Below are 56776 nucleotides of genomic sequence, written 5' to 3'. Positions count from 1 at the left end.
ATAGCGCTGAGTGTCGTGACGGTGGCCACGCTCACCGGTGTCGATCAACCCAGCTCGATTGCGCTGGTCATCTATCCTCTTGTTGGTCTGATTGTCGGACTGATCAACGGCTTCCTCATCGTTAAAGGCGGCATTCCGCAGCCCCTCGTGGTCACCGTCGCGATGCTCGGCATTGTTGCCGGCGTCGCATTGCTCATCAGCGGCGGCAACACGCTCGTGGGTGTTTCGCCCGCCGTGCATTGGCTGGCAAACGGCAAGATGCTGGGCATACCTGCCGGCGCCTTGATGGTCCTGGTTCTTGCAGGGTTGTTCTGGCTCATGTTGCGGCGTACGCAATGGGGCCGCTGGCTCTATGCGGTTGGTGGCAATCCCGATGTCGCGCAATGGGTTGGGCTTCCGCGCGACAGGTTGACCATGAGCGCCTATGCCATCTGTGGCACCACAGCGGGCATTGCAGGCATGCTGTATCACGGTCGGACCGGGTCGGCTTCGCCTCTTTCGGGCATCGGCTATGAGCTGGACGCCATCACGGCGGTGGTTGTCGGCGGCGCAAGTCTCTTCGGCGGTCGCGGCAGCATCACCAACGTGCTGTTCGGCGCGCTCATCATCGCCACGATCCGCAGTGGCCTTCAGCAACTCGACGTCTCTCCGTTCTGGTCATCGGTGGCAATCGGCGTCGGCATCCTGCTGGCCCTTGAACTCGATGTCTTGCGCAAACACATCGAGACCCGCATTCGAACGCTGCGTGCGAGGCAGGTGAGCCAATGAGTGTCGCCTCGCCAGACAGCATTTCCAAGATGGCCACCGATGCGCGTCTGGTTCTCTCGGTGCGGGACGCGCGCAAGGCCTACGGGTTCGTAACGGCGCTGGCTGGTGCGTCGCTTGACCTCCATGAGGGCGAGATTGTTGCCTTGCTCGGCGACAACGGCGCCGGAAAGTCGACACTCATCAAGGCGATCACCGGCATCGTAACGCTGGATTCGGGTGACATCGAGCTTGACGGACACCCATTGCGGCTGCGTTCGCCCGCCGACGCGCGTGCATCGGGCATCGAGACCGTGTTTCAGGACCTTGCTGTCTTCGACAATCTGACCGTATCCGACAACTTCCTGATCGGACGCGAGCAGACGCGGCCACGCTGGCTCGGTCCGCTGGGCTTCCTTTCCGCTGGACAAGAGCAGCGACAGTGGCTGCAGCATGCCAGCGCATTGAGCGTCAGCCATGTCTCACCTTCCCAGGAGATCGGACTGATGTCGGGTGGCCAGCGTCAGGCTGTCGCGGTTGCACGGGCAGTGGCGTTCGCCCGACGGGTGGTCATTCTGGATGAACCTACGGCGGCACTTGGTGTGCGCGAATCCGACGAGATATTGACGATGGTAAGACGCCTGCCGGAGCGAGGCCTGTCAGTCATCATCGTAAGCCACAACATGGACCACGTCGTGCGCGTGGCGGATCGTGCTGTCGTCATGCGGCAAGGCCGAAATGTCGGCGAGATGATTGTACGCCAAGGCGTTCAGAAAGATCTTGTCGCGATGATCATGGGTGTCACCTGAAACAGAGTCATCTGGAAATCCTGCCGCTTTGTAAAATTGGATTGGCGCGGTCGACGGCAAGTCGATCGATGAGTTCCTCCACTTTCCCGAGGCTGAAGATATCCTCAAGCGCCAGATAGGCAGCGCCAAAAAGGGCACTGTCCTTTTGCGGGTTGGCAAGCACGATCTGCAACTCGCGCGTGGCGAGCGGCAGGCATCGCTGGTAGACGAGTTCGCGGATACCCGACAACAGAAACTCTCCGCCCCTGGCCAGCGTGCCGCCGACCACGATCAGGCTCGGATTGAGGATGCTGACGACATCGGAGGCGACTTCGCCGATCACCCGCCCGGCGCTGCGCAGCAGCATCAGGGCTTCCGGTTTCTGCATTTCAACCAACAAAATGACATCGCGGGCGTTCTCCGCCTTGAAGCCTTTGCTTGAGAGATCCCGGGCAATCGCCCAGCCGCCGGCGCGGGCTTCAACGCAACCGAGCTTGCCACAGCGGCACAAAGGCGCGTTCTCGGAGTTGAACTGGATATGGCCGATGTCGCCGGCCGCGCCCTGAGCGCCACGAAAGATCTTGCCGCCGGCGATGATGCCGCTGCCGATACCCGTTCCCGCCTTGATGAAGAACATGTCATCGACATGCGGGAAATTCTGGCGGTGCTCGTGGATCGCCATGAGGTTTACGTCATTTTCGACATAGATTGGTACATCGAAACGACGGCACAGCCAGCTGATGATGTCGAATTCGTCCCACCCGTGAAGGACCGAGGGACCGACGACGCGGCCGCGTTTGAAATCGACCGGCGTGGGCATGCTGAGGCTGACCCCAAAAAGCGAGCCATGGCTGGTTCGAGCCTTCGCTGCAAGAATGTCGAACCCGTCGGCAATCTGCTCGAGGGAAGCCGCCGGTCCGTCCGACGCGTTGAACGGTATTGTGCTTTGCGAGACGATCGCGGGTTCGAGGTCCATTGCGGCAAGATGGATGTAGGTTTCGCCAATATTGGCGACGAGAAAGAAACCCGCCCGTTCATTGATCCCAAGCACGCGCGTCGGCCTTCCGCCACTCGGCATGGTGCGGGCCGTCTCGCGAATCAGGCCTGAGTCGATCAGCGCATTCAGGCGCTGGGTGACAGTCACGCGTGACAATCCCGACGCGTCGAGCAACGCTGACCGGGACGTGGCGGCGCCAGTGGCAATCAGCGAGAGAATTTCCCCGCTGTTTGCAAGGGCGGGATGCTCCGCCGTACCATTTGTCCTGACCATTCCGCACTTTCCCGTTCGCCCTGAGATTTAGCCACAAACCCCCGGGAGATAAAGGCGTGTCTGCAAGAAAGCTGCATAGCTTTTGTACAAAAATATGCAATAATACGTTGACTTATAGATATATCGATGACTAAGAGTATATCGTCTGGGAGGAACGACGAACTTGCGCGGACCGACCGCGCCGTTCCGGTGTTTCTCCGTCACTCCATCGACGGAATATCGCATGTTATCAGCGCAAAAGGACTTAGCCCGACCGGATCTCCTGGCGAACGCCATTCGCGCGCTGTCAATGGATGCGGTCGAGAACGCCAAGTCCGGCCATCCAGGCATGCCGATGGGCATGGCCGAGATCGCGGTCGCGCTCTGGCACCGGCACCTTCGTCACAATCCATCCAATCCGGCCTGGACCGACCGCGACCGCGTTGTGCTCAGCAACGGCCACGGCTCGATGCTGCTCTACAGCGTGCTTCATCTCACAGGCTATGATGTCTCGATCGCCGATCTCCGGCAGTTTAGGCAGCTTGGCAGCAGGACGCCGGGCCATCCCGAATTCGGCTATACGCCGGGAGTTGAGGTTACGACCGGGCCGCTTGGGCAAGGCCTCGCAAATGCTGTCGGCATGGCGATTGCCGAAAAGACGCTGGCCGCCAAATTCAACCGATCCGGACACGACATTGTCGACCACCACACCTTTGTCCTGGCAGGCGACGGCTGCCTGATGGAAGGCATTTCGCATGAGGCGTGCTCGCTTGCCGGAACGCTCGGTCTGGGCAAGCTGATCGTGCTTTTCGACGACAACGGCATTTCCATCGACGGCCATGTCGAGAGCTGGTTTTCGGACGATACGCCGAAGCGGTTCGAGGCCTATGGCTGGCAGGTCATTGCTGATGTGGACGGGCACGATATTGCGGCAGTCGACCAGGCGATTTCCGCGGCAAAAGCGCATGCAACCCGCCCGACGCTGATCTGCTGCAAGACCACGATTGGCAAGGGAGCGCCGACGAAGGCGGGCAGTCACGATTGCCATGGATCTCCGCTGGGCGCCGACGAAGTCGGCGGGGCTCGGCTTGCTCTCGACTGGCCGCATGCGCCCTTTGACGTCCCAAGAGAGATTGGCGACGCGTGGAACGCCTCGGTCAGAGGGGCTATGTCTGAGGCCGACTGGCGCCGCCGCTTCGAGACATACCGCGAGGTCTACCCCAATGAAGCGGCGGAGTTCGAGCGGCGAGCCAAATGCGATCTTCCCACGGCCTTCGCCGCCAAGGCGGATGCGTTCGTTGCGCAAACCGTCGAAAAAGCCGAAACGCTGGCCACACGCAAGGCAAGCCAGAATGCCATTCAGGCCTTTTCCGGCTTCCTTCCCGAGCTGATCGGCGGTTCGGCAGATCTCGCCAGTTCGAACCTCACCCTTTGGAAGGGGGCCGAGCCGATCACCTCCGTCTCGGGCGGCAACTACATTTACTACGGCGTTCGCGAGTTCGGAATGGCCGCGATCATGAACGGCCTGATGGCCCATGGCGGGTTGCGTCCATTCGGCGGCACGTTCCTGATGTTTTCGGAATATGCGCGCAACGCCCTGCGGATGGCAGCGCTGATGAAGCTCGGCGCCATCTATGTCTTTACCCACGATTCCATCGCGCTCGGTCAGGACGGTCCGACGCATCAGCCCATCGAGCAGTTGGCTACGCTCCGGCTGATGCCCAACATGGACGTCTGGCGACCATGCGACACCGTTGAGACGGCGGTTGCCTGGCAGGTTGCGCTGGAGCAGGTGGCGACGCCGACTAGTTTTGCGCTTAGCCGGCAGAACCTGCCGTTTCAGCCGCGCGACCAAGCCCAGGTTCAAGCGGTGCGCAGGGGCGGGTATGTGCTGCGCCGGGAAGATGGCCGGCTGGATGCCGTCGTCATCGCGACCGGATCCGAAGTACAGCTCGCTGTCGCCGCCCAGGAGCGACTCGCGAAGCAAGCGGTTCAGGTTCGCGTGGTGTCGATGCCGTCCACCAGTGCTTTCGACCGGCAGGATGACGACTATAGGGCCGAGGTGCTGCCACGGGGCGTGCCCCGCATCTCCGTCGAAGCCGGCGTCACCGACTATTGGCGCAAGTATGTCGGCCTCGAAGGCGAATGCGTCGGCATCGACACGTTTGGCGAATCGGCCCCGGCCGAGATCCTCTACGAGCATTTTCACCTGACCATAGACGCCGTCGAAAAGGCGGTCCGCAGGGCGCTCGAGAAACATCGCCGCGCTGCGTCGCCGGAGTTGGGAAGGCAGCAGGCGAGATGACCGCTACCTATGTCATCGGACTGGATTACGGCACCGGATCAGCCCGCGGCGTCCTGATCGACGCCGCAACCGGCGAGCAGATCGGCAGCCACACGCATGCCTATCGCCATGACGTCATGACGCAAAGCCTTCGTGACGGCACGCCCTTGCCACGCTCATGGGCGTTGCAGAACGCCGCCGACTATCTCGATGCTGCGGAAGAAATCCTTGGTGTGCTGGGGCGCGGACGGATCATCGAGTCGATCGGGCTCGGCTTCTCGGCAAGCTCGCCGATGCCGACCACCACCGACGGAACAGCCCTTTCCGAACTTCACCCTGGCGAGCCTCATGCCTATGTCAAACTGTGGAAACATCGCGCCGCACAGCCCTACGCAGACGCGATCAACCGTCGGGGCGGATCCTTCCTGCGCAATTTCGGCGGCAAGCTTTCCGGGGAATGGCTGCTTCCCAAGGCCGCCCAGATCGCGGACGAGGCACCGCACATCTGGAGCGCCGCCGGCAGGTTCATCGAGTCCGGCGATTGGCTTGTCTGGCAGTTGACCGGCCGCGAAATGCGCAGTCTGGGTTTTGCAGCCTACAAGGCCCAGTATTCCGAGACCGAAGGCTATCCGCAGGGGATCGTGCCCGGTCTTTCCGAAAGATTGTCGGTGCCGCGCCGTATCGGCACTCCGGCTGGAGGCTTGTCTGAGGCATGGCGGACGCGCACGGGGATCACTGGCCGCGCGATCGTCGCAGTGGCGGTCATCGATTCACACGTCGTGCTGCCCGCGGTCGGGGCCGTGTCGTCCGGCTGTCTCGTCGGTGCGCTCGGAACGTCTGCGGTCTATCTCTTTTTGAACGAACAGTTCCGTCCTTTGCCCCCCGGCATCGAAGGTGTGGCCAAGGATGGATCGGTTCGCGATCTCTGGTGCTACGAGGCCGGGCAGGCTGGGTTTGGCGACATGCTCGCCTGGTTCGTGAAGGCCTTTCCGCGTGGCGCGGACGAGGCTGAAAGTTTCCGTGTCTACAACCGTGAGGCAGCCGGGCTCGAACCCGGCGCCAACCATCTCGTGGCGCTTGACTGGTGGAACGGCAACCGGGTGCCGCTCGCGGATTCAGACCTCAGCGGCCTGCTTCTCGGTCTCACCACCGAAACCACGGGCGTCGGCATCTACCGCGCACTGATCGAGTCGCTGTGTTTTGGCGCTCGCACGGTGGTCGACCTCTTCGAGGCCGGCGATTTTGGCATCAACCGCATCATCCTGACGAGCGGGCTGGCCCAGAACAATCCATTGCTGGTGCAGATCATGGCCGACGTGCTGGGGCGCGTCGTGGAGGTTCCAACCATTGCCCATGCGACGGCCGTCGGCGCGGCGGTTCATGGCGCGGTCGCGGCCGAACTGGTGAGCGGCTTCGCCGAGGGCACGGCCCGGTTCGGCGCGCGCACCTTCACCCCCTATCACCCACGCCGCGAAAGCGCGGCCGCCTACCGGTCTCTCTACAAAAATTATCGGCAGCTCAGCGACAGCCGGACCGTACGCAACGCCATGCATGATCTGAACAGGGCGGCGTCGCTCGACCGGCCGGAGAAAGAAACGAAATCGGTGGCCTGAGCAAGGCGATTGCCAACCCCGTCGATCTCTTTTGCGGAACCGCCATCCTTCGACGTGCAGGGCACGCATGAGGCGCGGCTCGCATCTATAATTATGTATAAAAACATACATAATTATAGATATAATGTTTGACTCTATGCAAAACATATGCGTAACTCGGTGAGCCTTTGAGGAGAAAGGTTCAACAACTCGGGAGGAGTTCATGTTCACTTTGCCTATGTCGACCGGCACCAAATCCGGAACCATCGTGAAATCAGCCGTTGCGGGCCTGGTGTTCTTCGGGACCGCCTTTGCAGTGACCGGCCATGCCTTGGCCGATGAAGTCATTGTCGGCCTCGTCACCAAGACGGAGGTCAACCCGTTCTTTGTGAAAATGCGTCAGGCCGCCGAAGCGGAGGCCAAGGCCAAGGGCGCCAAGCTGATCGCCCGTGCTGGCAAGTTCGACGGCGACAATGAGGGCCAGGTCACTGCGATCGAGGATCTGATCAGCGCCGGCGCCAAAGGCATACTGGTGACGCCGAACAATTCGACCGGCATGCTGGGTATCATCAAGAAGGCGCGCGATGCGGGGGTGCTCGTGATTGCGCTCGATACGGCGACCGATCCGGCCGAAGCGGTCGACGCCACCTTTGCCACGGATAATTTCGAGGCCGGCGTGCAGCAGGGCGCCTATGCCCGCAAGGCGCTCGGCGACAAGAAGCCGGTGCTGGCGATGCTCGATGGAACGCCCGGCGGCACGGTCGATACGTTCCGGCACAATGGATATCTGAAGGGCTTCGGGCTTGCCGAAGGTGATCCGGCCATTGCCGGCTCGGCTATCACCAATGGCGCGCAGGACAAGGGCCAGGTCGGCATGGAAAACCTGCTCTCCAAGAACAGCGAGATCAATGCGGTCTACACCATCAACGAGCCAGCCGCCGCCGGCGGCTACGCGGCGTTGAAATCCTTCGGCAAGGAAGCCGATGTCATGCTGACCTCGATTGACGGCGGCTGCGCCGGTGTCCGCGACGTCAAGGCCGGCAAGATCGCCGCGACGGTCATGCAGTTCCCCTACAAGATGGCGGCCATGGGTGTCGACGCGGTCGTCGATTATGCCGCCAGCGGCAAGAAGCCGAGCGGCTTCGTCAATACGGGTTCTTTCCTGATCACCGACAAGCCGATTGAAGGGATCGACTCCAAGGATACCGAATGGGGCCTCAAGAACTGCTGGGGCGACTGAATTTTGAATTCTCCCGGCGGGACCATGCCGGACAGGCCGTCGGCAAGACGGTATATCTGTATCGGCATGGTCCCGTTCGTTTCCGGCCCGACCCTTGAGGCTGGGAACGCGGCGACTGTTCCAGAGGGCACTTATGAATTCGCCATCGGCACTCTCTTTCGGCAGGACGTCCAGCATTGCCAAGAAGGTCATAGGCACGCCATCGGTGGGCCCATTGCTGGTACTGCTCGCTTTCGGCGTGATCTTTTCGCTGACCAATCCGCGGTTTCTCGCCACTCAAAACCTGTCGATCATTCTCCAGCAGACGGTGATCATCGGTACCTTGGCCATTGGCCAGACCTTGATCATCCTGACCGCCGGCATCGACCTCGCGGTGGGGGCAATATGCGTACTGGGCACCATCCTTGCCGGAAAACTGGCCAACAGCGGCTATGATCCGATCGCGGCCATGACCTTGGCCGTTCTCGCCTGCTCGGCGGCCGGTGTCGCGGCGGGGGGCCTCATCAGCGGCCTGCGCCTGCCACCTTTCATCGTCACCCTCGGTATATTGGGCATCATCACCGCCGCGCTCAGGCTGATTTCGGCGGGCGGGGCTTTTGCGGTCACCGACGAATTTCTCGGCTGGACGGGAAACACCATCCGCCTGAACGGTTTCATCGTGACCTACGGCGTCATCATCATGCTCCTCCTCTATGGAATGGTCTGGTTCCTTCTCAACCAGACGCAATGGGGACGGCATGTCTATGCGGTCGGCAACAATCCGGAAGCCGCCCGGCTTGTCGGTATACCTGTTGGCCGGCTCCTCCTGTCGGTCTACGTCCTAGCGGCGTTCATTTACGGGATCGCGGCCTGGCTGGCGCTCGGCCGAATCCCCAATGCCGACCCCAATGCCTTGCAGACCGCCAATCTCGATTCCATCACCGCCGTCGTCATTGGCGGCACCAGCCTGTTCGGCGGCCGGGGCGGATTGATCGGCACCCTAATAGGCGCGCTGATCGTCGGCGTCCTGCGCAACGGGCTGACGCTCGCCGGCATTGATCCGCTCTGGCAGGATCTGATCACAGGCATTCTCGTGATCGTGGCGGTCGCGCTCGATCAACTGACCAGGGGGAGGCGGTGATGACGCCTGTCGAGCCGAGAGCGCCAGTGGTGACCACCCCGGGTGGCGTCATCCTCGAAGCCCGCAACGTAGTCAAACGCTACGGCCACGTCACCGCTCTCGACGGTGTCGATTTCGAACTGCGCGCCGGCGAAATCCTGGCGGTGGTCGGTGACAACGGCGCTGGAAAGAGTTCGCTGATCAAGGCGCTGACTGGCGCGATCGTCCCCGACAGCGGCGACATTCTGCTGGACGGCCAACCCGTCCACTTCAAGGGTCCGCTGGAAGCACGCAAGCTCGGCATCGAGACGGTCTACCAGGATCTCGCCGTTGCGGCCGCGCTCGACATCGCCAGCAACCTGTTTCTCGGCCGGGAACGCCGCCGCCCCGGCTTCCTCGGCAATGTGCTGCGCATGCTCGACAAGAAGGCTATGCGCGCGGAGGCGGAGCGCAGCATGGCGGACCTGAAATTCCACCTGCCGTCGATCGGCAGCGCGGTCGAATCGTTGTCAGGCGGCCAGCGTCAGGGCGTCGCGGTCGCCAGAGCGGCATTGTTCGCCAAGAAGCTCGCGATCATGGATGAGCCGACGGCAGCACTCGGCGTGCGCGAAACTGGCCAGGTTCTCGACCTGATCCGGGCGATCCGCCAGCGCGGATTGCCGGTGGTCCTGATCAGCCACAACATGCCGAACGTCTTCGAAATCGCCGACCGCATCCACATCATGCGCCTGGGCAAACGTGCGGCCGTGGTCAGTCCGAAAACCCACACCATGGGCGATGTCGTCGCCATCATGACCGGCGCGGCGAAGTTCGAAAAACCGGCAGCATCAGCTTTTCGCTAATGCAATGTCGCCCAAAAGTGAGCTCGGTCTTGGGAGAACGACATGCATAAAACAAAGACCTAAAGCGGGTCGCCTGAATCCGTTCTGGACGAAGGATGTGAGGCTGATCAGGAACTCGCGAAAGCCGGTCTCCGGCGCAATGCGTTCGAGCGCGGAAAGGCTGTCGATGGCAAGCCGATCCGGTTTGAATTCCTCGACCAATTGACGGATCATCAGCAGATGGTCGGGAAGGCTTTGCGCCTCCGGATAGAGACAGACGACCTTGAGCCCGCCTTCCGCTTCCATCGTCTCGAAATCGACACCCCAACTGCGCGCGTTGCGAATGAGCTGACCGCGGCTTTCTTCGTAGCCAACCAGTAAGGAGCGTTCGCCGGCCGCGACGCCACCGACCAGGAAATTGGTCACCAGCAGCGTCTTGCCGGTGCCGGTCGCGCCGCTGACCAGCGTAACGCTGTCGCGGAAGAAGCCCCCGCTCGTCATCCTGTCAAGATCGGCATTGCCGCTCGTTACCCGGGCGAGGTAGAGGCGGCTTAAGGCCGGCCTCCTTAGCCTCGAGAGGCGTCAATCTTCTCGGACAGCCAGGTCTTGATAAGGGACTGATAGGGCACGTCGCGCTTGTTCGCCGCGACCTTGATCCGTTCGAGCAGGCTATTGGGCAGCCGCAACGAGATCGAGGTCGACGACGGCTTGAGGTTGGGCAGGCGGACCCGCTCTGCCTTGCTCCAATCGACATGCTCACTGGAGTCGTTGGACTCCCAGAAGGCGCGCTCCTCGGCCTCCGATGCAAAGGTCGGAACCGGCTTAGCTGTCTTGGTCATAGTAGCCTCGCTCCTTGCGGCTCATATCCCGGGCAGAAATCACCCGGATCTTGGTGTCCTTGTCCCGAAGCGTGGAGGTGATGTGCAGCAGCCTTCCATCATCGGTGCGCCCCAGAGCATGAATTCGTTGCTCGATGGCGCTGTGCTTTGCGTCGGGAACGGTCAGCAACGGCTCGTTGAAGAACACCTGTTCCGCCTCGGCCTGGCTGACGTCGTGCTTGTCGATGCTCTTGCGGGCATTGCCCGCATCCCAGTCGAAGCCGGCAATCCGTTCCCATTCGATCATCGATGTATATTGCTATAATATACGCGGATTTCAAGCTCCGTCAGGCGTGAGCGCTCCGCCCAGCAGATTTGGACAGCATAGGGAGAGGAAATGGAGGCAAGGAAAACCCCCTCGCTGATCGGCCAGACCGGTGGCGCTGACGCTCAACCGCCAGCCTCGCAATCCCGGCCGCGTCGTCCGGCGCAGGGCTGAAAGCCCCGCTTGTCCTGCCGGGCAGGGATGCTCACCAGGCAGTTGCACCGGCCCGCCCGCTCCGCGGGCAGGGGGATGTCTTCGGAAGGAGGACGAGAAAGGACCGGTGAAAGGCCGCGTCTGCAACCTCCAAGGAGCATTCCCATGGAACTGAAATTCGTTGATCCGCGCTCGCTCAAGGACAATCCCGACAAGGCGCGCCGTTCCAAGTCCAGCCCGCAGGCCCCCTGCTGCTGGCGACGATCAAGGCTGTTGGCATCGTGCAGCCGCCCGTCGGGTGCGCTCCGGTCGGGACAATCCCGAATACGACATCAGGCTTCTCATGGCTGATGGCAGCATTAAACACGTCAGAGTATTCGGCCGCGTGATAAAGCACGATACCGGTCGACTGGAATGCGTCGGCGCGGTTCAGGACGTGACACAAAGCCGGCTGTTGGCGCAGGCGCACGACAAACTTAGGTCGGAACTCGCCCACCTCACGAGGGTAATGAGCCTCGGCGCAATGACGGCCTCGATCGCGCATGAGGTCAATCAGCCGCTCTCAGGAATCATTACTAATGCCAGCACGTGCCTTCGCATGCTGGCGGCCGACCCGCCAAACATCGAGGTCGCGCAAGAAACCGCGCGCCGCACCATCCGCGACGGCAATCGTGCGGCGGACGTGATTGCACGATTGCGCGCGCTTTTCAGCAAACGGCCCCCAACGATCGAACCAATTGATCTGAACGAGGCTGCGCGAGAGGTGATTGCACTGTCGTCCGGCGATTTTCAACGAAACCGGGTGGCGCTGCACACCGAGTTCGCCGACGGGCTTCCGCCGGTCGGCGGTGGCCGGGTCCAGCTTCAACAGGTAATCATAAACCTGCTGCGGAACGCTTCCGATGCGATGAGCGGCGTCGATGACCGCCCGAGGCAGCTGGTGATCAGAACCGAATTGGACGAAGACGATCACGTGCACCTCTCCGTACAGGACGCCGGCGTTGGTTTCGGGCCGGAAGGAACGGCGCGCCTCTTCGAGGCGTTCTATACAAGCGAGGGCATGGGGATCGGGTTGTCCGTCAGCCGCACCATCATAGAGAGCCATAACGGACGCCTGTGGGCTGAACGGAACCGTGGCCCGGGTGCTACGTTCTCATTCTCCATCCCGGAGTACTTCGGGGAAGGGCTTCGCGAGGTCGGCACCATGCGCGCATCGGCTATGGGCAATGCGCAGAGTTCAGCGGGGATTCGATGAAAGTTGTGCAACCACTCGTGTCTGTCGTCGACGACGATGAATCCGTGCGCGAGTCCCTGCCAGACCTGCTTAGAGCGTTCGGTTTCAACGCGAAGTCGTTCTCCTCGGCGGAAGAGTTCTAACCTCCGACAATTCGGCAGATAGGCCTCGTTATGCCCGCGGGATCCTGGTCGGCGGGGTCATCGCCGCCGCCGTCGGCAACGATCTGGTGCTGGCGCATTCCCATGATCCGCTCGAGACGGCCTAACCTAAGTCCTGATCCTCACTGGCGGACCGGCGATCTATCTGCTCGGGAGCGCCAACTACATGAAGGCGGTCTATCGTGTGGTGCCGGCATCCCGATGGCGGGCGTTCCTGCCCTGCTGCTCCTGGCTGCCAGAGCTGGCGCACCCACGCCCGGCAGGCATCGAAGAAACGGTGTCCGGTCCTGTCGGGCGGACCTCATTCGGCAATCGTCGTCGGCAGTAGAGCCAAAGTGTGATCGCGGCCCAAACCGGTGCTCATGACCATGTTTACGCTTGGGACGTATGTGGCTGTTGTCTTTTGATATGGTATCGATAACATGCCTTGCGTGAAGTTGATTCCAACGGGTGGTTCATGAGCGATGCCGGACGCCGCAGAGAGCTTGTGCCCGAGTGTCCAGCGTTTTGCTTGGGCACATCGCTGCCGGCTGGTGGAGCGGCATGATGGCCAAGGCCGCCTCATCGAGACCGGGCGAGAGCCACGCCCCGACGATGGTCGACGTGGCGCGGCGGGCAGGTGTGTCCACCATGACGGTTTCACGCGCCCTGAAAGAGGGCAGCCTCGTTTCCAAGGCCACGCGGGAAAAGATCATGGTCGCGGTCAACGACCTCGGCTACGTGCTCGACCAATCGGCCGGCAGCCTGTCCTCGCGCAAGACTGGATTTGTTGCCGCGATGGTTCCATCACTCAACAATTCCAACTTCGCCGATACGGCGCGCGGCATAACGGATGAACTGGAGAGCACGGGACTCCAGCTTCTGCTCGGCTACACCGACTATACGGTCGAGAAGGAGGAAAAGCTGATCGAAGCGATGCTCCGTCGGCGGCCCGAAGGCATCATTCTGACCGGCGGCGCCCATACGGAGCGCGCCCGCCGGCTTCTTAAAAACGCGGGTATCCCTGTAGTCGAAACCTGGGAGTTGCCGGCGAAACCCATCGATCAGGTGGTCGGATTCTCCAACGAAGAGGCGATGGGGCTTCTCGTCAAGACGCTGGCCAGAAAAGGCTACAATAAATTCGGTTACATCGGTGGCACGACCTCGCGCGACACGCGCGGCAGCCAACGGCGCGAAGGCTTTGTCAGAGCCATTGAGGAACTCGGCCTGCCAACCGGGCGCCTCGTTTCCTTTGGCGTGCCGCCGATATCCATCGAGCAGGGAGGCCAGGCCGTCGTCAGCATGCTGGAGCGCTGGCCGGACACGCAAGCCGTACTCTGCGTTTCGGACCTTTCGGCCTTCGGCGCACTGATGGAATGCAAGCGCCGGGGCATGCGGATCCCGCAGGACATCGCCATTGCCGGCTTCGGCGACTACGAGGTAGCCGCCTTTTGCCATCCCGGCATCACCACCGTGAATGTCGACTGCTACGGCATCGGGCAACAGGCCGCCCGCAGATTGATCCAGGTGATCCGAGGCGACGAGAAACGACACGGCGAAGAAATCGTCCTCACAAGCTATCGCGTCGTCGAGCGCGAAAGCACCTGAGTTCCTGCATCGATTCAAACGCAGCGAAGGGCAGCCCAGCAGCGATGTTCGCGAGACCATCACCCTCACGCATGACGGTGCTTTGAAAGCCGTTGCAGCCGGAGCAGCGCGCGCCGTCACGATGGGCGTGCCGCAATGTCTCGTGGTCGTCGATGCGAGCGGCGAAGTCCTCGCCAGCCTGCGCATGGATGGCGCGCGGTTCCTCAGCATGCGTACGGCGGAGGCGAAGGCGTGCACCGCGGCGTCAATAAACGCCGCTACTGGCGGCATGGCGTTCGAAGCGGCGCTCTCAGCCGGTATCGCATCGCAGGGCGACGTGACCAATTTGCCCGAGGGCTTGCCGATCTGCTTCGGCAGACGCCTTGCGGGCGGCATCGGCGTCGGGTCGGGAACCGGCGAGCAGGATTTCGATGTGGCACACGCCGCCTTGGCGGCGGTTGGCGCCGACGTGATTTAATGCGATGTGCCGATGCGCCTCCAGCGCAACCGAAGGATCTTCAGAACGCGATCTGAACCTTCATGGATTTGTTTCGGTCACCGGCGATGTCGAAAGCCGCGACCGCCTCGTCGAGAGGATAGATGCCCGTCAGTAGCGGTTTGACATCCACCCGGCGGCGATTGATCAGGTCGACGGCGATCCCAAACTCCTCGTGGAAACGGAAAGTGCCCCGCATCTCGATCTCTTTCGCGACGATGAGGTTCTGCGGGATCGACAGATCGCCGCCGAGACCGAGCTGCACGAGCACGCCGCGCGGCTTCAGGACATCGAGCCCTGCACGCACCGCGCGTTCATTGCCGGAGGCCTCGAACATCACGTCGAAACTACCCTTGTCGACATTGTAGGCGGCGAGCTCTTCGCTGTTTGTCGCGACATTGATCGTCCGGTCGGCACCGATCTCCAGGGCCTTCGCCAGCACGCCCTCCATGACATCGGTGGCGACGATCTCGCGCGCGCCGTGGGCTCGTGCGGCGAGGATGCAAAGCGCGCCGATCGGCCCGCAGCCGGTGACCAGAACCCGCTTGCCGAGCAGCGAGCCGGCGCGGTTCATGGCATGCAGCGTCACCGCGAAGGGCTCGGCGAAAGCGGCTTCGTTGATGGAGATGTGGTCGGCTATTCTGTGGCACTGCCACGCCTCGGCGATCAGGCGCTGGCGGAAGGCGCCCTGGATGTGCGGCATCGGCATGGCGCTGCCATAGAAGCGCATGTCGAGGCACTGGTTCTGCATGCCTTGCAGGCAGTAGCGACAGGCATTGCAGGGCCGGCTGGGCGAGATCGCCACGCGATCGCCCACCGCAAGTGTGGAGATGCCGTCGCCGAGGGCCCGCACCGTGCCCGCAACCTCGTGGCCAAGAATCATGGGTTCACGAAGGCGGATCGCGCCGAAGCCGCCATGGTTGTAATAATGCAGGTCCGAGCCGCAGATGCCGCCAGCCTCGACCGCGATCTCGACCTGTCCGGCGCCAGGGGAGCCCGGATCGGTCTCCTCGATCCGCAGGTCTTTTGCCGCGTGGATGACGATCGACTTCATGATGTGATCCCTTCTCAGACGACCGGTGTGAGCAAGGTCTGTCCGCCGAAATGGGCCGCGAGATTATCGCGAACGAGCTGACCCATGGCCTTGCGGGTTTCCACCGTGCCGCTGGCGTGGTGCGGTTGCAGCACGACGCTGGTAAGCTTCAGGAAGCGCTCGTCGATGGTTGGCTCGTTCCAGAACACGTCGAGCCCGGCACCCTTGATGGCACTGGATTCCAGGGCCGCGAGCAACGCGGTCTCGTCGATCGTGCTGCCGCGCGAAATATTTATGACGATACCGTCTGCTCCAAGCGCTGCCAGGATCGACGCATTAATCATGTGTTTTGTGCTTTCGCCGCCGGCGAGCGTTACGATCAGAAATTCGCTGTCGCGCGCCAGTTCGACCAGATCGCCGACAAAAGCATAAGGAAGATCGTCGCGCTTGCGGTTGTCGAAATAGGAAATCGTGCAGTCGAATGCAGCGGCGCGCTTCGCCACCGCCGCACCGACGCGGCCCATGCCGACAATGCCCAGCCTTTTTCCACAGACACGCGTGACCAGCCCCATATTGCCCTTGCGCCAGCTTCCATCGCGTACATAGGCGTCGGCCTGCGGGATTTTTCGCGCCACGGCGAGCAGCAGCCCGATCCCGATATCGGCTACGTCCTCGGTTAGAACATCAGGTGTATTGGTGACACGAATGCCGTTCGCACTGGCATAGGCGAGGTCGATGGCGTCGGTGCCGACGCCATAGCAGGAAACGATTTCGAGCTGCGGCAGCTTTCTCATCAGCGCAGCACTTGCGCCAAGCTCGCCGCGCGTAGCGATGGCGCGGATCGCGCCGGAGTGGCTTGAGAGCAACGCGTCCTTGTCCTCGGACTGCCAAAGTTTGTGGACGCGATATTTCGCCTCAAGATCTCCCATGTCCCAATCGGGATAGGGACCTGTCATCAAAATGTCGGTCACGGCGTCGTCTCCTGTGCGAACTCATTTTTCCATTGACTATGTTATCGATAACATTCATGTCAATAGGGACTGGCGGCAGTGCGTTGGAAATCGTGGCCGCTCAGGAAACATTGCTCAGGAGGAGCATTTGGGCAGTTCATTATTCGATTTGACCGGCATGCGGGCGCTGGTCACCGGCTCGGGACAGGGGATCGGCCTGGCGCTGGCCGAGGGGTTGGCGCAGCACGGCGCCGAAATCGTGCTCAACGGACGCAGCGCCGAAAAGGTCAAAACAGCTGCGGATGCACTGACAGCGAAGGGACACAAGGTCCATAGCGCCGTCTTCGACGTCACCGATCATGCTGCGGTGGCGAACGGCGTCGCGGAGATCGAGGCGACGATCGGCGCCATCGATATCCTTATCAACAATGCCGGCATGCAGTTCCGAATGCCGCTCGAGGATTTCCCCGCCGACAAATGGGAGGAACTCTTGCGCACCAACATCTCCAGCGTGTTCTTCGTGGGACAAGCGGTGGCGCGGCACATGATCCCGCGGCGGCGCGGCAAGATCATCAATATCGCCTCGGTGCAAAGCGAACTGGCACGGACGAACATCGCGCCCTATACGGCCACGAAAGGCGCTGTGCGCAACCTGACGCGCGGAATGTGTGCCGATTGGGCGAAGCATGGCTTGCAGATCAATTCCATTGCGCCGGGTTATTTCAAGACGCCGCTCAACCAGGCGCTGGTCGACAATCCCGAGTTTTCAGCCTGGCTGACCAACCGCACACCGGCGGGTCGTTGGGGCGATGTCGGCGAACTGGTCGGCGCGGCGATCTTTCTGGCTGGACCGGCCTCATCCTTTGTCAATGGACACACGCTCTATGTCGATGGCGGCATCACAACCTGCCTCTGAGTCCTGGTCCATCGTCGTGATGGGTGTCAGCGGCTGCGGCAAGACCAGCATTGGCATCGCGATCGCGGCTCGTCTAGGGCTCGCTTTTGTCGAAGGCGACGCGCTGCACCCGCGCGGGAATGTCGAGAAAATGTCGGCGGGCATACCGCTTACCGACGAGGATCGCTGGCCTTGGCTGGACCTGTTGGGCGCAGCCTTGCGCCATGCACATGAGCAAGGACGCGGGCTCGTCGCGAGTTGCTCGGCGCTGAAGAAATCCTATCGCGATCGCCTTCGCCATGGTGCTATCGGGCCGGTGCTTTTCGTATTTTTGGACGGTTCACGTGCGGTGCTGCAAGCCAGGCTTGCCGAGCGCCGCAGCCACTTCTTTCCGCCAGCGCTGCTCGACAGCCAGTTCGCCACACTGGAGCATCCCGGCGACGAACCGCTGGTGGTCACAGTGGACATCGAGGCGCCTGTCGACACGATTGCCGATAGAGTGTTGCAGGGTCTGGGCACATTTGGGGTCGGCCCTGCCAGATCAAAGAAAGGCACGTTGAAATGACGCAACCAACAAAAGTCGCCGTTGTCGGTGCCGGCATCATGGGGTCGGCGATCGCCACACGCCTGATCGAGACTGGGTTAGCCGTAACGGTATTCGATCTGGACAAGGTCAAGGTTGCAGCGCTGACTGCAAAGGGTGCGGCTGCCGCCGCATCGGTTGCCGAAGCAACGCGGGCGAGCAGCTTCATCGTCCTCAGTCTCAACCATGCCGATATCGTGCGTTCGGTGGTGTTTGGCGATGGTGGTGTCGCTGCTGCGGCGTCGTCGGAAAAGCTGCTGATCGACATGTCGTCGATCGATCCCGTCGACACCGCGCAGATGGCCAGGAAGCTGTCAGCCGAGACCGGCATGAAATGGCTCGACTGCCCGCTTTCGGGCGGCGTTCCCGGCGCGCTGGCCGGCAGGCTGACAGTCATGGCGGGTGGCGAGGCTGAAGACTTCGAACAGGCGCGCACGGTGATGCGGCATCTCTGCACCAACTACACACTGATGGGGCCGAGTGGGGCGGGGCAGACGACAAAGCTGATCAACCAGCTGTTCTGCGCCGTACTGTTCCAGGCTGTCGCCGAAGCCGTGAAGCTTGCCGAAGCCGGCGGCGTAGACCCGAAGGCAATCCCCGCGGCACTCAAGGGCGGGCGGGCCGATTCCAGCATCATGCAGGAATTCATGGCAAAATTCGCTGCCCGGGATTTTTCAGCCACCGGCCGCATCGACAACATGCTGAAGGATCTGGATTCGCTACAGGCCTTCGCGCTGAAAACCAAGACGCCGATGCCGATGACCGGGCAGGTGGTCGAGATCCATCGCCTGCTCTGCGCCGCTGGATTGGGGCCGAACGATTCGGCCGAGATGATGCGTCTGCTCGACGGCAAGACCAGCTGATCCGTTGGCCTTATTCTTTGATGCTTGACGCCTAGAAATGTTATCGATAACATCATTTGGGCGATCTCGGGAGGAACGCATTGTGACCGAGCAAAAACTGATCGAGTTCAAGTCAATTACGAAGGAGTTCGGCGGCACCCGCGCGCTCTCCGACGTGACGCTTGATCTGCACAAGGGCGAGATCCTGGCGCTGCTCGGCGAGAATGGCGCCGGCAAGTCGACGCTGATCAAGACGCTCGCCGGCATCTATCGGCCGGATGGCGGCCAAATCCTGTTTCGCGGCGAGCCCTACCATCATCGCCCGCCGCGGCCGAACCAGCGCCAGCCCGTAGCCTTCATTCACCAGGATCTAGGTCTTATCGAATGGATGACGGTCGGCGAGAATGTCGGCCTGGCCCAAGGCTTTTCGCTTCGCTCTGGCCTGATCGACTGGCGATCGACCGAGGCGAGGGCGCAGGAGGCGTTAAAGCTGGTCGGCTGTGATTTCGACCCGACGACGCGGGTCCAGGATCTGACCCGTACAGAAAAGTCGCTGGTTGCCATCGCTCGCGCCTTGGCTACCGAGGCCGATGTGCTGGTGCTCGACGAGCCGACCGCCAGCCTTCCCGCCGACGAGGTCGAGCGGCTGTTCGACGCCATCCGTCCGCTCAAGCAGCGCGGCGTCGGCATGATCTATGTCTCGCATCGCCTCGATGAAATTTTCCGCATCGCCGATCGCGTCGCCGTGCTGCGCGACGGCAGGCTGGTCGGCGAGAAGAAAGTCGCCGATACAAAACCGGACGAACTGGTCGAGATGATCGTCGGCCGTCCGGTCAGCCAGGTTTTCAGCAAGGCTCAAACGCAGGCCGGCGAGACGATCTGTGCTGTCCGCGACCTTGTCTGCGCCGGTGCCGGCCCGGTGTCTTTCGACGTACGCAAGGGTGAGTTGCTCGGCCTGGTCGGCCTGCGCGGTGCCGGGCAGGAACTGGTTGGCCGGGCGCTGTTTGGCTGCCAGGCCTTTTCCGGCACGGTGACGATCCGCGGGGCTGTGCCGGACCTGTCCAGCCCGATCGCGGCGATGTCGTCCGGCATCGGCCTGATCGCGCGTGACAGGACCGAAGAATCAATCGCTGGATCCTTATCGATCCGTGAGAACAGTTTCCTCAATCCCGGCGCCGGCAAGCGCGGCCTGTTTTCCTTCCTTGCGCCTCACAGGGAGGCTGCGCTGGCGCAGGCGATCGGCAGTTCCGTCGGGCTGCGCCCCAACGATCCGAACCTGCCGATAGAGGCGCTGTCGGGTGGCAACCAGCAAAAGGTGGTCGTCGGGCGCTGGCTCCACACCGGCCGTACATTGCTGATCGCCGAGGATCCGACCGCCGGCGTCGATGTCGGCGCCAAGGCAGAGATTTATCGGCTGATCGGCCGCGCGCTTGAAGCCGGCCTCGCCGTCGTCGTGGTGTCGACTGATTTCGAGGAGATTGCCCACATCTGCCACCGCGCTTTGGTGTTTTCGCGAGGACAGATCGTTCGCGAACTCACCGGCAAAGACCTCACCACATCGGCCGTGATCACCGCGGCATCGGCTTCCGAAGCCGCCTGATCTTTCTGGGAGCGAACTCATGCAATCGATCGAATCCAGCGCCCTCGAACCGACCCGCGGCGAGATGGCTGATTTGTCCATGGGGCAGAAGGTCATCCGGCTGCTGCCGGTCTACGGGCTGGTTATCCTGACGGTGTTGCTGATCCTGTTGTTTTCGATCCTGCTGCCGAACACGTTCCCGACGCTGCTTAACCTGCGCTCGATCATCTCCGACAAGGCGATTATTGCGCTGTTGTCGCTGGCGGCGATGATCCCGATGGCGTCGGGACGCATCGACCTCACCGTCGGCTACGGCATTGTGCTGTGGCACATCCTGGCCATCAGTCTGCAGACCATGTTCGGCATTCCGTGGCCGCTGGCAGTGATGATAGTGCTGGTTCTCGGCGCCGCGACCGGCTTCCTCAACGGCCTGCTGGTCGAAGTCGCCCGCATCGACTCTTTCATCGCCACGCTGGGCACCGGCACCGTGCTCTATTCCTTGGCGCTTTGGCACACTGGCGGCCGGCAGGTTGTCGGCGTGTTGCCCAACGGCTTCTACGCGCTCAACGGCACGATGGTGTTCGGGCTGCCGATCACCGGCCTCTACGTGCTTGGCATCGCCGTCGCACTGTGGATCATTCTCGAATATCTGCCGATCGGCCGCTACGTTTATGCCATCGGCGCCAACCCGAAGGCGGCTGCTCTCAATGGCATTCCGGTGCGCCGCTTCGTCATTGGGGCGTTCATCTCCTCGGGCTTCCTGACGGCGCTGACAGGAGTGTTGCTCGCCTCCAAGCTTCGCATTGGCCAAGCCAGCGTCGGACTGGAGTATCTGCTGCCGGCTCTCGTCGGCGCCTTTCTCGGCTCGACCACGATCAAGCCTGGACGAGTCAACGTCTGGGGCACGATGACGGGCGTCATCATCCTGGCGGTCGGCATTTCCGGTATCCAGCAGTTCGGCGGCTCGTTCTTCGTCGAGCCATTGTTCAACGGCGTCACGCTGCTCGTCGCCATAGGCATTGCCGGCTACGCCCAGCGCAAGCGCGGCGCAGCGCAAAGAAACAGGACCAAGACCGTCGCGCAGCCCTCGAAGTGACAAATCGAGCCAAACCCGTGGATCATGGAATGAACGACTACGAGGTTCTCGACGATCGGTTCGGCAAGCTGATGATCGGGCATGCCAAGCTCGAACGGCTATGGACCGGTAGCCGTTGGGCGGAAGGACCGGTGTATGTCCCCGCCGCAAGGCATTTGCTGTGGTCGGACATCCCGAACGATCGGCTGCTGCGCTACGACGAAAGCGATGGTTCCGTCAGCATCTTCGAGGCCCATTGTAACTACCAGAACGGCCACACACTCGACCGCGAAGGCCGCGTCGTTGCTTGCGAGCATGGCGGGCGCCGTGTCTCCCGGCTCGAGCATGACGGGCGTTGGCAGACGCTTGTCGAAACCGTTGCAGGCAAGCGGTTCAATTCACCCAATGACGTGGTGGTCAAATCCGACGGTACGATCTGGTTCACCGACCCGGTCTACGGCATCCAAAGCCACTACGAGGGCAAGATCGCCAGAGCGGAGATCGGCGGCTCCCATGTCTACCGGTTCGATGAGCTTTCGGGCGAGGTGAGCGCCGTTGTCACCGACATGGTGCAGCCGAACGGCCTGGCTTTTTCGCCCGACGAGACGATCCTCTACGTGTCGGACAGCGGCGCCAGCCATGTGCCCGGCCTGCCGCGCGCGATCAAGGCCTATGACCTTGCCGCCGATGGCCGGTCGGCGCGCGCAGGCGGCATCTTCGCCGAGTGCGGGGCAGGCCTCTTCGATGGTTTTCGCGTCGATCGCGACGGCAACATCTGGGCCTCCAGCGCCGACTCGGTGCGCGTCCATGCACCGGACGGAACCCTGATCGGCCGTATCCTGGTTCCCGAGCTCGTTTCCAATGTCTGTTTCGGTGGTCCCAAGCGCAACCGCCTCTACATCACCGCTCAGACATCCCTCTACGCCATCTACGTCAACGCACATCCGGCCGGTGTTGGTCCGGTGGCGGGCGACATCAGCCGGTGACATGTCGCCAACTCCAATCGAAAGCCGAGTTTGAAAGACCATGCAATTTCTAGAAACCAAGGGAGGTACCAACATGCAACGCAGAACATTCCTGAAATCATCCGTCGCCTTGATGGCCATGACAATCGCTGCTCCTGTCCTGTTCGCCGGCCAGGCACGGGCGGACGCCACAGCCGACGCCATGGCGGTGGTCCAGAAATATGCGCAGAAGGTCACGGCCTGGGATGGCCCGACCACCGGTCCGAAGGCGCAGCAAGGCAAGACGATCGTCGTGCTCGCCGGCGACCTCAAGAACGGCGGCATCCTGGGCGTCACCAACGGCGTCGAGGAAGCAGCCAAGGCGATCGGCTGGGAGGTCAAGGTGATTGACGGCGCCGGCTCGATCGGCGGCCGCACCGCTGCCTTCGGCCAAGCCATGGCGTTGAAGCCGAATGGCATCGTCATCAACGGTTTTGACGCGGTCGAGCAGGCGCCGGCGCTGGAACAGGCCAAGGCCGCAGGTATCCCGTTGGTCTCCTGGCATGCCGGACCGGTGATCGGGCCCGACGAGAAAAGCGGCGTGTTCGCCAACGTGTCGACGGATGCCATGCAAGTCTCCACGGCCGCGGCCGACTGGGCCTACGCCGATGCCAAGGGCAAGCCCGGCGTCGTCATCTTCACCGATTCGACCTATGCCATCGCCATCGCCAAAGCCGACAAGATGAAGGCGGAGATCGAGCGGCTGGGCGGCAAGGTGCTCGAATATGTCGACACGCCGATCGCCGAGACTTCGCAGCGCATGCCGCAGCTGACCACTTCGCTGCTGCAGAAATACGGCGATGCCTGGACGCATTCGCTGGCGATCAACGACCTCTATTTCGACTTCATGGGACCCTCACTTGCCGCCGCCGGCAAAGCCGGTACCGACGCGCCGATCAATGTCGCCGCCGGCGACGGTTCGGAATCGGCCTATCAGCGCATTCGCGCCGGTCAGTTCCAGAAGGTGACCGTCGCCGAACCGCTCAACTTGCAGGGCTGGCAATTGGTCGACGAGCTGAACCGCGCCATCGCTGGCGAAAAATGGTCGGGCTATCTGTCGCCGCTGCATGTGGTGACGGCCGACAATGTCGAGTTCGACGGTGGGCCGAATAACTCATTCGACCCCGGCAATGGCTACCGCGACGCATACAAGAAGATCTGGGGCAAATAGGAGCCCGGCGATGCGGGCGCAATACGCGATGCGCCCGCATCGCATTCGCACGACAAATCCACGAATTGCACCGCGACCTGCCCTTGCCGGCCGGCGGCCATCCCAGCGCAGAAAATCGGGAAACTCTCGCCATGATCATTCGCTACGCCCTGTTCGAAGGCGAAATCCACCCCGGACGCGAGAGCGAATTCCGGCGCTTTGTCAGGGAAAGGCTAGTGCCGTTGTGGACGCAATTTCCTGGAGCCGAGGAGGTGCGCGTTCTGGATGGCACGGCACGGGATGAGGGCGCCCCCGTCTATGCCATGGCGCTCGCCATCCGTTATCCCGACATGGACGCCTGCAACAAGGCGCTGCAGTCCGACGTTCGCTTTCAGAGCCGCGATGTGACCGGAGAGCTGCTCAAGATGTTCACCGGCCGTGTGCATCACCATGTTTTCGAAGCGAACGAGTTTCCAACCGCTCGATTACGGCGACGGGACGAGGTTTCAGAAATTCGCGTTCGAGGGCCTGGGCGAGATTGACTTCATCGTGGTCGGGGCCCGGCGTGGATCGTGTCGCTCGAACAAGGGAGCGGCTTGCAGAGCTGAATCCGGAGTTCGTCAGACGGATGATCGCACAGCTCATGATCAGGCCAGACTACGAGGAGATGGCTGCTGATAGCCTTGCCATTGCAACAGCCCTGCTCGAAGAGGTGCTGTCGCCAGCGACATCATCCTGACCAACACTGGCAGCCGGCTTCGAGCGGGACGTTTTTGAGCCCAGACGCCTTGGTGAGGTTGGTCCGCAAGATGGGAGTCTTTGAGCGACCCCGAGGGGAAGGTCGTTCGCGCAGGACGAATTCACGCCGATGACCCTTTCGAGACCTTGCGGAGCCGAATTCTCTTTTTGGAAGTCGACATTAGCCGGAATCAGCATTCGCGCCGGCTTCTCCAAGCCGCCGATCAACGGCATGGAAGCGGCATGGCCCTAGCCTGCTTGGGCGTGGCGAACGTCTATACGGGGCGGTGCTGACGTCGCGACTTTGCGAAGCTGAAAGACTTCCGTCGCTTCGCCGCGCCCGCGCAACCTGTGCTTGCCCGCCGGGATCGTTTCGAACTTTTCGTCGAGCCGCGAAACAGTCTCGCCGGAAATGGCGATGGCGGTCGCGGCATCTGGTGCGAGCAACTTGCCGAGTTCCTGAAGCCGCTGGCTGATGTTCACGGTGTCGCCGACGATTGTGTAGTTCACGCGATCGGATGCGCCGATATTGCCGACGATGACGGAGCCTGTGTGGATGCCGATGCGGACATGAAGCGGAGGCCGGCCTTCGCCAGCCGCTTCCAGATTGTCCTTGTCCAGCTCCTCGCGGATCGCCGCGGCGGCGCGGACGGCCGCGGCGGCATGGCCCTTCAGACGATCCGGCGCGCCGAAGAACGCCAGCATGCCGTCGCCCAGGAACTTGTCGACCGTACCGCCATGTGCATCGACCGCGCCGCACAGGATCTCGAAGTGGTGGTTCAGCAGCCTGGCCGCGGCTGCGGCGTCCATCTGCTCCGACAGCGTGGTGAACCCGACGATGTCGGTAAACATGACGGTGACGACCGCTTCGCGCGGTTCGGCGATGCCCACCTCTCCGGTGCGCACCAGCTTGGCCACCAGCGAGCGCGGAATATACGTCGAGAATGCACGCAGACCGATCAGCATGGCGTTGAAGGCCGAAGCCTGGTTGTCCAACTCCAGAACCCTGCTGCGCGGCAGCGGAGTCACGCCGTCGAGATCGAAATCGGCAACGCGCATGGCCTGGCCGGCGATCGCCTGGATCGGTCGCGACAGGCGCCTCCCAAGCAGGATCGCGACGATGACCGCCACGGCCATCGCCCCAACACCGAGCAGGGCCGATCCCAACACGCGCTCGATCTCCTTGCTGATCTGACTGGTCTCGAAATACGCGCCGAGCGTCCAGGGCTTGTCGCCATAGCCTGCGATCTTGCGGGTGATGGCGATGTAGGTGGCGTCGCCGCTCCACTCGGACGCATTGTCCACGCTGCGGTCGATCTCGGCGATTTCTATGTCGCGGGCGCGGCGCGTGTCGAAATCCCGCTCTACCTTCCGCGCGCTATAGGCGGCCAATACCGGATCGCCATACGTGGCCAGCGGCGTCAGCGGCAGGACGCCGTTCTTCAGAGCGTCGGGATCGGCCAGCCTTTGGTCGGCGAGCACGCGGTCTTCGCCATCGAGAATGAAGGCATGCGTGCCAAATCGCGATGATAGCTCCCGCGTGATATCGGACAGTTTCTGCAATTCGACCGCCGCGATCACCCAGGCCTGCGTCACGCCATCACGTGCCAGCGGCACTGAGACATGCGCGTACAGGCCGAACTCGTTGGCTACGAATGCCCCCCATTGCCTGCCGCCGACCCGTCTGCGTTGTTCGAGGGCGGCGCGGACTTGGGGCGACTTCTCGGGCTTGGCCGGAAAATGCTCGATGGCGCCCGTTGCAACGTTGTTTTCGACTGAGCGCGCGGCGCCGCGGCAGACCAGGTCGGGGGTGCAGATCAGCATCGCCTCGACCCCCGAGGCGGTAGCCAGAGCACCGGCAACGGCTGCAGACATCGCCTCGTCGTCGATCTGGAACTCGCCCTGGGCATACAGCTGCGCGATGCCGTCGACCGCGTTCTCGGCGTCCCCCATCTCTGCGCGCAGCGAGTCCTCCATCGCATCGATCAGGAGTGTCGACTGGGCGCCGAGCAAGTCGAACGTGTTGCGAAAATTGGCGCCGACCGACAACGCGAGCACGCCCCCGACCGACAGGAATACGAGGCTGCCAAAACTCAACGCCATGATGACCGCAATAGGGATGCGACGCCGCTTCTTTTCGGGGCGGGCCAGACGCACTGGTTGTGCGGACGTGCTCATGCAACAAGTGTCGCAATGCGCCACCGAATTGCAAGCCCCGTGACGGCTTTAAAGAGGGCGCGCCCCGAATGCACGAGCCTCCTTGCTTCCGTGCCTAGCGCATCACCCGAATGTCCACTTCGGAAGATGTTTCTCAATTTCTGCTCATGGCGCGCCCGTTCCAGTTCAGATCGATCGCAGCAATGTGAGGCTTCCACCCAACCGTTGCTCATCCATGGCAGCCGCAATGAACGGCTATTCACAAAGCGGACTTTTGGTGAGGACAGAAATTGCCGCTTGCCCCGATGCAGCCATGGAAGGAGAGTCCATGTCAGGACGCACATCAGATCAGGATGGCGCAAGGAGGCTCGGCGGACCCCGACACCTCGACTACGACGCCACGGCGGTGCAATTGCGGTGCGACTACGATCCGCGCCACGCACGCCTCCCAAGCGTTGGCTATTGTCATTGCATTTTGGCTGGCGGCAGATCGAGCCATAGCAAATCCGCCTCCAGCTCGCGCCAGTCCTTGCTATGTGCGCGGCTTGATAATTGATGCTAATTCCAACGGAACCATAAACTGCCCCAACATACAATTTCGCTAAAATGCCCCGGAACCTATTGCTGCTCTGCGTCTTGAGTCGCCGTCGGAGGGTGCATGCGTAACGCCACAGACGGGCTTTCTTTCATTGAGTTCCAGTCGCCGACGCTGGTCGAGAATGCGCCCGAGGGCGGCGAATGGCTTCATGAGATCAAGTACGACGGCTACCGCACCGAACTCATCATTGAGGGCGGCAAAGCGAGAGCCTTCACGCGCCGTGGCTACGACTGGTCGCACCGGTACCGACGAATTGTTCAAGCGGCGGCGGGCTTGCCGGTGAAGGCGGCGATCATCGACGGGGAGGCTGTCGTTCTCGGCGACACTGGCCTGCCGGACTACCAAGCGTTGGAACGGGAGTTGGGCAACCCAGACTCGCCGAGGCTCATCTTCTGCGCATTCGACCTGCTGCACCTCAACGGGCGCGATCTGCGGCAGCAGCCGCTGGTAAGGCGTAAGGCAGCCCTAGAGAAGCTGCTGAAGAACTCAGCCCCGACATTGACCTACGCCGAACATCTGGAGTTGGGCGGCACGGACGTGTTTGAACATGCCTGCTGCATGGGGTTGGAGGGCATCGTCTCCAAGCGCACCGATGCCACCTACCGCTCAGGGATCCAGACCAGTTGGCTCAAGGTGAAGTGCATCAAGAGCGACACTTTCCCCATCGTGGCATTTGTCGAGAAGCTGGGCGCTCACCCGCGCCGCATCGCATCCCTCTACATCGGTCGCCGCGAGGGCGACCGACTGCTCTATGCCGGGAAGGCCCGCAGCGGCTACACCTTGAGCGTTGCTCAACTGGTTCGAGAGCGGCTCGACCCGCTGATCATCAGCAAGTCGCCTCTGTCAGAGCCCATCGTGAAGCCGAAGGCGACGTGGGTCAGACCAGAGGTGCTGGCCGAGGTACAGTTCAGCGGCGTCACTGATCGCGGCGTGTTGCGCGAGGCAGTATTCAAGGGTCTGCGCGAAGACCTGGTCGCGATCCCGGCCAAGCCTCCGGCGCCATCAAAGCGACGTGGACCAGCCCAGGAATATGGCGTTCCCAGCGAGAACATCCTGCAACTGCTGCCCGACGCGGTCTCGCCCTCCAAGGAAGAGCTTGCGCGCTACTGGCAGAGGGTTGCCGATTACGCACTCGTCCATCTCGGCCACCGACCGCTGAAGCTGGTCCGCCATGCTCTCGGGGCAACCTTCTACCACAAGGGCGCGCTGCCGAAGATCCCCGCAGCAGTGCATCAGTTGCGCGTTCAGAAGCGCGAGGGTGGCGAAGGTGTGCGCGTGTGGGTGGACGACCTTGCCGGCTTGCTGGGGCTGGTCAAGATGGATGCGGTAGAGCTGCATCCCTGGAACGCTACTGTTGACGACATCGAACATGCCGACCGGGTTGTTCTGGACCTTGATCCGGGCGAGGGGGTCGAGTGGGATGAAGTGATCGAGACCGCGCTAACGCTCCGCGACATCATGGAAGCGGAAGGTCTGCAGGGCTGGCCGAAGGTGACGGGCGGCAAGGGCATTCACCTGATGGCCCCACTTGAGACGAAGATCACGCACGACAATGCCCGGCTCCTTGCTCGATCGTTCGCCAAGCGCCTCGCTGAAGCTCATCCCGATCGCTATCTGCTCTCCGCTGCGCCGGCAGCCCGAAAGGGCCGCATCTTCATCGACTACCTTCGCAATGGGCGCGGCAACACGGCGGTCGGCGCCTTCTCCCCACGAGCGCGACCCGGCTTCCCAATCGCCCGTCCCGTGACCTGGAGCCAGGTCGAGGCAGCCATCCGTCCGGATGCGTTCACCATTGACCGTCCGTTTAGGGCGGCTGCGAGAAAAGCAGCGTGAGCAATCTCGCAGCGCATTCTATTAGCAGTGGGCGAAGACGCCCGGCGATTCCGCCGAACATTCGATCATGTCAACTACTTGCCGGACGGGTCGATCTCTATCCAGGCGGGCACATGATCACTCGGCTTTTCCCAGCCTCGCAGGTCAGCGTCCACGCCCGCGTCACGTAACCTGTTCGAAAGTGATGGGCTGACGAGGAGGTGGTCCATCCGCAGGCCGGAACTCCGATCATAACCGCCTCGGTAGGAGAAGTTCCAGTACGTGTAGATGCCTTTCTCCGGATGAATGCAGCGGACGGCATCCATCCAGCCATTGTCTAGCATTTCGGCGTAGGCCTGCCTGCTCTCCGGAAAGTAGACTGCGTCGCCCGTCCAACGTCTCGGCACCACCGCATCGATCGGCGTTGGCACGACGTTGTAGTCGCCGCACAGAACGCTTGTGATCCCCTCCTTGAGCAGTAGCTGGCCGTAGCTGATCAGACGGTCGAACCAGCGGAGCTTATAGTCGAATTTCGGGCCGGGAGCTGGATTGCCGTTGGGCAGGTAGATGCACCCCACGACGATCCCATCCACCTCTGCCTCGATATACCGGCTGTGAGTATCGTCAGGGTCACCCGGCAGGCCGCGTCGACGCTCCAGGGGCTCCTTTCCCCGTGCGAGTATAGCTACACCGTTGTAGGACTTTTGCCCGTGCCAGATCGCGCCATAACCGGCGTTCCTGACGGCTTCCGCGGGAAATTTCTCGTCCGAAGTCTTCAGTTCTTGAAGGCACACGATGTCATAGTCGGTCTGACCCAGCCACTTGATGAGCAAGGGCAGGCGACCGTTCACGCCGTTGACGTTAAAGGTTGCGATACGGGTCATCCGAAGTTCTCAACAACCCTCGGCGATTTGAGCATGGAAGGCTCAGATGTTATGCTTGCATCATGCCGCCAAAGGGAGGCCTTGTCAGTCGTCTTTCTAGAATGGCGGTCGAGCGGTTTCAGCGAGCCTTTCCGCGTGCCAGATGGCGCAATGAGCGCAGAAGCTGGTCGTCGGGAGCGTCGTAGGCGAAGTCGCGAGCGGTAGATGCGGCGCGCACAATCCGGCGTTAGGGCGGCCGCAACGCACGGACGGGTGGAGCTTGGGCAGGTCTACTGCTGATTGAGGGCGACCGCCTTGGGTCCAGTGGGTTTAAGTAATGCTGCGAAGGAATCCTATATGGCCGAGCCACAGCTCTCAATTCGTAGCGGCAAGGCGGGCGATCTTGCGAAGGGTTGAACCGAAGCACGGCTCGACCTTGTGGACCACATCGGCCATGGTCTTGTCCGACCGGACCCGCTGCTTGTGCTGGACGGCATCCTTGCCCAGCCCGGCAGTTCGGCCGACTTCGTCGCTCGTCGTGCGAAAGGCGTCGGCAATCGTGCGCGGAGCGAAGAAGCCATTGTCGGAGTACTGGACCAGTGCCATCTCACTGCCTAACCACAAAATGCCTCATAACCTGAGGAGATATAGCGTCAAAATGGGAGGTCTTTGAGAGAAGAAGCCGACAAGAGGAATAATAAGCCGTGACCATGCGGTGTTTAGCTGGTCTATTCACCGCATAAATTGCGGCAAATGATCTTGCATATACGACGATTGAGGCCCATATTCGACGCAAAAAGTGCGGAGAATATGGCGACCTATATCTACGAGCTTGAAAACTGGCCGCAGTTCGAGTGGCGCAGCCAGGACCTTGCCGATCAACTGGCGACGGTGCGCCATCGGCAGGGCCGGCTGCTGGGGCGGATGGAGGCGCTAGGCTTCGAATTGCGTGCCGAGGCGATGCTTCAGACCCTAACGGAGGACGTTCTCAAATCCAGCGAAATTGAGGGTGAAATTCTCGACAAGGAACAGGTGCGGTCGTCCATCGCCCGCCGACTGGGCATGAATATTGGCGCACTGGCGCCGGTCGACCGCGATGTCGAGGGCGTGGTCGAGATGATGCTCGACGCAACTCAGAACTATCAGGCGCTACTTACGGATGAGCGGTTGTTCGCCTGGCATGCGGCCCTGTTTCCGACGGGTCGCAGCGGCATGACGAAGATCATCGTCGGTGCGTGGCGGCATGAAGCCTCTGGTCCGATGCAGGTCGTCTCAGGTCCGGCCCGGCTTGAGCTTGAAATGGCCTCGTTCATCGACTGGTTCAACGGTTACGCGCCGCTTGATCCCGTTCTGAAGGCGGGGGTCGCCCATCTATGGTTCGTCACCATCCATCCCTTCGAGGATGGCAACGGCCGTATCGCCCGCGCGATCGCCGACATGATGTTGGCGCGATCGGAGGGCAGCGCTCAGCGGTTCTATAGCATGTCCGCGCAAATCCGGGCGGAGCGGAAGGACTACTACGCGATCCTCGAACGGACGCAGAAGGGCAGTTTCGACATCACCCCTTGGCTGCAATGGTTTCTAAGCTGCCTCGACCGCGCCTTCAGCGGGGCCGAGGAGATTTTGGCCAATGTGCTGCGCAAGGCCCGTTTTTTGGAGGAGATGGTCCAACGACCTCTAAGCGAACGCCAGCGCAAAGTCGTCAATCGGCTCCTGGACGGCTTCGAAGGCAAGCTCACCTCCTCGAAATGGGCAGTGCTGACCAACACCTCACCTGACACGGCCTTGCGCGATATCAATGATCTCCTGGCGCAAGGGATACTCGTGAGAGATGAAGCCGGTGGGCGAAGCACGAGCTATTCGCTGGCAGGATTGGATGACGGGCCGGATCGCGCGCCTCGGCGACATCGTTGAAACAGGAGCGCGAGCCGACAGCGCGCGCCCAAAGCATGATTGGCCCGCTCGATTGGTTCGGAGAATGCGTCTATGCCGTTTGTCGCTCGGCACTGGTCCATCGGGTTCGGTCGCAAGCCGTTAGCGCCAGTCATTGACGAACTTTCCGCCTTGATAGCCGCCATTGAAGCCCCAGCGAGCGGTTTGATAGGCTGCAAACCCCTGAATCGCGCTTTGGCTTTGCCTAGGCACCCAACGCCTTCTGGTTTCGCCATCCTGACAGCACCACAACCCGTACGGCAACCGACGCTGGGCCTGACATTTTATCTCCTATTTCTGCGCAGCCGCAACTCGCTGCAACATCGGTTTTGACATCAAGCCATCAGTTGCCATCTTGCTAGCAGGCGAAATGAGCCTATACAATGGTGCCAAGGAGTCCGATATGGCCGAGCCACAACTCTCAGTCCGCAGCGCCAAGGCGCGTGATCTTGCACACCGGCTTGCCCGTCGTGAAAACCGCTCGATTGCGGAGGTGGTCGAGCGCGCCCTCGAATCTTACGAGGTCCGCGAGGCCGGTCGTGAGCCTGCTTCTGCCTTCTACCCGCGGCTTTCAGCGCAATCCGGCACAGACATCGACCTTGAGGCGGTGATCCGTGAGAGTCGCCGGCCGAATCGAGGCGTCGAGCTTTGATCTTTGTCGATACGAACGTCGTTTCCGAAACGTTGAAAAAGACCCCAGACGAGGCAGTCATTGCCTGGCTGATCCGATACGATGCCGAACTCGCGCTTCCAACCGTGACGATTGCCGAGATCGCGTTCGGCATCCAGAAGATAAGACCGGATCAACGTGCCGAACGGCTGGAGCAAGGATTGTCGGACTGGCGCCGGCGTTTCGCAGACCGCACCTTCGGTCTGACAGAAGAGGCTGCGCTGGTTTATGGGGAAATTATGGGTGCTGCTGCTCGCCAGGGACGCGGCATGTCGGCACCCGATGGCATGATCGCGGCGATCGCTCGAGTAAACGGGGGCCGCCTCGCCACGCGCAATCTGACTGACTTCGAGACGGCAGGACTCGTTCTGACATCTCCGTGGGAGTTCTGAAGCGTTTTCCTGTCGTCGCTTTTGTTCAAGCCCCATCTGCCTGTCAAAGACGGGCTGAAAGGCCGTCAAAGCGCAGGCGAGCGATATCAGGTCAATTTGCATGTCGTCAAAATCCCCTGAAGGTCACTCGAAGCGCCTCAGCGGCAGCCTGACCGGGTACGGCAAGCGACCTGCCTTTTCTTCGGGAAAACCATTAGGCTCGCTGGGCTTGCGAGACGGCGAGAGATGCCCGATCTGAAACAGATGCCGGATGTGAAACAATTGAAATTGCTCGGCGTCCTGGCAGCGACGGGCGTCGGTCTATATGTCTGTTATCTGCTGGCGTGGCCTTTTTGCCGGCATTGACCTGGGCGCTCGTCCTGGCAATTATTCTGTCTCCGGCTCACCGGTGGGTTGAGAGACGGGTCGGAAATCGAAACCTGGCAGCGCTGATATCGGTAAGCGTCGCGGCGATCGCCGTCGGCCTGCCGCTGGCGCTCGTCGCACAACAGCTCGTTCGCGAGGCGGTAAACGGAGCGACTTATCTGGAGGAGGTCATCCGCGGTTGGGACGCAGTCGGCTTCATGTCTGGCTATCCCACGCTTTCGGCCATTGCCCAATGGATCGAGAACCAATTCGATCCGGCCGGCTCAGTCGCCGCATTCGTGCAATGGCTGACGGGACAAAGCACATCGCTATTGCGTGGCTCCATCTATCAAGTCGCGATGTTCGGCCTGACATTTTATCTTCTGTTCTATTTTCTGCGCGACCGCCAACATGGCCTGCAAGCCGTCGCGGGCCTTTCGCCCCTGCGCGCTCCGGAGACAGCCTACATCTTGTCTCGCTTTGCGGAGACCGTCCATGCAACACTGCTCGGCACCGTGTTCGTCGCCGCCGTCCAGGGAACATTGGGTGGCCTGATGTTCTGGTGGCTCGGCCTGCCGACGCCAGTCTTTTGGGGCCTTGTCATGGGACTTCTTGCCATCGTGCCCGTGCTCGGGGCGTTTGTGATCTGGGTGCCCGCAGCGGTCTATCTCGCACTGGAGGGAGCTTGGGCCAGCGCAGCGATATTGACCGTCTGGGGCGGCGACATCGTCGGCGGCATCGACAATCTGCTCTATCCGATGCTTGTCGGGAATCGGTTGCGCCTCCACACGGTGGTGGCCTTTATCGGCGCGGTCGGCGGCATCGTCTTGTTCGGAGCATCCGGCCTTGTCCTCGGACCTGCGGTGATCGCCATCACAATCAGCCTCATCGACGTGCTAAAGACTCGATTGACCGACCGGCCGACGCCGGCGCGCGCTGGTGAGCTACCGCATCAGTCCGTGACGGATTGATCAAGCGCGAAAAGGGCGCTGGTCTTCGAGTGGTAGCGCGAAACCTGAACAACCTCTGGGCGGAGATCTCAACGAAGGCAAGCACATCAGCCAGGCTGCTGTATTGCGGCAACCTTCCAGTCACCGCCGTTCTGCCGCGTAAAGGTCCACAGTTCGACCGTCTCCGTCGGCTGATCGGCCCCGCCCTCAACGACCTTGCCGCTGATGCGGTCGCGGGTCACGTCGCGAGACTCATAGCGCAAAGCAGCCGTCGCGTAGTCGCGATCACCCTCCCGCCAACTTTCCGCAATATCGGCCTCCAGCAGGCTGACGTCCGACACGTCGTTCCTGACGCCCTTTTTGGCATTGTCGGCAAGTTCCTCGGACAGATAGGACACCATCTCGGATGTCACCAACCGGCGCAATGCAGCATGATCTTCGCGCCCGAATGCCTCCTGAACTTCCGTCAGCCGTTGCTGGAACGTGTCGAGGTCGGTTTGGGTGAGTGTGATCTCATCGGAAGCATTGTCTTGGTTCGTTCCGCCATATCCTGACCCAACGCCTGGAATGGGGAACGCTGCGGTGTTGCTCGGGTCAGGCCGGGCTGCAGCGCTTCGCCCAAAGGTCCCGGTGCCTCGCGAGGCACCGGCCATAGCGGGTGCCGGGTTTTGCGCCGCCTGCGAGCGGAAAAAGCGGATCGCCAGCATGATCGCGCCGCCGAACAGCAGTACTTGGAGCAAAAGACCCAACATGCCGGCCAAGCCGCCGAACCCATGACCCAGAAGAACGCCGATCAAACCGCCGAGAAGTAGCCCACGTATCATCGATCCGCCGAGGCCGTTGAAGAAGCCCGGGCGCTGGAATGCCTGCGGCTGACGGGCCGCATTGTTCGTGGCCGCATTGGGCGTCATCGAGCGCTCGACCGGTGCGGCCGGTTGCGGCGCAACTCTGGTCGGCGGGACCGGCTGGAAAGTGCGCATGCCGCGACTGCCGAAGCTGCCGCCACGGCGCGCATCGGCGTGATCCACAGCGACCATGGAAAATGCCAGGAACAACCCCACAAACAAAACTGCAAACCGTCCCCAACGCGAAATCAGCATAGGCAAGTCCTCAAGTGACACTCTTTCCGCTCATATGGGGTGCGTCGATCGAAATAGCAGTGAATCGTCCGTCGAGATATTTTCGGGCGGCATGGTCGGCCGCCCGCCGGTGTTCACGACGAGAATGTCTGCCCTACCCAAGCGCGATGATCGCTGTTCGACCACGCAGGCTCCCGCACCCGGCCGACCGGCATCGGTCGCGTCAACAGCATCGCTCATGCAAGCCTCTGGTCATCGATGTCCCCGGCGATGATGCCGAGGTCTCCCGGCGAAGACTCGATTGACTTACAGCTTTCCTATGTACTATCAACATATCTGGAAAACCTGCCATACAGGTTTGCCCACTCCTGAACGGGAGATTGCGTGAGCACGGCCGTATCCGCAAAACATTCCGACGCAGCGAGCCTGGTCAGCAATACGATCGGCGAGATCACGCGCCATATCCGCGCGCATGAGCTCGGGCCCGGCGACCGGCTGCCCAGCGAGGCCGCGCTTTCGAGACAATTGAGCGTCTCGCGTACCGTGGTTCGCGAGGCCTTCAGCTCGCTCGCCGCCATGCGGCTTATCGACCTGAGGGCGGGCAGACGGGCTACCGTCGCCGAGCTGGATTATGGCGCGATGTCACTGGTGATCGAGCATGGCGTCCACACCGAGCAGATCACGGTGCAGCAAATCTATGACGTGCGCCGCACGATTGAGACCCGCACCGCCATGCTGGCGGCCTTGCGCAGAACAGCCGACGAAGTGGAAAGGATCAGGACGCACGCGCTCGCCATGCTCGAGAATTTCCAGCGGCCGGAACAGGTCATGGAGCACGATCTCGCCTTTCACCTCGAAATCGCCAAGGCTGCGAAGAATCCGGTTTTCAGCCTCATCGTCGGCGCGTTCGAGCGCGTATCGCGCCAGACCTGGCCGATCGGCTGGCGGACCCGCCCTTCGGATGCCGAGCAGTTGGCGATGATCCAGATCCATATCGACCTCGCCGAAGCAATCGAGACCGGTGATCCCCAGTCGGCGCGTGACCTGATGGCGAGGCATTTTGACGAGAGCGTCAAGGCCCTGCTGGCGGCCGGCATCGCCTGAGGAGCAGGGGCGCAATGAAGATCACGAAACTGGAAACGCTGCGGCTCAAGGAGCGGCCGAACCTTCTGTGGGTCCTGGTTCACACGGACGAAGGCCTCGTCGGACTCGGCGAGACCTTTTTCATGGCTGAAACCGTCGAGACCTATCTGCACGAATATGTCGCGCCGTGCGTGATCGGGCGCGACCCCTTGCAGATCGACTTGCTTGCCGCCGACCTCGTCGGCTATCTCGGTTTCCGATCGACGGGCGCGGAAGTCAGGGGCAACTCCGCTTTCGATATCGCGCTTTGGGATCTGTTCGGAAAGGCGACGGGTCAGCCGATCGCACAACTCCTCGGCGGGTTCACCCGGCACGAGATCAGGACCTACAACACCTGTGCCGGAACCGAATACATCAAGAAGGCCACGGGGCAGACGACGGCCAACTACGGGCTCGATAAGCCTGGCGACGCCTATGATGATCTGAACGGCTTCCTTCACCGCGCCGACGAACTGGCGCATTCGTTGTTGGAGGAAGGCATCACGGCCATGAAGATCTGGCCCTTCGACATGGCCGCCGAGAAAACGCGCGGCCAGTATATATCGCAGCCCGACTTGAATTCCGCGCTGGCGCCGTTCGAGAAAATCCGCAATGCGGTCGGCGACAAGATGGACATCATGGTTGAATTCCATTCAATGTGGCAGCTGCTGCCGGCCATGCAGATCGCTCGCGAGCTTGCCCCCCACAAGACCTTCTGGCACGAAGATCCAATCAGGATGGACAGCCTGTCCAGCCTGAAACGCTATGCCGAGGCTTCGCTGGCGCCGATATCGGCTTCGGAAACGCTCGGTTCCCGGTGGGCCTTCCGCGACCTTCTCGAAACCGGAGCGGCCGGTGTCATCATGCTTGATATCAGCTGGTGCGGCGGGCTCTCGGAGGCGCGCAAGATCGCTGCCATGGCTGAAGCATGGCACCTGCCGGTCGCGCCACACGACTGCACAGGTCCAGTGGTGCTCGGCGCATCGACCCACCTGTCGCTGAATGCGCCGAACGCGCTTGTCCAGGAGAGTGTCAGGGCCTTTTACAAGACCTGGTACCGCGACCTTGTGACCGCTTTGCCGCAGGTGAAGAACGGCATGATCACCGTGCCTCCCGGACCGGGCCTCGGCATGGAACTGAACCCGGAGATCGATCGCGCCTTCACGGCGCTTCGACGGGTGAGCGAGGCATCTACTCTCTGAAAATGAACCTGAAGCAGCTTTCTACGGAGGAGGAGAACCATGAAGAAGCTACTTATCTCGGCAGCCTTGGCAGCAGTACTGGCTGGAGGCTCGGCAATCGGCTCACGCGCACAGGAGCCGATGAACATCGTCTTCACGCATCATTCGTCGGCGTCGAACCCGTTCTGGCAGGCGGTGAAGAAGGGCTTTGACGACGCCTGCGCCAAGATCCAGGCGAATTGCCAGATGGTCTTCACGCAGACCGAAGGTTCGATCGAGCAACAGTCGGCCAACATGCAGGCGGCACTCGCGGCAAAACCGGACGCGCTGATCACCTCGATCGTCGACAACAATGCCTTCGACCAGATCATCGCCGACGCCCGCGCTGCCGGCGTCACGGTCATCGCGTCCAACGTCGACGACACCGAGGGTGCAGCCGGCAATGCCCGCCAGGCCTTCATCGGCCAGGGCTTCATTCCCGCCGGCTACGAACTCGGCAAGAAGATGTCCGAGTTCTTCCCCAAGGAAGGCAAGATCAGGGCGCTCGTCGGCGTCTCCGCGCCCGGTCAGAACTGGTCGGAACAGCGCGCTGCCGGCGTCATGAAGTTCCTTGAGGAATACAAGGCGGCGAATGCCGGACGCGAAGTGGTCATTGAACGGCTCGACACCGGCACAGATGGCGCCGTCGTCGCCGATCGTGTTGGCGCCTATCTGTCTGCCCACCCGGACACCACGGTGTATTTCGACACCGGCCTTTGGCATGCCTACGTCGCCCAGGTCCTGATCGATCGCGGCATCGAGCCGGGCAAGGTGCTGATGGGCGGCTTCGACATCGTCTCGGAAGTCCTGCAACAGATGGAAGCGGGTTACATCCAGGTCCAGGTCGACCAGCAGCCCTACATGCAGGGCTTCATGCCGGTGATGGAAGCTTATCTCGCCAAGAACGTCGGTCTGCTGCCGGCAGACATCGACACCGGCAAGGGCATCATCGTCAAGGAAGACGTGCCGAAGCTCAAGGAACTGGCCGCACAAGGCGTGCGGTAGGCGCGAAGCCGGCGTCCTCTCCTCGTTCTTTACGCGGAGAGGGCAAGGGGAGGGCCAGGCAGCACGGCCTTGGGCGTCGGCTCCGTCCCATCCTCCAACGGCATCTCCATTGTCAGGGGCGGTAGCAGACAGACTGCCGCCATCCCCTTGCCGATGCGACAAGCCAGCGCAAACAATCCCAAGCCGGAGCGAATGATGAAGCGCTTGATGAAGATTTATCTGGAGAAGCCGGAGCTTGCGGCGGTCGTGTTCCTGCTCCTCCTCCTCCTCGTCTTTCAGATTCGCTCGAACGGCGTATTTCTGAACACACAGAACGTGCGCGGAATGCTTGGGCTGCTGCCTGAAATGGGGCTGGTCGCGATCGGCGTGACCCTGCTGATGATATGCGGCGAGTTTGATCTTTCGGTAGGCTCGGTATTTGCGCTGACCCCGATGACCATGGCGGTGATGCTGGCGGCAGGCGTGCCGTTCGCGCCGGCCTTTGCCGCCGGGCTCGCGATCGCCGCCCTGATTGGCTTCTTCAACGGATTCATAACGATTCGTTTCGCGATACCAAGCTTCATCACCACGCTTGGCATGCTGTTCATCGCGCGTTCGCTGACGGTGGTAATCTCCGGTGGCTTCCCTCCTGTCATCCCGGCCAACGCTCTGCCGAAATGGCTGTTTACGATCTATGTGGGGCCGGGCGATCTCTTTCGCATGTCGTTCTTCTGGTTTCTCGCCGTGGCAATCCTGGTGACGGTGCTTCTGTCGCGCACGAATTTCGGCAACTGGGTGCGCGCCACCGGCGGCTTTCTGCCCGCCGCGCAATCGATGGGCATCCCGACGGCCCGGGTGAAGGTCGCCTGCTTCATGATCTGTTCGGTGCTCGCCGGCTTTGCCGGCACTATTCAGGTGATGCGGCTTGGCGCGCCGCTGCCTTCGATCGGCGAGGGGCTGGAGTTGCAAGCCGTGTCGGCTGCCGTCATCGGTGGCGCCTCGCTGACTGGCGGCATTGGCACTATCTTCGGCGGCATCATCGGGGCTGCCCTGATCCGCGTCATCGACAACGGACTGGTGCTGAGCCAGGTTGACGCCAACTGGTTCAAGATGGCAATCGGCTTCCTGACTATCTTCGCGGTCGTCGTGAACGCCTGGCTTCGAAAGCGGGGCAGGGCAATGAAGGTGGAGACCTGATCATGGCGGCACCCATCATCGCGATCAAGGGGCTCCAGAAATGGTATTCCGGCGTCCACGCCTTGAAGAACGTCACTCTGGACATTTATCCAGACGAGGCGCTGGGCCTTGTCGGCGATAACGGCGCCGGCAAATCGACGCTGATCAACATCCTGTCAGGCACCCAAAAGCCCGATGGCGGCGAGATCAGGATCGAAGGTGAACCGGTCCGCTTCTCGAACCCGCGCGACGCCATGGATCGCGGTATCGAGACGATCTACCAGTACAATTCGATGGTCCCGACCATGACCATCGCACGCAACGTTTTCATCGGACGCGAACCGGTGAAGGGCTCGGTTTTCGGCATCGGCATCCTGGACCAGAAGCGCATGCGTGACGAAAGCGTCAAAGCGATCGCCGACGTCGATCTGCATCTGAGGTCGCCCGACGCGCTGGTCGGCGAACTGTCGGGCGGCCAGCGCCAAGGCGTGGCGATCGCCCGGGCCATGCACTTCAAGTCGAAAGTCATGATCCTCGACGAGCCGACCAATCATCTCTCGGTCAAGGAGACGCGAAAGGTGATCGGCTTCGTTCGCGCCCTCAAGGCCCAGAACATCACCAGCGTCTTCATCAGCCACAACATGCATCATGTTTTCGAATGCTGTGACCGGGTCGTGGCGATGGCGCGCGGCGAGATCGTTCTCGACAAGCGGATCGGCGAGACTTCGATCGAGGAAATCCACGAGGTTCTGTGACGCGAAGAAGCGGTCACTGGCGAGCCGTTCGGCTGGTAGAGGTCAGTCTGCGCTACGGCTTTTCCGCAAGGATCGCCTCGGCGGTTTTCTCGTCGGTGATCAGCACATCGACGACTCCCAGACGCAACACGGCGCGCAGCACCGGAACCTTGTCGAGGCCGCCGGAGGGCAGGATCACAGTGTCGACGTCGCGCAGATGTTCGGGGGCGAGGCCGATGACACGGCTGTTTAGCGGGTGATCGACGAGTTGTCCGTCGGCGCCGATCCAGTGACCGCAGATATCGCCGACGGCTCCGGCTTTTTGGAGCGATCTGAGATCATTGTCTCCTACCAGTCCGATCCGAAAGATGGTGGCGTCTTTGTGCACCGCGCCCACCGAAACGAAAGCGGCGTCAACGTCGCGGGCGTGGGTGAAGGCGTCTTCCAGAATGGACTGGCGCATAAGCAGATCGCGCGTGGCCTCCGTATCCGTGAACACCGGTGCCGCGATGTAGTAGCATTCCGCGTCGAAGAGCGCCGCGAGCCGCGAGGCGATTTCATAGATGTTGATCGCCGATCCACGCGTGAGCCCGCCAAGCAGGGAAACGACCGACATGCCTTTGACGGGGCGCACGGTCACTGAGCGCAGACTAAGCTGGAGCGTGCGTCCCCATCCCACGCCCACCGATATCCCGTCACGGATTCTATGCGACAGGGCTTCACCGGCAGCGGCTGCGATCACCTGTGGCACCAGGGTAGGATCGGGCGGTGTCGGAACCACGATCGGGTCGGAAACGCCATAGGCGTCCCGCAGCCGGTGCTCCAGCTCGATGCAGTTCGCCACCTTGGAATTGATGCGAATCTGAACGATCCCGCGCTGACGGGCATGCGCCAGCATCCGGTTGACGCGAAGGCGGGTCAGGCCAAGAGACTTGGCGATTTGCGCCTGCGTCAGGTCACCGACATAAGCAAGCCAGGCGGCGCGCACGAGCAGCCCTTCCTCGCGATCGGCCGTGACGGAACTCGTTACGGCTTGGCGGCCGTCGCGTTTCTTTCGCGCTGGTTTCTCCATCAGATCATCCTGTCCACTCCGCGGCAGCGGGTCCAGACCGGCTCGGCGGAGCCATGTGCTCATCGATATGAGGCATCAATCGAGTTTCCCGGCTCCGCTAGCCTCGATGATAGCGGTCGAAGGAAAAAACCAGCGGAGCATCATGGCAAATTGCGTCGATGATGGCGCTCGTCAGCGGCAGGCGATCGTGGGGAAGTACACCCCGGGCCATCATATTCTTCAAAGTCGGACCAAGGTCCAGCGCCAGTTGCGCGCCCTCGACCGTGTCTGAACTCATATGTTCGCGCTTCGCCTCGGAATAGGGCAGGCCGCGGCCGAGCAGGCGCCCCATGCGACCGTTACGGCCCGCCTGGCAGGTCACGTAAAGATCGCCGGAGCCGGCCAGCCCCAGCACTGTTTCGACCTTTCCACCCAGGGCTTCGACCAGAATCGCCATCTCGGCGAGGGACTGCGAGAATAGCGACGAGGCAAGATTGTGCATCAGTGCGCCATTGGGCGCCTTGCCGTCGCGCTCGAGCAGCCCGACGGGAGCTCCAACGGCGAGTGTGTAGAAATTCTTGAAAGCGGCGCAGATCTCGACGCCGACGAGATCGGATGACGATCGCGCATGATAGAAAGGCGCGCGCAGAATGCGGGACGCCGCGGCCACCTGGTCGGGATCATGCCCGGCCACGATCACTGAGGTGTCGCGCTGCGCCGCCAGTTCGCCGGCAATGCACGGTCCGCCGACGGCCATCACCGGGACCGACAAGCCAGTGCGTTGCTCGATCTCGCGGGCAAGCAGATGTGGCAGGATTTCCACGCCTTCGTCGCTTGCCGCAAGCCCTTTCGTAATCATCAGTATCGGCACGGGCGACTTGATGCTTTCTGCAATGCGGTCGATCGCCCAAGGAATGCCGGCCGACGAGACGCCGAGTACAAGCAGATCGGGTCCATCGTTCATCGCCGCCCCGAATTCGGTCCAGGAACAGGCGGTTACCACATCAGGCAGATTGATGTTGAGGCGTGGGTGATGACTTGTGCTGGCCACGGAGCCGACGATCTCCTCATCGAGATGGGTCCCGACAAGAGTGATGCGGTTACCAGCGTGAGCGGCCGGAAGCGTCATGGCAGAGCCCATGACGCCGGCGCCGAGGATAACGATCCGCGCCATTCAGCTTCTTCCCTTGTCCAGCCGCTCGCCGCTGCCTTCGTCGAACAGGTGGATTCGCTCAGGCGCCGGCTCCACATGGATCACAGCTCCAGGAGAGACCTCCATGCGGTCATGCAGCACCGAGCAGATCGCGGTGTTGCCCATGCTGGCAAAGATGTGGATTTCGGGGCCAGTCGGCTCGACAACCGTAATCCTCGCTGGAATGCCGCGCCCGTCGGCCACTGGTCGAAGATGTTCGGGGCGAATGCCGTAGATCACCTTTTGGCCGGGCCGGACCGCAGCCCCTGGCGGGAGCGGGAGGGATAGCTCGTCGGTCCGCACCACCCAGGCGTCGCGCTCGGAAGCCACCTCGCCATGGAACATGTTCATTGCGGGCGAGCCGATGAAGGAGGCGACGAAGAGGTTTGCCGGGCGATCGTAGACATCGAGCGGGCGCCCGATCTGCTCGATATGGCCGTCGCGCATAATGACGATGACATCGGCCATGGTCATGGCCTCGATCTGGTCATGCGTGACATAGACGGTGGTGGTCTTCAGCCGCTGGTGGAGCTCCTTGATTTCGGTGCGCATCTGCACCCGCAGCTTGGCATCGAGATTGGACAGCGGTTCGTCGAACAGGAACACAGTTGGGTCCCGCACGATGGCGCGACCCATGGCGACGCGCTGCCGCTGGCCGCCCGAAAGCTGGCGGGGATACCGTTCCAGATAGGGTGTCAGGTTGAGGATCGATGCCGCCCACCCGACCTTCTGTTTGATTTCTTCGTTGGGGCGCTTCTTCAACTGCATGGAAAAGGCCATGTTGTCGAAGACGGTCATGTGCGCGTAAAGCGCGTAATTCTGGAAGACCATCGCGATATTGCGGTCTTTGGGATGGAGCATGTTGACGACCCTGTCACCTATGGCGATCTCACCGGACGTGATGGGCTCGAGACCGGCTATCATGCGCAACAGAGTGGACTTGCCGCAGCCGGACGGCCCCAGCAGAACGACGAACTGGCCATCCTCGATCGAGAGATCGAGTCCGTCGATAATCGAGAGGGCGCCATAGTCCTTCTTTATGTTGCTGATGGTGACAGACGCCATAAATTGCTACCCTTCGATTGCCCTTGCCGGTTGGATCTCATTTTCGCCATGCGAGCGATTGGCGATCGGATGCGCTCTCACCATTCGCTCTCCAGAAACTCTTCCAAGAGTCCCGCATCGGCGGCCAGGTTGACAAAGGACCATCGGCCGCGGATTTCTCGCGAATAGCGAATGGCGTCGTGCCAAAGCGCGCGCGGCAGCTCTAGTTCCGCGCCGGTGACCGGCCCTCCCGCAGCCTTGAGTGCTGCCTCCATGCGGGCGACCGGCATTGCCATGGGCCGAACCTCCTGGCGCAGCGCCGGCCAGATTTCCGCAAGCCTGCGGTTGAAGATTTCCGACTGGCTGGCGTCGAGTGCCGTCTTCTTCATCTCGGCAATGCAAAGTGGTCCAAGCTGCGCGCCATAGCGGGCCAGCATCGCCGCTTCGTCGATGGCGGTCGGCTTCACCTGCGGCGGCTCTTTCATGTCCAGCAGCCGCGCTTGCAGACGCGCCATGACCAGCGAGGCAACCCCGACCTGCTGGCCGTGCGTGGTGCCGGGATGACGCTCTCCCGCGAACATGTCGACCCAATGGGAAATCTGGTGCTCTCCCATGGACCCGGGATGGGAAACGCCGGCAAAGCACACGCCCATCGAGCACAGCGTCAAGACGCGCTGGAGATGCCCGACAGCGGTGACGTCATGCCTGGCAAGGCCAGGCGCATGGGCCAGCATCGGCTCCTCATCGCCCGCCTGCAGCAGGTAGGGCACCTCGGAATAGTAAGTGTCGAACAGCCGATGCGAAGCCCACCAGTCGATCTGGGCCGTGGAGCGGCAGAGGCTGTCGCCAAGCCCGGCGGCGCTGAGCCAGGCGGGCGCTGCGGCCGACACGCCAAGGTCCAGGAAGATGCCCCGGGGCGCGTGTGAAGGCAGCGAGATCTTGAGCCCGGAGGCCAAGGTCACCGACGCTGTCGAGGCGCCGTAGCCATTCATCGAGGCGGCCGTGCCGAAGACGGCATAGGGTCGCTCGTCGAGGAAGGTTGCATGCTTGCAGCTGTCATTGAGGACGCCCGACCCGACGGCCACGACCCCTTCGGCGTGACGTGTCTTCTCCCTGACCATCTGGATCGTCGCCTCATCACAGTCGAGGCCGTCAGGCAGCACGATTTCGTCGATGTCGGCGATGGCACGCAGCGCCTTCGCGACGCGCCTGCCCATCACATCGACGGTGTTGATATCGGAGACCACGGCGATGCGGCTGCCTAGCTTCAGCGGCGCAACGAGATCCGCCTCGCGGCCTTCCGTCGTCTCCAGCAATTCGATGGTCTGGAACGGCAGGACCGCGGCCGCGCCTGTCTTGGGATCTGTCCAGCGTCCAGCGACAACGTCCTCGATCAACGCGCTCCAGTTGGTCGCTTCAGCCATGATCGGCCTCCATGAAGGCCGCGAGGCGTTGGTTCCAGGCTGCAAGCGTTGGCCAAAGATCAGCATGGATCGCAAGAAGTTCGGCGTAGAGCGCGGCCCGTTTCGTGTCCGGTTCGAAGGTTTTGGCCGGCTCGCTGGCCATTGCGAGCGACGCTTCGGCGATCGTGGAAAACCAGCCCACCCCCTTTGCCGCCGCCATCGCCGCGCCTAGCGAGGAGGCTTCGACGGTCGTCGAACGCTTTATTGGACGATCGAGTGCATCCGCCAGAATCTGCATCCACAGGTCGGACTTCGCTCCTCCGCCGATGGCTATGGACTGGTCGATGGTCTGGGCGGCAGCCGCAGCCGCCCGCTGACTTGTCGCGGCCTGATGCAGCGCTATGCCTTCGAGCACGGCGCGATAGATGTCGCCGCGGCGGCTCGAGCCCGAAAGCCCGGCAATCACACCACGGGCCGCACTATCCCAGTGCGGGTCCATGACGCCCTGCCAGTAGGGCAGGAGCATTATGCCGCCTGCGCCGATCGGGCTGGCAGCGGCTTCGGTCTCGAGCGCCTCCAGCGCATCGCTTGCGCCATGCAGATCGACGCCAAGCATTTCGCGCGCCATCCAGTCGACAAGAAAAGTGCCGGCGCGAAGGCACGTCTCGTAGATGTAGCCATTATCGGCGACCGCCGTTTCGGTGCGGAAGGCCTGGTCGTGGACGTAGTCCGTGCCGAAGCTGCCGGAGACGACCGCCGTGCCGAGGTTGATGTAAGCGCATCGCGGCTGCAACACACCAGCGCCCGTGCCGGCGCATTGACCGTCGCCGCCGCCGGCGACGATCGGCGTGCCCTCGCGCAGGCCCGTCGAAATGGCCGCTTGCGACGTCAGTTGGCCCAGAACGGTGCCGGGCCGCGCCAGATCCGGCATCATGCGCCGGGCGACGCCCGCTGCCTCCAGTATATCGTTCGACCAGTCCATAGCCCGCATATCGAGTATGCCCATCGGGTCGGCGGATGCGGTGGACGTCACCCACCGGCCGCTCAAGCGAAAGACCAGATAGCCGTGGACTTCGGCCATCCGCTCCACGCGGGCAAAAATCTCGGGCTCTTGCTCGCGGAACCAGATCATGCGGTAAAGGCAAGGAATGACGTCCAGCGGCTTGCCGGATATTGCGTGGACGCGTGCCGCGCCGAAACTCTCGCCGAAGCGGCGTGCTTTGCCACGGGCGCGCTCATCGAGCCAGAGCGTCGCCGGCCCGACCGCTTCGCCTTGCTCGTCGAAAAGTCCGAAGCTCTCGCGCTGGTTGGCAATCGCGAGGGCGGCAACGCGTGCCGGCGAAACCGTTGACGTCACGGCGCGCAGCGCTGCGACCGTCGAGGTCCACCACTCGGCCGGATCCTGCTCGAAATAGCCCGAACGCGGGTTGGACATTGCAAGCGGTGCACGACCTTCGGCCACGGCCAGACCATTGCGGTCCCAGGCGATCGCCTTGGTTGCCGAGGTCGAGGAATCAATGCCGATGACGAGATCAGGAACCATTGCCGCCACGTTGCCAAACGGCGAGGGCGGCCGAAGCCGCCTTCGCCCAAATCACCGACCAGCCGCTAAAGACCGGCGTCCTTGACTTTGCCGTCGACAATGCCGGCAATGGCATCGAGGCACGCCTTGGCATCGCCGCCATAGTCTTGGCCCGTAAGCAACTTGCCGAGCTCAACCGGAATGTCGTTGTTCGACAGATCCGCCCAGATCGGCATGTCCGGCTCAGATCCCATCTGATTGTCGATCGTGTATTTGATCGCGTCGAAATGGCGTGTCGTTCCGGGGCCGACAACAGCCTTCGCCTTGACCCGAGGATCTGTAAAAGAGGAATTGCGCATCGGCGAGGCGCCGCCGCCGAGCGTCGATACCCGCGCCATGACATCCTTCGAGCAGACCCACTGCATGAACAGCCATGCCGCTTCCTTGTTCTTGGAATATTGCGACAGCGAGATCGTCGAGCCGCCCTGGTGGCCGACGGCCGGGATTTCGTTGAAGCCGCAATCGGCAGCGGCGCGACGACCAGGAACTTCCTTGGGCGCGGGCAGGGCCTCGAACAGGCCTTTGACCTTGGAATCCTTGGCATCGAAGCCGGGGAAATCCTCGCCCCAGGTGATTGCCATGGCGGCTTGTCCCTGTGTCAGGGCCTGTCCTTGGCCGTCCCAGGTCCAAGTCGTCGCCGACGGCGGCGAGTTCTTGACCAGCTCCTGATAGAATTTGAGCCCGGCCACGCCGCGCTCGTCATTGCCGACAAACTTCTTGTCCTTGTTGAAGACAGAACCGCCATGGCCCCACAATGCGAAGGTCCAGTCGCATTCCAGCGAATAGTGGCCGGACTTCGCCTGGCACGCGGTGCCGAAGATGCCGTTGCTCTTTTCTGCCTCTGTAAGCGCCTGGACGGCCTTGAGGTAGGCGTCGAGGTCTGTCGGCAGGGCAATGTTGTGTTTGTCGAAAAGATCCTTGCGGTACATCAGGATGAAGATCGGAATATCGAATGGAATTCCGCACTGTTTGCCGTTGTACATGGCGATGCCGTCGACCAGCGGCTTGGAGAAATCGTCCCAGTCGAAGTTCGGCATCGCCAGTTCTTTGTTCTGGTCGTAATACTCGCGCGGATCGACGACATCCTGGGCAAATGTCGCCATCCAGGACTGGTCGAGATAGTAGACGTCATAGGTGCCAAGCTGGCCCTGTACGTCTTGCGTCGCCTTGGCGAGAACCTGCTCCAGCGGCACGATCTCGACTTCCACCTCAATGCCGGTTGCCTTGGTGAATTCACCCGCGACAAGCTGGTTGGCAACAATCGTTGGCGGCGTCGCTTCCGACGTGTAGCGGATTTTGGTGCCGGCATATGGTTTGCCGACGTCGGCCAGCCACTTCAGCATATCGGCGTCCTGGGCGCGGGCTTCTTCAACCCCGAGGCCCAGCATCCCCCGACTGGTGCGGCCACCACCTAGCATGGCCGATCCGAAGGCGGAAAAGCCGACACCGGCGAGCGCCATCTTCCTCATGAAGTCGCGTTTGGTTATCCGGCGCGCCGTAAAGTCATTGCAGGTATCGGCTACGAATGTCTTCTTGTCGTGTTCACTGAAGCTCATGATCGTTCCTCCATTGCGTTTTTGTCGTCGTTCTTCTCGTCAGCGCCTCACTCCTTCAGCGATCCGAGGGTGAGGCCGCGGACCAGATGCCGTTGAACCAGCAGGATAAAGATGAAGCTGGGTATGATCGCGGACGTGCCGAGCGCTGTGATGTAGCCCCACTCGGTCGCGGTCGAGGTGACAAAGGTCGAGATCTTCACCGGCACAGTGCGGATCGACGTTGTCAGGAACAGTGAGAGCAGGAACTCGGTCCACGAAAAGATGAAACACAGCACGGCCGTCGCAGCGATGCCGCCCTTGACCATGGGAAGGACCACGCGTCGGAACGTCTGCCAGCGCGTCGCGCCGTCAATAAGCGCCGCCTCATCAACCTCGCGCGGAACATCGTCGAAGAACGACTTCAAAAGCAGAACCGCCAGCGGCAGGTTGATCAAACTGTGAACGAGGACGAGGCCCGTATAGGTATCGCGCAAGCCGAGATCGCGGAACATGAAAACGATTGGAATGACGATCGCGATTGGCGGCATGAAGCGCTGCGAAAGAATCCAGAACAGGAAGGACTGCTGGCCGCTGAACTGCATTCGCGACAGGCAATAGGCGGCCAGGGTGGCCAGCAGCAGCGTCAGCGCCGTAGATCCGACGGCTATGATGGCGCTGTCGAGCAACGACTGGCGGGAATCGTATGAACTGGCGCCACCCTTGATCACCCCGGCCGCCTCGCCGCCCTGTTCCATGCCGATGTCGACGCGTGAGACGCCAAGCAACGTCACGCGGTAATTGTCCGGCGTCGGTGTGAAACCGACGTAGACCGGTCCGCTGCGGTCGAAGATCGCCGAATAGGGTTTGATAGACGACAGCGCCCACCACGCGATGGGGAACATGAAGATCGCCACCACCAGGACGGCGAGCACGTCGCGGGCGATCGTTTGGGCGCGCGACGACTCCATCAGAACCTCACCTTGAACAGCCTGACGAAGAGATTCGACACGACGATCAAGACGACGAGCACGATCAGCGACAGGGTCGCGGCATAGGGGAAGTCTCCGGTGAAGTAGATACGGCCAGCGTAGAACGAAAGCGTCTCGGTGGCCGTGCCTGGCCCGCCGGCGGTGATGATGTAGACGTAGTCGTAGATGCGAAAGAGATCGACGCCGCGGATCAGCACCGCGACCGCTATCACCTTGCGCAGCATCGGCAATGTGAGCCGCAAGAACGTCTGGATGCCGTTGGCACCGTCGATCGCGGCTGCCTCGAAAGGTTCCTTCGGCAGCGCCCTGAGCCCTGCCAGGATGATGAGCACCATGAACGGCGTCCATTGCCATATGTCCGCCAGCAGGATCGCCGCCAATGCGGTTCCGGGCTGCGTCAGGATCGGCTGTGCCGGCGAGATCAGGTCGAGGGCATAGAGGTAGAACGACAGGACGCCGAAAGAGCCGTCCTGCATCAGCAGGAACATCATTCCGGTCACCGCAGGCGGCACCACCAGCGGCAGTGTCATCAGCGCCCGCAGCACGCCGTAACCTTTGCGATCGGTGTCAAGCAGAAGCGCGATGAGGATGCCGAGCGCAAGCTGAACCGCAAGCGCGACGAAGGTGTAGATCAGCGTGGTTTCCAGCGAATGCCACATACGCGCATCCGAGAAGGCGCGCGTCCATTGGTGGAGCCCGGCGAAGTCGAGCTGACGGGAAACGACATTGCGTTTGTGAAGCGACAGCCAGACCGAATAGGCGAGGGGATAGATGCCGAAAACGAGAAGCATCACCGTGATCGGCGCGAGCCAGGGGAAAGGATGCTCGGCCGTCATGAACCGGGGAAGGGCCCATCTGGGCGCTTCGCGGGTCACGGTCACCGTGCTCACGCGCAAATCTCCGCTCGGTCACACAGACGCATCGGCCTTCTCCCTATCGGCCAGATTGTGCCAACTTGAACTTTTGTAAGTTTGTTGTGCCTTTTGTTAAGAACGTGTCGGACGGCCGCCGATTTGTCAAGTGTCGGTTCAGTCAGGCTCAAGGGATTTGCTCGTGGTCCCAGAGGATGCGTGATCGCCGAGTATGGAGTTGTTTTGGAGGAAACGCCGCCGGCAAATGCCGTGCACCAGCCTCAAACGCGCTCAGGGCCGCCGCCAATTTTGGCTGCAACATCCTTGGCCCTCGAACTGCGCAATTAGCGCTAAGATGCGATAAACTGCGCAGTCACAATAAGACCCTTTTCGTTACGAATTTACAAATGCTTAACCCTGATGCCGTTTCGAGCTTAGTTGTCCGCGGACAACTCACAGGGAATGCAGGAGAACACCTCAGACAGAGCAGTGGTTGTCCGCGGACAACCAAATGGCGCCAGGTGGAACGATGAAGGATCGATTGCTATGATGGCGCCGAAGTCCACCGCCGGCCTCCGGACACCCCATCTCATTGCGCGGCTTCCAGTCCGACGGCCGGCTGCAGCATTGTGAGATCCTCGGCAGCGGCCTGCGCCTTCGCAGCGGCCGTGATGATGGCTCTCTTGTCACTCTTAAGGACGGCGAGCCAGCTCGCCAGATAGGCGGCTGTGTTGTCGCGTGGATCATGCGCCACGCCCAGGTCGGCACACAGGAACGATGCCGCGAGCTCCGCAACAAGCTCCTCCACGGCGTAGCCTTCACTGCCGAACCTGCCCGTCAGATCGCGGTCCAGGCGATGCTTTGCGCCGGACCAATGCGAAACCTCGTCTAGCAAAGTCGAGTAAAGGTGAACCTCGCTGTCGAAACGCCCGCGGTCAGGCATGAGGATGTCGTTGATGCTGGGCCGGTAGCAAGCTTTGGCACCACCGTAGCTGACGCTTGCGCCGATGTTCTGGACGAAGCTCCCGAGGGCCTCGATGTGCGGAGCCGGATTGCCGAGAGCTCCTCGGCGGGGCTGAAGAAGCGATCCGGTATGTTCTCGATCTGCTCAATATTGAAGAGGGTGTAGCCCTTCAGATATGGAATCGCGCGGTCTTCGTCATCGTCGTGATGCTTCGGCGTGAACGTGCCATATTTGACGACGAGGGTGCCTTTTTCGCCCTTACGGGCTTGACCACCGAAGTCCTGCGCCTGCCGGTAGGTCATCCAGGTGTTTTCCTCGCAGCCTGAGCCGAACTCAACGTGGGCGGAACCTGAATGTTGCAAAGTGAGGATCGGCATGGCTGGATACGGTGACGATGCAGGCTCCACGGCCTATGCGACGGCAGGCAGCTATACCTGCCAGCAGGCACGATCGCAGCGGCGCGCCACGCGGCAGCGCCTATATTGACGGCCCCTACGGCATGCTTCCCCAGCGTGCCCACGGGGGCTTGGCACAGCCACGGGCTTGGCCTCCACCGTGTACGGCGCGACGCTCGCTAGCGATCTGACCCTGCAGCGGGTGATCGATGCCTCGTATCAGCCCGCATACCTCGAACTGGTCAATCCGGGCTCGCTGCGAGCGCTATGTCACCGATTCGGAGGGCATCGTCCATGTGCCGTCGACCCGTTCAGACCGACGCGGACAATTTGCCCATCATTGCTGAACTTGTAGGTCCCAATTCGCCCTTGCGGGCCACCGACGCGGTAAAGAGCTTGATATCAAACATTCTTTTTGGTTCAGACTCGTGGGACATTCAGACTCGTGGGACATGACCCACACGACGCGCTACCGTGTGTCTCGCCATCACGCCACCGCCATCCGACTTTGAGAAAGATCAGGTAGACCGGTCGAAACGGCCCGATTTGCGAAGCTTCGCAAGCAAGCTCTCTGCCGCGCCGTGGTAGTTGGCAGAGGCCTGCTCGGCCATCGGCAGCGAACTCCACACGGTTAGTTCGGCCACCAGAAAGTCGTTGTCTGCGTCCACCGGCGCGGATCTAAGTTGTCCGTTTTTATCCATCATGATTGCTACCACGGTGTCGTTTGCGCCGTACCCAATCGCCGCCATCCTCTGAATACGAGAATCGCCGTCCACGCGAACGTCGAACAAGACAGATCCGCCAGTTTTCTCCGCGATGTCATCCACTCGGTCGGAAAACGCCCGATTCATACCGCCTGTATTGGCAAGTGATTGCTCCAACAAAACCAGTTCAACATACTCCGCCTTCATGCCGTGACTATGGGCGCACAGGCCCAATCGGCAATCCTACCCGGATCTTTTCACACAGGAATCCCAATGACATCCTCCAACGCGCCGCGGCGTGCGCGGCGACAATCAAGGTGAGACCGAACCAAGCACGAGACAGATGATATTGGTGATGATTGCGATTTCGACGCTCTTCCAGGTGGCTGCGATCAAGCGGTCGTTCTGCCACAACGAAGCGTACCACTCCGTCGTCCCTGATTGTCCTGACCCACAAGCTCCTCCCCAGGAAGAAACTAAGCCTTGAGCGGGCGCGTGGGCGGCTGCAGCATCCGCAGACGACCCTCCGATCTCTTTCCGCTTCCTCGCAGGAGCGCCAGCTCCATGTTCGGCGTTTGCGCCGATTGCTGAGGGACGGAGACAAGGAACGCGACTGCCTCTCCGCTCGTTGACCGTCTCGACCCGAGTTGCCGTCATGCCCTCCACCTCCATACGCAAAACGGGGTCTGATCCGGAAAGAAGAATCCTCTCGGTCTGGTTTGTAGCCAGCGCCAAGGCATACCGAGTTTGACAGCGTTCCGCCGGAGACCTTTGCCGCGTTCCGGGCCGCATCCGCCAGGGTCGCTATTTCGACGACGCATCGGCAACAACTTCCGGTACCACCTTGTTGCTGCCGGTAGCGACCGGGGGACGACCTGACATTTCGGTGCCGAGTTCGTCCTTTACGCTCCAACCGTCGGTTTGTGGACGCATGGAAGCTCTGGAATACCAGTGGCCCTGATCGCGCATCGCGCGGAAATTTGCGGCTGTTGCGATGCTCCGCCAAGCGGCCGGATGTTCAGCGTCAGACCGCAGTCCGTGCAGGTGGAATCTATCTTGACCAGACGTTCTCTGGCCTCGGCCAGTCGACGTTGTGCAGACCTAATCCTGTCGCACAGCGCGATGTTAATGCCGACGCCGCAGTCTTTGTCCAGCATTTCGGTCGCACCCTGGAGAGACAGCTCCGCTCGTTTCACGCGCTGCCTGGCTTTAGGCAGCTCGATGTTCAAAAGATCGACCATCATTCAAGATCCGAGGGGCCCCTTCGATTGTTAACCGGACCCGGTCGCATTGGTTCCAGTGGGAATCTGCACAGGGATTGGACGCGAGGATTCGTAAGCCTTGGATTGCCGACCAACTGCGGCCACAAAATCTTGCCATCGATTGCGTGCGGCGGCGCTGGCCAGCGGCAGCTCACTAACGGCGCCTCATCGGGCCAAGGTGATCGCCCGAGTACGAGTTTGGAGCCAAGTCGGGTTAAGCAGCCGTGTCGAGCGGCGCCGCCGGCGTCTGCGACTAAGCCAGCTTGCCGATGCTAGGTCGGCTTGGCAAAAAACTCCGGCAGGGTATGGACGGTATATTACTCGACCCTAATTAAGCGCCATGTTCCGCTTGCTGCTTAGCTTCGTCTCGTTGTTATTTTCCACCACGCTTCTTTATGCGCAAGAGTGGCAGCCCTTCGGCATTAAGCAGTTTGGCTTTGTATTCGATGCGCCCCCCGGCTTTGTTTTAACTCAGCGTTCCGACCAGGGAGCAGCTTTTCAGGGCAAAAACGAGGCCTTTCTTGCTGTTTGGGGCGCAAGGCTCGGAAAGGCCAGTTTCCGCGCCGAAATAGAGCATCGAATTGTCGAGGATGAAAAGGCGGGCTGGAAAGTGACCTATCGGCGCGTTAAGCCGACGTGGGCCAGTTATTCCGGTATCAGGGACGGGCAAATCCGCTACGTACGCGTCATTGCCGTCTGCAATGACGGTGCGGCGCTCTTTATAATGAACTACAGCAGATCCGAAAAAATCGCCTACGATCCCGTCGTCGTGCGAATGGTGCGATCGCTACGGGCGGAAGGCTGCTAAAGCCTGAGACTTTCAGAAATATGTGTGGACGTTGATCGCGTTGGCCTGCAGCGAAGACTGAGATTTAACGGCAACAGCGGTTCTCGGTCGCCCCGTTCCACCGCCGCACCGCCAACGTGAGGGAATCTGCCGTTTCCGTGGCTCCGCAACGGCGAAACCGAACCAGGCTGGGCGCCTATCCCTCACCGCGACCGCGGCGCAGCCGAGGAGATGGGGATGTTACGGTCCTCTGTTTAGGGCCGATGGTCAAAAAGTTTACCAGCTCCCGACCGGAAGCTGGTCGCAGAGGAAGTCCTTCTCTAAATTCCATAGCAATCCTTTGGTTCGCACCTCCAGTGCACCCCGTGATAAGGGAGTTGCGGCGCAGACTTGAGGCAGATGAAAATGTCGAAGAGCAGGCCTGGGCCGTCAGTGAGCGGCGGGTCTCGGACTCAATGCCTGACGACGCGCCCGTGATCTCGCAATCCCGCGCTTAGGACGTCGGGACCGCTGATGCCACAACAACAAGCAGAGCCGCAGTCGCGACAAACGACGTCGAGGCGAGCAGCAGTCCAATCAGGGTTACGAGACCGTCGCATTCCATCAATGCGACGGCCAAGACTACCAGTGAGAGCACCGGCAGGATATTGCCGAAGGGAATCAGCAGGGCGATAACGACAGCGAGCAGGAAGATCGGAACGCCGAGCGGGTCTGCACCGTCGGGCCCGTCAGGATCTGCAGCCGACCGGTGCGCACCACTTTCTCCACCCGGCTGATCATCGGCACCGAATGACGGACCATAAGACCGAACGCCACAGGCGAAAACTGGCGCTCTCTGATGATGGCGGGCAACCAGACCCTCCGGCTGCCCGCGACGATCTGGAGCGGGACCAGCGCGAGCCCGCTGCCGAACACCGTGCCGAACGGCCCCGGGATCGGCGTCAACGCTGGGATGGCTCGGACATCTCACCCACGCAGCCGGTCCTCACGCATCCTCGCCGGCTCTGTTCAGAGCCCGGACAAGGGCTGCGCATTGCGGGTCCTGGCTATCCAGAAGCTCCGCCGGCGCGGTACGGCCAATCGCTATATTGATGGCGGTGGACCGCCGCCCAGCCGTAGTCGCCGGCGGCGCGCTCGATGAGTGGCGGGTCCTGAGACGTCAGGCAGTTCTGAGACTGGCGAACGATCTCCACGGAAGCTTCGCGCGCTCTCCGACCAACTCAAGGAGGCCAGTGGTGACAGCTTCCAATCGAAATATATCGACATGCAGACCCAGGCGCATAAGGAAGCGGTGGCGCTGTTTTCCGCTTACGCAAATTCCGGCGACGATCCGGCTGAAATGAAGGAGTTGCCAAAAAGACGCTGCCAGTGCTGCAGATGCACGAACGTCACGTCAAGGATCTCGCTGCCGCGCATCAATGGCGACGACCGCCAGCGGCTTCGCAAACGGAAACGTCCGGCATGAAGGGAGCGGCTGTCGCCGGGACCCGGGAACAAAGTACCGAGAGTGCCGTTATTCACCTGGCTTATTCCCGAGAGGATCCAACGGGAGGCGGCATTCGCGAGGCGCCAAGGGCAGTAGAGCTGGGTTTCGGCACCGTCCCGATTGCCGCTGTCACAGGCTGAATCGCTTTCCGAACGGGACAGGCTGCCTTCATGCGCTACGGCGAGATATTTGCAAATGTTACGGCACTCATGTTGCTGGCCTTGATGATTGGCGGCGTCTTCGTCCTGTTTGGAGAGCCGCTGTGGCCGCGGCACTACGCGAGAATGGTGCTGGTCACGGATATCGATGCCATGACCACCGCGTCAGTCCGAACAAGCTGCCTGCCCAGTCCCTGCCTGCCCGACACCATCGATCATACCGTGCTCACTCCTCGCCCCGAGGACGGACCTTGATTTGCGATTTGCAGACGCTGGAGCTGGGTACGGAAAAGCCCGCCGCCCGAGCTGCGCGGCGGGCTTTTTTGGTGAATCAACCCACGGTAGACCGTCTGGCCACGACTAGGTCAGGATAATCACGATCTTGTAGGTATTCGGGTCGACGATGACGATCCGGCCGTCAGCGAGCACGAAATACTCGTAATTTTCATAAGCCGGAACGATCTTGACGATGCGCGCCGGCAGACGATGCAGCCGGACCTTCTTTCGCGGAACCTCGACGCCGACGGAGATGTCGAAATCGACATTGGAAACGGGTTGGACGTTCGTTTCCTTGATGACCTGAGTGATCTCTGTCTTCTGCTCAACGGTCACATTGCTGATGGAAGCGGTCGAACTCTGGTCCTGCGTCCGCGTCGAGGCATTGCCTTGGGTCTGCTCGGTGGTCGTGGTCCCGGCCTTGCCCTGAGCCTGCTCGTCGGTCTTCATCTTGGTGCTGCCCGTGGCCTGTTGTTCAGTCGTGGCGCCAGCCTTGCCCTGAGCTTGCTCGGTGGTTGTGGTGGTTCCAGCCTTGCCCTGAGCCTGCTGATTGGGCTTTATCTTGGAGCTGCCCTGAGCCTGCTCGGTGGTGGTGGTTCCAGCCTTGCCCTGGGCTTGCTCCTCGGTCTTCATCTTCGTGTTGC

General features: G+C 61.6%; 51 protein-coding genes and 5 pseudogenes (1 of these 56 cut by a window edge). 32 read left to right on the top strand and 24 right to left on the bottom strand.

Features of this window, described 5'->3' with window-relative positions; all coding sequences use genetic code 11:
- Together NKH04_RS18220 and NKH04_RS18215 are read left to right on the top strand one after the other, a co-directional pair.
- Positions 1–768, top strand: partial view of an ABC transporter permease gene (locus NKH04_RS18220; protein ID WP_353044711.1) — the 3' portion only. The gene continues 270 nt to the left of window position 1, outside the view; only the last 768 of its 1038 coding nucleotides appear in the window; its start codon lies off the left edge, out of view; its stop codon occupies positions 766–768.
- Positions 765–1553, top strand: a complete 789-nt coding sequence (locus NKH04_RS18215; protein ID WP_353044710.1) for an ATP-binding cassette domain-containing protein — start codon at positions 765–767, stop codon at positions 1551–1553. The genes NKH04_RS18220 and NKH04_RS18215 overlap by 4 nt, the downstream gene beginning before the upstream one ends.
- A gap of 7 nt (positions 1554–1560) precedes the next feature.
- Here NKH04_RS18215 and NKH04_RS18210 read toward each other — a convergent pair whose 3' ends face one another.
- Complete coding sequence (locus NKH04_RS18210; protein ID WP_353016406.1) at positions 1561–2802, bottom strand: ROK family transcriptional regulator; 1242 nt, start codon at positions 2800–2802, stop codon at positions 1561–1563.
- 223 nt (positions 2803–3025) lie between these two features.
- Between NKH04_RS18210 and tkt the strand changes: the two genes are divergently transcribed.
- The 5 genes from tkt to NKH04_RS18185 all read left to right on the top strand — a co-directional run bounded on the left by tkt (position 3026) and on the right by NKH04_RS18185 (position 9838).
- Complete coding sequence (gene tkt / locus NKH04_RS18205) at positions 3026–5086, top strand: transketolase (protein WP_353044709.1); 2061 nt, start codon at positions 3026–3028, stop codon at positions 5084–5086.
- The gene (locus tag NKH04_RS18200; protein WP_353044708.1) at positions 5083–6678 is read left to right on the top strand and encodes an FGGY-family carbohydrate kinase; all 1596 of its coding nucleotides are present in this window, start codon (positions 5083–5085) and stop codon (positions 6676–6678) included. The genes tkt and NKH04_RS18200 overlap by 4 nt, the downstream gene beginning before the upstream one ends.
- Before the next feature lie 202 nt (positions 6679–6880).
- The gene (locus NKH04_RS18195) at positions 6881–7897 is read left to right on the top strand and encodes a substrate-binding domain-containing protein (RefSeq protein WP_353044707.1); all 1017 of its coding nucleotides are present in this window, start codon (positions 6881–6883) and stop codon (positions 7895–7897) included.
- A 133-nt stretch (positions 7898–8030) separates the two neighbouring features.
- Positions 8031–9017 carry an ABC transporter permease gene (locus NKH04_RS18190; protein ID WP_353044706.1) on the top strand — a complete coding sequence of 329 codons (987 nt, stop codon included), beginning with the start codon at positions 8031–8033 and terminating at the stop codon, positions 9015–9017.
- The gene (locus tag NKH04_RS18185) at positions 9017–9838 is read left to right on the top strand and encodes an ATP-binding cassette domain-containing protein (protein WP_353044705.1); all 822 of its coding nucleotides are present in this window, start codon (positions 9017–9019) and stop codon (positions 9836–9838) included. Before NKH04_RS18190 ends, NKH04_RS18185 begins: the two co-directional genes overlap by 1 nt.
- Here NKH04_RS18185 and NKH04_RS18180 read toward each other — a convergent pair.
- From NKH04_RS18180 to NKH04_RS18170, 3 genes and pseudogenes are all read right to left on the bottom strand, one after another.
- A pseudogene (locus NKH04_RS18180) lies at positions 9824–10330 on the bottom strand (ATPase domain-containing protein); the annotation flags it as partial. The gene NKH04_RS18185 and the pseudogene NKH04_RS18180 overlap by 15 nt on opposite strands.
- A gap of 53 nt (positions 10331–10383) precedes the next feature.
- Complete coding sequence (locus NKH04_RS18175; protein ID WP_352474883.1) at positions 10384–10656, bottom strand: BrnA antitoxin family protein; 273 nt, start codon at positions 10654–10656, stop codon at positions 10384–10386.
- Positions 10640–10942 (bottom strand): BrnT family toxin, encoded by a 303-nt coding sequence (locus NKH04_RS18170; RefSeq protein ID WP_352502783.1) that lies wholly within the window; start codon positions 10940–10942, stop codon positions 10640–10642. The genes NKH04_RS18175 and NKH04_RS18170 overlap by 17 nt, the downstream gene beginning before the upstream one ends.
- Before the next feature lie 514 nt (positions 10943–11456).
- Here NKH04_RS18170 and NKH04_RS18165 point away from each other — a divergent pair.
- From NKH04_RS18165 to NKH04_RS18150, 4 genes and pseudogenes are all read left to right on the top strand, one after another.
- Positions 11457–12368: a sensor histidine kinase gene (locus tag NKH04_RS18165; RefSeq protein ID WP_353044704.1), complete on the top strand. Its 912-nt coding sequence runs from the start codon at positions 11457–11459 to the stop codon at positions 12366–12368.
- Positions 12365–12487, top strand: a pseudogene (locus tag NKH04_RS18160) (DNA-binding response regulator); the annotation flags it as partial. The gene NKH04_RS18165 and the pseudogene NKH04_RS18160, both read left to right, overlap by 4 nt.
- A gap of 615 nt (positions 12488–13102) precedes the next feature.
- A complete protein-coding gene (locus tag NKH04_RS18155; protein WP_352474894.1) occupies positions 13103–14095 on the top strand; it encodes a LacI family DNA-binding transcriptional regulator in 993 nt (330 codons plus the stop codon).
- A gap of 82 nt (positions 14096–14177) precedes the next feature.
- Entirely contained in the window at positions 14178–14552 is a 375-nt protein-coding gene (locus NKH04_RS18150; RefSeq protein WP_502913412.1) for a heme-binding protein, read from the top strand.
- Between the two features lie 40 nt (positions 14553–14592).
- Here NKH04_RS18150 and NKH04_RS18145 read toward each other — a convergent pair whose 3' ends face one another.
- Positions 14593–15624, bottom strand: a complete 1032-nt coding sequence (locus NKH04_RS18145) for an L-idonate 5-dehydrogenase (protein ID WP_353044703.1) — start codon at positions 15622–15624, stop codon at positions 14593–14595.
- A gap of 14 nt (positions 15625–15638) precedes the next feature.
- Positions 15639–16559, bottom strand: a complete 921-nt coding sequence (locus NKH04_RS18140) for a 2-hydroxyacid dehydrogenase (protein WP_353044745.1) — start codon at positions 16557–16559, stop codon at positions 15639–15641.
- A 172-nt stretch (positions 16560–16731) separates the two neighbouring features.
- On the opposite strand from NKH04_RS18140, the gene NKH04_RS18135 reads away from it, so the two are divergent.
- The 8 genes from NKH04_RS18135 (at position 16732) to NKH04_RS18100 (ending at position 24223) form a co-directional block, all read left to right on the top strand.
- Positions 16732–17469: an SDR family oxidoreductase gene (locus tag NKH04_RS18135; protein WP_352771297.1), complete on the top strand. Its 738-nt coding sequence runs from the start codon at positions 16732–16734 to the stop codon at positions 17467–17469.
- Complete coding sequence (locus NKH04_RS18130) at positions 17438–18013, top strand: gluconokinase (protein WP_352780460.1); 576 nt, start codon at positions 17438–17440, stop codon at positions 18011–18013. Before NKH04_RS18135 ends, NKH04_RS18130 begins: the two co-directional genes overlap by 32 nt.
- Positions 18010–18894 carry an NAD(P)-dependent oxidoreductase gene (locus NKH04_RS18125; protein ID WP_353044702.1) on the top strand — a complete coding sequence of 295 codons (885 nt, stop codon included), beginning with the start codon at positions 18010–18012 and terminating at the stop codon, positions 18892–18894. Before NKH04_RS18130 ends, NKH04_RS18125 begins: the two co-directional genes overlap by 4 nt.
- Before the next feature lie 82 nt (positions 18895–18976).
- Positions 18977–20473, top strand: coding sequence for a sugar ABC transporter ATP-binding protein (locus NKH04_RS18120; RefSeq protein WP_352780456.1), 1497 nt, complete (start codon positions 18977–18979; stop codon positions 20471–20473).
- Between the two features lie 19 nt (positions 20474–20492).
- Positions 20493–21548 (top strand): ABC transporter permease, encoded by a 1056-nt coding sequence (locus NKH04_RS18115; protein WP_352450612.1) that lies wholly within the window; start codon positions 20493–20495, stop codon positions 21546–21548.
- A gap of 29 nt (positions 21549–21577) precedes the next feature.
- Positions 21578–22513, top strand: a complete 936-nt coding sequence (locus NKH04_RS18110) for an SMP-30/gluconolactonase/LRE family protein (RefSeq protein ID WP_353032156.1) — start codon at positions 21578–21580, stop codon at positions 22511–22513.
- A gap of 73 nt (positions 22514–22586) precedes the next feature.
- Positions 22587–23702 carry an ABC transporter substrate-binding protein gene (locus NKH04_RS18105; protein WP_353044701.1) on the top strand — a complete coding sequence of 372 codons (1116 nt, stop codon included), beginning with the start codon at positions 22587–22589 and terminating at the stop codon, positions 23700–23702.
- Between the two features lie 131 nt (positions 23703–23833).
- Positions 23834–24223: a hypothetical protein gene (locus NKH04_RS18100; RefSeq protein WP_352541838.1), complete on the top strand. Its 390-nt coding sequence runs from the start codon at positions 23834–23836 to the stop codon at positions 24221–24223.
- A 445-nt stretch (positions 24224–24668) separates the two neighbouring features.
- Here NKH04_RS18100 and NKH04_RS18095 read toward each other — a convergent pair whose 3' ends face one another.
- Positions 24669–26597 (bottom strand): adenylate/guanylate cyclase domain-containing protein, encoded by a 1929-nt coding sequence (locus NKH04_RS18095; RefSeq protein WP_353044700.1) that lies wholly within the window; start codon positions 26595–26597, stop codon positions 24669–24671.
- A gap of 637 nt (positions 26598–27234) precedes the next feature.
- Here NKH04_RS18095 and ligD point away from each other — a divergent pair.
- Entirely contained in the window at positions 27235–29007 is a 1773-nt protein-coding gene (gene ligD / locus NKH04_RS18090) for a DNA ligase D (RefSeq protein WP_353044699.1), read from the top strand.
- A 74-nt stretch (positions 29008–29081) separates the two neighbouring features.
- On the opposite strand, the gene xth is transcribed toward ligD, so the two are convergent.
- Together xth and NKH04_RS18080 are read right to left on the bottom strand one after the other, a co-directional pair.
- A complete protein-coding gene (gene xth / locus NKH04_RS18085; protein ID WP_352818773.1) occupies positions 29082–29870 on the bottom strand; it encodes an exodeoxyribonuclease III in 789 nt (262 codons plus the stop codon).
- Positions 29871–30224: 354 nt separating this feature from the next.
- Positions 30225–30455 carry a hypothetical protein gene (locus tag NKH04_RS18080; RefSeq protein ID WP_502904314.1) on the bottom strand — a complete coding sequence of 77 codons (231 nt, stop codon included), beginning with the start codon at positions 30453–30455 and terminating at the stop codon, positions 30225–30227.
- 204 nt (positions 30456–30659) lie between these two features.
- On the opposite strand from NKH04_RS18080, the gene NKH04_RS18075 reads away from it, so the two are divergent.
- The 4 genes from NKH04_RS18075 (at position 30660) to NKH04_RS18060 (ending at position 34159) form a co-directional block, all read left to right on the top strand.
- Entirely contained in the window at positions 30660–31763 is a 1104-nt protein-coding gene (locus NKH04_RS18075; RefSeq protein ID WP_353044698.1) for a Fic family protein, read from the top strand.
- Positions 31764–32184: 421 nt separating this feature from the next.
- Positions 32185–32433, top strand: coding sequence for a plasmid stabilization protein (locus tag NKH04_RS18070; RefSeq protein ID WP_352455498.1), 249 nt, complete (start codon positions 32185–32187; stop codon positions 32431–32433).
- Entirely contained in the window at positions 32430–32843 is a 414-nt protein-coding gene (locus tag NKH04_RS18065; RefSeq protein WP_352818767.1) for a type II toxin-antitoxin system VapC family toxin, read from the top strand. The genes NKH04_RS18070 and NKH04_RS18065 overlap by 4 nt, the downstream gene beginning before the upstream one ends.
- A gap of 332 nt (positions 32844–33175) precedes the next feature.
- Entirely contained in the window at positions 33176–34159 is a 984-nt protein-coding gene (locus NKH04_RS18060) for an AI-2E family transporter (RefSeq protein ID WP_353044697.1), read from the top strand.
- Positions 34160–34245: 86 nt separating this feature from the next.
- Here NKH04_RS18060 and NKH04_RS18055 read toward each other — a convergent pair whose 3' ends face one another.
- The gene (locus NKH04_RS18055) at positions 34246–35235 is read right to left on the bottom strand and encodes a Tim44 domain-containing protein (protein WP_353044744.1); all 990 of its coding nucleotides are present in this window, start codon (positions 35233–35235) and stop codon (positions 34246–34248) included.
- A 366-nt stretch (positions 35236–35601) separates the two neighbouring features.
- Here NKH04_RS18055 and NKH04_RS18050 point away from each other — a divergent pair, with 366 nt between their 5' ends.
- The 5 genes from NKH04_RS18050 to NKH04_RS18030 all read left to right on the top strand — a co-directional run bounded on the left by NKH04_RS18050 (position 35602) and on the right by NKH04_RS18030 (position 40474).
- Entirely contained in the window at positions 35602–36321 is a 720-nt protein-coding gene (locus tag NKH04_RS18050; RefSeq protein WP_352503247.1) for a FadR/GntR family transcriptional regulator, read from the top strand.
- Positions 36322–36335: 14 nt separating this feature from the next.
- Complete coding sequence (locus NKH04_RS18045) at positions 36336–37541, top strand: mandelate racemase/muconate lactonizing enzyme family protein (RefSeq protein ID WP_352541846.1); 1206 nt, start codon at positions 36336–36338, stop codon at positions 37539–37541.
- A 39-nt stretch (positions 37542–37580) separates the two neighbouring features.
- Positions 37581–38564, top strand: a complete 984-nt coding sequence (locus NKH04_RS18040) for a sugar ABC transporter substrate-binding protein (protein ID WP_502895713.1) — start codon at positions 37581–37583, stop codon at positions 38562–38564.
- 195 nt (positions 38565–38759) lie between these two features.
- A complete protein-coding gene (locus NKH04_RS18035; protein WP_352503300.1) occupies positions 38760–39740 on the top strand; it encodes an ABC transporter permease in 981 nt (326 codons plus the stop codon).
- Between the two features lie 2 nt (positions 39741–39742).
- Positions 39743–40474 (top strand): ATP-binding cassette domain-containing protein, encoded by a 732-nt coding sequence (locus NKH04_RS18030; protein ID WP_254819755.1) that lies wholly within the window; start codon positions 39743–39745, stop codon positions 40472–40474.
- Between the two features lie 52 nt (positions 40475–40526).
- On the opposite strand, the gene NKH04_RS18025 is transcribed toward NKH04_RS18030, so the two are convergent.
- The 11 genes and pseudogenes from NKH04_RS18025 to NKH04_RS17975 form a co-directional block, all read right to left on the bottom strand.
- A complete protein-coding gene (locus NKH04_RS18025; RefSeq protein WP_352541848.1) occupies positions 40527–41525 on the bottom strand; it encodes a sugar-binding transcriptional regulator in 999 nt (332 codons plus the stop codon).
- Positions 41526–41622: 97 nt separating this feature from the next.
- On the bottom strand, positions 41623–42678 hold the full coding sequence (locus tag NKH04_RS18020) for a hypothetical protein (RefSeq protein WP_353044696.1): 1056 nt from the start codon (positions 42676–42678) through the stop codon (positions 41623–41625).
- The gene (locus NKH04_RS18015) at positions 42679–43761 is read right to left on the bottom strand and encodes an ABC transporter ATP-binding protein (RefSeq protein WP_352541850.1); all 1083 of its coding nucleotides are present in this window, start codon (positions 43759–43761) and stop codon (positions 42679–42681) included. It abuts the gene before it with no gap.
- A 77-nt stretch (positions 43762–43838) separates the two neighbouring features.
- The gene (locus NKH04_RS18010) at positions 43839–45164 is read right to left on the bottom strand and encodes an iron-containing alcohol dehydrogenase (protein ID WP_352541851.1); all 1326 of its coding nucleotides are present in this window, start codon (positions 45162–45164) and stop codon (positions 43839–43841) included.
- On the bottom strand, positions 45157–46686 hold the full coding sequence (locus NKH04_RS18005; RefSeq protein ID WP_353044695.1) for a xylulokinase: 1530 nt from the start codon (positions 46684–46686) through the stop codon (positions 45157–45159). The genes NKH04_RS18010 and NKH04_RS18005 overlap by 8 nt, the downstream gene beginning before the upstream one ends.
- 65 nt (positions 46687–46751) lie before the next feature.
- Positions 46752–48281: an ABC transporter substrate-binding protein gene (locus tag NKH04_RS18000; RefSeq protein WP_352541853.1), complete on the bottom strand. Its 1530-nt coding sequence runs from the start codon at positions 48279–48281 to the stop codon at positions 46752–46754.
- Positions 48282–48328: 47 nt separating this feature from the next.
- The gene (locus tag NKH04_RS17995) at positions 48329–49228 is read right to left on the bottom strand and encodes a carbohydrate ABC transporter permease (RefSeq protein WP_352503255.1); all 900 of its coding nucleotides are present in this window, start codon (positions 49226–49228) and stop codon (positions 48329–48331) included.
- The gene (locus NKH04_RS17990) at positions 49228–50139 is read right to left on the bottom strand and encodes a carbohydrate ABC transporter permease (protein ID WP_352474341.1); all 912 of its coding nucleotides are present in this window, start codon (positions 50137–50139) and stop codon (positions 49228–49230) included. Before NKH04_RS17990 ends, NKH04_RS17995 begins: the two co-directional genes overlap by 1 nt.
- A gap of 550 nt (positions 50140–50689) precedes the next feature.
- Positions 50690–51390 (bottom strand): annotated as a pseudogene (locus NKH04_RS17985) (ArdC family protein); the annotation flags it as partial.
- Positions 51391–51977: 587 nt separating this feature from the next.
- Positions 51978–52370 (bottom strand): hypothetical protein, encoded by a 393-nt coding sequence (locus tag NKH04_RS17980; protein WP_353016357.1) that lies wholly within the window; start codon positions 52368–52370, stop codon positions 51978–51980.
- A gap of 695 nt (positions 52371–53065) precedes the next feature.
- Complete coding sequence (locus NKH04_RS17975) at positions 53066–53407, bottom strand: hypothetical protein (protein ID WP_352818751.1); 342 nt, start codon at positions 53405–53407, stop codon at positions 53066–53068.
- A gap of 358 nt (positions 53408–53765) precedes the next feature.
- On the opposite strand from NKH04_RS17975, the gene NKH04_RS17970 reads away from it, so the two are divergent.
- Positions 53766–54233 carry a hypothetical protein gene (locus NKH04_RS17970; protein ID WP_352474337.1) on the top strand — a complete coding sequence of 156 codons (468 nt, stop codon included), beginning with the start codon at positions 53766–53768 and terminating at the stop codon, positions 54231–54233.
- 472 nt (positions 54234–54705) lie between these two features.
- On the opposite strand, the pseudogene NKH04_RS17965 reads toward NKH04_RS17970, so the two are convergent.
- Together NKH04_RS17965 and NKH04_RS33220 are read right to left on the bottom strand one after the other, a co-directional pair.
- Positions 54706–55127, bottom strand: a pseudogene (locus tag NKH04_RS17965) (exopolysaccharide biosynthesis protein).
- A 70-nt stretch (positions 55128–55197) separates the two neighbouring features.
- A pseudogene (locus tag NKH04_RS33220) lies at positions 55198–55405 on the bottom strand (hypothetical protein); the annotation flags it as partial.
- On the opposite strand from NKH04_RS33220, the gene NKH04_RS17960 reads away from it, so the two are divergent.
- Together NKH04_RS17960 and NKH04_RS17955 are read left to right on the top strand one after the other, a co-directional pair.
- Entirely contained in the window at positions 55354–55677 is a 324-nt protein-coding gene (locus NKH04_RS17960) for a DUF4142 domain-containing protein (RefSeq protein WP_352541855.1), read from the top strand. The pseudogene NKH04_RS33220 and the gene NKH04_RS17960 sit on opposite strands and share 52 nt — an antisense overlap.
- A gap of 191 nt (positions 55678–55868) precedes the next feature.
- Positions 55869–56111: a polymerase gene (locus NKH04_RS17955; protein ID WP_352473088.1), complete on the top strand. Its 243-nt coding sequence runs from the start codon at positions 55869–55871 to the stop codon at positions 56109–56111.
- 105 nt (positions 56112–56216) lie between these two features.
- On the opposite strand, the gene NKH04_RS17950 is transcribed toward NKH04_RS17955, so the two are convergent.
- Complete coding sequence (locus NKH04_RS17950) at positions 56217–56765, bottom strand: DUF1236 domain-containing protein (protein ID WP_353044694.1); 549 nt, start codon at positions 56763–56765, stop codon at positions 56217–56219.
- Between the last annotated feature and the right edge of the window lie 11 nt (positions 56766–56776).

This window comes from Mesorhizobium sp. M1365, from assembly GCF_040317865.1.
Lineage (GTDB): Bacteria > Pseudomonadota > Alphaproteobacteria > Rhizobiales > Rhizobiaceae > Mesorhizobium.
The sequence above is the reverse complement of the archived record's forward strand: the minus strand, read 5'-3'. Positions and strand labels throughout refer to the sequence as shown.

Excerpts from the sequence above, each read along its gene's own strand:
- NKH04_RS18210 (WP_353016406.1), bottom strand. The coding sequence starts at position 2,802 with ATGGTCAGGACAAATGGTACGGCGGAGCATCCCGCCCTTGCAAACAGC.
- tkt (WP_353044709.1), top strand. The coding sequence starts at position 3,026 with ATGTTATCAGCGCAAAAGGACTTAGCCCGACCGGATCTCCTGGCGAAC.
- NKH04_RS17975 (WP_352818751.1), bottom strand. The coding sequence starts at position 53,407 with ATGATGGTCGATCTTTTGAACATCGAGCTGCCTAAAGCCAGGCAGCGC.
- NKH04_RS18070 (WP_352455498.1), top strand. The coding sequence starts at position 32,185 with ATGGCCGAGCCACAACTCTCAGTCCGCAGCGCCAAGGCGCGTGATCTT.
- NKH04_RS17980 (WP_353016357.1), bottom strand. The coding sequence starts at position 52,370 with ATGAAGGCGGAGTATGTTGAACTGGTTTTGTTGGAGCAATCACTTGCC.
- NKH04_RS18215 (WP_353044710.1), top strand. The coding sequence starts at position 765 with ATGAGTGTCGCCTCGCCAGACAGCATTTCCAAGATGGCCACCGATGCG.
- NKH04_RS18105 (WP_353044701.1), top strand. The coding sequence starts at position 22,587 with ATGCAACGCAGAACATTCCTGAAATCATCCGTCGCCTTGATGGCCATG.
- NKH04_RS18145 (WP_353044703.1), bottom strand. The coding sequence starts at position 15,624 with ATGAAGTCGATCGTCATCCACGCGGCAAAAGACCTGCGGATCGAGGAG.
- NKH04_RS17970 (WP_352474337.1), top strand. The coding sequence starts at position 53,766 with ATGTTCCGCTTGCTGCTTAGCTTCGTCTCGTTGTTATTTTCCACCACG.
- NKH04_RS18195 (WP_353044707.1), top strand. The coding sequence starts at position 6,881 with ATGTTCACTTTGCCTATGTCGACCGGCACCAAATCCGGAACCATCGTG.
- NKH04_RS18030 (WP_254819755.1), top strand. The coding sequence starts at position 39,743 with ATGGCGGCACCCATCATCGCGATCAAGGGGCTCCAGAAATGGTATTCC.
- NKH04_RS18005 (WP_353044695.1), bottom strand. The coding sequence starts at position 46,686 with ATGGTTCCTGATCTCGTCATCGGCATTGATTCCTCGACCTCGGCAACC.
- NKH04_RS18125 (WP_353044702.1), top strand. The coding sequence starts at position 18,010 with ATGACGCAACCAACAAAAGTCGCCGTTGTCGGTGCCGGCATCATGGGG.
- NKH04_RS18100 (WP_352541838.1), top strand. The coding sequence starts at position 23,834 with ATGATCATTCGCTACGCCCTGTTCGAAGGCGAAATCCACCCCGGACGC.
- NKH04_RS18130 (WP_352780460.1), top strand. The coding sequence starts at position 17,438 with ATGTCGATGGCGGCATCACAACCTGCCTCTGAGTCCTGGTCCATCGTC.
- NKH04_RS18015 (WP_352541850.1), bottom strand. The coding sequence starts at position 43,761 with ATGGCGTCTGTCACCATCAGCAACATAAAGAAGGACTATGGCGCCCTC.
- NKH04_RS18175 (WP_352474883.1), bottom strand. The coding sequence starts at position 10,656 with ATGACCAAGACAGCTAAGCCGGTTCCGACCTTTGCATCGGAGGCCGAG.
- NKH04_RS18040 (WP_502895713.1), top strand. The coding sequence starts at position 37,581 with ATGAAGAAGCTACTTATCTCGGCAGCCTTGGCAGCAGTACTGGCTGGA.
- NKH04_RS18020 (WP_353044696.1), bottom strand. The coding sequence starts at position 42,678 with ATGGCGCGGATCGTTATCCTCGGCGCCGGCGTCATGGGCTCTGCCATG.
- NKH04_RS18115 (WP_352450612.1), top strand. The coding sequence starts at position 20,493 with ATGCAATCGATCGAATCCAGCGCCCTCGAACCGACCCGCGGCGAGATG.
- NKH04_RS18045 (WP_352541846.1), top strand. The coding sequence starts at position 36,336 with ATGAAGATCACGAAACTGGAAACGCTGCGGCTCAAGGAGCGGCCGAAC.
- NKH04_RS18035 (WP_352503300.1), top strand. The coding sequence starts at position 38,760 with ATGAAGCGCTTGATGAAGATTTATCTGGAGAAGCCGGAGCTTGCGGCG.
- NKH04_RS17955 (WP_352473088.1), top strand. The coding sequence starts at position 55,869 with ATGCGCTACGGCGAGATATTTGCAAATGTTACGGCACTCATGTTGCTG.
- NKH04_RS18200 (WP_353044708.1), top strand. The coding sequence starts at position 5,083 with ATGACCGCTACCTATGTCATCGGACTGGATTACGGCACCGGATCAGCC.
- NKH04_RS17995 (WP_352503255.1), bottom strand. The coding sequence starts at position 49,228 with ATGGAGTCGTCGCGCGCCCAAACGATCGCCCGCGACGTGCTCGCCGTC.
- NKH04_RS18135 (WP_352771297.1), top strand. The coding sequence starts at position 16,732 with ATGCGGGCGCTGGTCACCGGCTCGGGACAGGGGATCGGCCTGGCGCTG.
- NKH04_RS18010 (WP_352541851.1), bottom strand. The coding sequence starts at position 45,164 with ATGGCTGAAGCGACCAACTGGAGCGCGTTGATCGAGGACGTTGTCGCT.
- NKH04_RS17950 (WP_353044694.1), bottom strand. The coding sequence starts at position 56,765 with ATGAAGACCGAGGAGCAAGCCCAGGGCAAGGCTGGAACCACCACCACC.
- NKH04_RS18190 (WP_353044706.1), top strand. The coding sequence starts at position 8,031 with ATGAATTCGCCATCGGCACTCTCTTTCGGCAGGACGTCCAGCATTGCC.
- NKH04_RS18095 (WP_353044700.1), bottom strand. The coding sequence starts at position 26,597 with ATGAGCACGTCCGCACAACCAGTGCGTCTGGCCCGCCCCGAAAAGAAG.
- NKH04_RS18075 (WP_353044698.1), top strand. The coding sequence starts at position 30,660 with ATGGCGACCTATATCTACGAGCTTGAAAACTGGCCGCAGTTCGAGTGG.
- NKH04_RS18185 (WP_353044705.1), top strand. The coding sequence starts at position 9,017 with ATGACGCCTGTCGAGCCGAGAGCGCCAGTGGTGACCACCCCGGGTGGC.
- NKH04_RS18080 (WP_502904314.1), bottom strand. The coding sequence starts at position 30,455 with ATGGCACTGGTCCAGTACTCCGACAATGGCTTCTTCGCTCCGCGCACG.
- ligD (WP_353044699.1), top strand. The coding sequence starts at position 27,235 with ATGCGTAACGCCACAGACGGGCTTTCTTTCATTGAGTTCCAGTCGCCG.
- NKH04_RS18165 (WP_353044704.1), top strand. The coding sequence starts at position 11,457 with ATGGCTGATGGCAGCATTAAACACGTCAGAGTATTCGGCCGCGTGATA.
- xth (WP_352818773.1), bottom strand. The coding sequence starts at position 29,870 with ATGACCCGTATCGCAACCTTTAACGTCAACGGCGTGAACGGTCGCCTG.
- NKH04_RS18140 (WP_353044745.1), bottom strand. The coding sequence starts at position 16,559 with ATGACAGGTCCCTATCCCGATTGGGACATGGGAGATCTTGAGGCGAAA.
- NKH04_RS18155 (WP_352474894.1), top strand. The coding sequence starts at position 13,103 with ATGGTCGACGTGGCGCGGCGGGCAGGTGTGTCCACCATGACGGTTTCA.
- NKH04_RS18025 (WP_352541848.1), bottom strand. The coding sequence starts at position 41,525 with ATGGAGAAACCAGCGCGAAAGAAACGCGACGGCCGCCAAGCCGTAACG.
- NKH04_RS18000 (WP_352541853.1), bottom strand. The coding sequence starts at position 48,281 with ATGAGCTTCAGTGAACACGACAAGAAGACATTCGTAGCCGATACCTGC.
- NKH04_RS18170 (WP_352502783.1), bottom strand. The coding sequence starts at position 10,942 with ATGATCGAATGGGAACGGATTGCCGGCTTCGACTGGGATGCGGGCAAT.
- NKH04_RS18110 (WP_353032156.1), top strand. The coding sequence starts at position 21,578 with ATGAACGACTACGAGGTTCTCGACGATCGGTTCGGCAAGCTGATGATC.